We start from the raw sequence: 54,218 nt of genomic DNA on the forward strand, positions 1-54,218 counted from the left end.
AAAAGAAAAAAGAAGCAAAAAAGAAAAAAACTGTGGAAATATGGAAAACTCTATCGAGTTTACCACATTCCCACAGTTACAACAATAATAATAACAGGTTTGTATACCTTTAAAAAGTCAACCTTATTCAGGCACGGACATTGAGCTAACCGGTAACTGACAACCGGCAACTGACAACAGATTACTCTAATTCCACTGCGGGTTTTCGGGGAAATTAGCAATGTGCGCATATTTCGGTCCAAGGCCAATAACCACTTCTCTCCATAAGTTTTCTTCATCTTCAACAAAAATCACCTCAGGACTGTATTTATCGGTTACCAGCCAAGAATTCTGATCGATTTCTTCATTCAACTGACCAGCACCCCATCCTGAATAACCAACGAAAAATTTGATCTCTTCATAATTAAGCTGATTATTGTTAAAAAGGATCTTAATTGTTTCGAAATTACCTCCCCAAAAGACTCCTTTTCTGATCATAACTCCGCTATTCAGTTTATCATAACAAGAATGAACAAAATGAAGAGTATCTGGTGCTACCGGGCCTCCGAAGTAAACCGGAAAATCAGCTCCCTTTAAATCGGGGATCAAATCATTCAGAAGCAGATCACTTCGTTGATTTAAGATAAAGCCAACTGACCCTGCTTCTTCAGATTCGGTAAGTAAAACAACTGACCTCTTAAAATTAGGATCAGACATAAATGGTTCTGAAACGATCAGGCTTCCACTTTTGGGTTTAAGGGGACTAAGCATAAAGAAAATGATAAAGCATAATTTAACCTGAACTCGACATAATATTTAAAACCGCATAGAAACATAGCATTTTATAGCTGCCAACCTTCATTTTAGACACAGATAGCCTCGAAGCTTCGCTTCAATCTATGTGTCCTTTTAAGCATAGTATAAGTCAATCTATGTGGTTAAATCTTAATCTTTAGATATTTATACATTCAACTCACGTTAATTTATTATACTTAAAATTACAATATATATCTAATAATCATTGAAATGATAGAATGCAATCTGCAATTGTTAAGTTTGTAATATAAGACAACAAACCTTGTACCAAGCAGGTGAAAAACAATTAAAATGGCAGTAAAAAAAGAAACACTTGAAAACCTCCGTCAGGAATATATTTCTGAAAAACTATCCAAAAGAGACGTAGATAAAGATCCAATCAAACAATTTGGCAAATGGTTTAAAGAAGCAATGGATGCAGGCATTCATGAGCCGAATGCAATGACTCTAGCTACAACCAGCATTGACCGTAAACCCAGTGCAAGAATTGTATTGTTAAAAGGATATGAGGAAAGGGGCTTTATGTTCTATACCAATTATCTGAGCGCTAAGGGAAAGGAAATGTCGAAAAATCCTGTTGTAGCCATAGTTTTCCACTGGGCTGAGCTTGCAAGACAGGTAAGAATCGAGGGAACAGTAGAAAAACTTAGTAAAGAAGAGTCTGATCGTTATTTTCAAAGCCGTCCCAAACAAAGCCAGATTGGCGCCCTGATTTCTCCGCAAAGTCAGGTAATTGAAGACCGGGAAGACCTAGAAAAGGATTGGAAAGAGGCTGAAATAAGATATGAGAATAAAACGATACCCAAACCTGCATTTTGGGGTGGTTATCTGATAAAACCGCAGGTGATTGAATTCTGGCAGGGCCGTCCAAGCCGCTTGCACGACAGAATAGTTTATAAAAAAGCTGATAAAACCAGTTGGAAAATTGTAAGGCTTGCACCCTGATCTTTACCTATGAATTTTGATGAAATAACAGATCTCTTAAGGGATAAATTCGGGGATGGTGTGATCTCAGCTATTGAAAAAACTGGCTTACAAGCGGCTTTACAAATAGATCCAGAACTTATTGTGCAGGTTTGTGAAGAGCTCAGAGACAATAATAACACCTGGTTTGATTTTCTCTCCTGTCTTAGTGGTGTTGATCATGGGCTAGAAAAGAACAAATTTGAAATAGTCTACCATCTCGCCTCAATACCGCACAAACAACAACTTGTTCTCAAAACAATAAAGGATCACGACAGCAATAGCGGCACCTTGCCATCCTTCCACAGCGTTTCAGATGTCTGGCGCACAGCCGAATGGCATGAGCGCGAAGCATTTGATCTGTTTGGAATTTATTTCGAAGGCCATCCTGATCTGAGAAGAATACTGCTTCCTGATGACTGGGAGGGTTATCCCCTGCGTAAGGACTACCAGGCGGCAGAAGAATATAAAGGAATCAAAATTAACTGAGCTATTACCTTATGCAGCTTAATAAAACCAGATATGCTCAATTAACTGAAGGCCTCAAGCCTGAAGAGATGCTACTCAATATGGGTCCGCAGCACCCTTCCACACATGGCGTTTTAAGACTTGAGCTGATTACCGATGGAGAGATCGTGAAAGAAGTGATCCCTCATATGGGCTATTTGCATCGGTGCTTTGAAAAGCATTGCGAAAGCCTTACTTATCAGCAGATTATCCCATTTGTAGATCGTATGGACTATCTGGCTTCCATGAATAACGATCATGCATTTGTGATGGGTGTTGAACGTATGATGGGTATTGACAAGGATATTCCAAAAAGAGTTGAATACATCCGGGTGCTGGTTTGTGAGTTGAACCGTATTAGTTCGCATCTCATTGCCATTGGAACCTATGGTATTGATATTGGTGCCTTCACCCCTTTTCTATGGTGTTTTCGGGATCGTGAGCACATCATGAATATGCTGGAATGGGCATCAGGTTCAAGAATGCTATATAATTATATCTGGGTTGGCGGTCTTTTCTATGATTTGCCGGTAGGTTTCGAAGAACGATGCGCTGAATTCATCTCTTATTTTAAGCCAAAGCTCACTGAGTTAAATCAGTTACTTACGGATAATCAGATCTTCATTGGAAGAACAGCTGGCATTGGGGTTCTTCCTCTTGATGTGGCAATTAATTATGGCTGCTCCGGACCCATGCTCAGAGGATCCGGATTAAAATGGGATCTGAGGCGTGTCGATGAGTATTCTGTTTATCCTGAACTGGAGTTTGATATTCCTGTTGGAAGTGGTGAAATGGGAAAGACCGGTGATTGCTGGGACCGGTATAAAATACGTACAGATGAGATAGCAGAGTCAATTCGTATCATTGAACAATGTCTTAACAGATTGCAAAAAGAATTAAAACGAAGTCCTGAATTCGACCCAAGAGCTAAACTTCCAAAAAAGATCATACCCAAAGAGCAGGATTTTTATATCAGGGCTGAAAATCCAAAAGGGGAACTTGGCTATTATTTTATTTGCGATGGAAAGACTGAAATTCCCAAACGCGTAAAAGCCAGAGCCCCGAGTTTCAATAATTTATCTGTACTCCCCGAAATATCCAGGGGCGTTTTAATTGCAGATCTGGTAGCTATACTAGGATCAATTGATATTGTACTTGGCGAGGTAGACCGTTAAATTAAAAAAGGCTGAAAGAATTTTTAATTCCATCAGCCTTTATACACACAAAACAAAATATTTAATAAACCTTAACCATATAAATATATGGTTCCAGTTTCTTGAACTGATCTTTACGGCTTAAACCTGCCAATGTATTTCTTTTATTCACCACCAGTTTTTCATCCAAAGAATCCTGAGGGATTGCTTCTATTGATTTAAGGATAAAGGATGATTTTATCGCGAATGCTGCACCATCAATTAATGCCTGCTTCCTATTTATTATCCCAATGACATTTCCACGATTATCAAGTAATGGTCCACCGCTATTTCCAGGATTAACAGGTATTGAAACCTGATAAGCAACCGTATCTCCTGCATATCCATTTCTTGCACTGACATATCCATTTCCTAAAACCTGCTCATCTCTTGGAAAGCCAATGGTAAATACATCCTCACCCACATCTGAAGTAGCCTTTTTAAATGTATAAGGCAAACTTGCCAACTTCTCAAAATCAGGATCAGTAATTTGAAGTACTGCCAAATCATAAGCAGGATCCTGATAGATCAATTTTACTTTAAATGCTTCACCTTCAGAGTTTTGTACATACACGGAGTCAGCTCCATCTACTACATGAAAGTTTGTAACTAAGTACCCATTTGAGGATAGCGCAAAACCTGTACCTCCGAATTCTCCAGGATCTGCAGGACCTTTCGCAGGCTTATCATTAATGTTCTTGATCAAAGCATTCTGGGAACGTTTAATACTGTTGATCTCCCGACGCAGCAGGTTAACATTAGTTGAAATTGACTTAGAAAAATAACCGGTTGAAAGTAAGGTTGCAGAGATTGCTACAAAGGCAACAGAGGCCGCAATAGCAGTGTTAATACGATATTTCTTCCATAATCGTATATGCCTGGGCACTTCGGGTGCAACTTCATCCTTAATAGCTTGAATATCCAATGATTCATGAATCATATTCATATCAGATGAAAGCTTAACCCTGCTTCCATAATCAGACAAATTTGAAATAAAGTTGCGATGCTCAACAACCTTCATATCAAAGGAAGGATCACTTTTTCTCAATTGCTCAAAATCAGCCAGGACAGATCCCGACAATTCCTCCTTAAGATAAGCATCTATTAAATTCGTTAATTCCAAATCACTTTTCATCTTCTTCTAATTAAGTTTGAAAAAATAGTTTTTTCAAACGCTGCAGGCATTTATATTTCTGAGTTTTGGCATTATCCGCATTGGTATAACCAAATTTCTCGCAGATCTCCTGCATCGATCTGTTGTGTATATAATAATCTTCAATAATAGTTTTACAAGGTTCTCCCAATTGCATGAGAGCTGATTCCATTATTGCAAACTGTCTATCCTTTTCTTCATGCTTTTCAAGGTCGTCTTCAACAGCAATAATCTCAGAAAAATCCTGTATGTTCCTGATCGTCTTGCTTTGCTCGTTTAAACGCTTAAGCCATAACCTTCGGCATACAGAATATAGAAACGTTTTAAGCTTACTGTTTAGCTCAAAGTTTCCAGCTTTAACCTTATTATAAAGAACGATAACCGACTCCTGAAATACATCTTTAGCGTCATCCTCATTTCCATTGTTTTTTAGTACTAATTGAAGTACCATCGGAAAATAGGAAATATATAAACGGCTAAGTATTTCCTTTGAATCATTCAGTATCCCTAATACAATCTCACTATCTGCTGGAACTGAACTTTTTACCTCTTTTTTCACTATTAATACTTTTTATCAGGAATTGTAACCCAATGATAGGAAAATAATTTTTTATTTTTTTTTTGAATAGCTAGGGTTACCTTTTTTGTAATTGAGTATTAAGAGTAATTATTTATAAATAAATTAAAACAAAAACAATGAAAAATTCTTTCAAATTCGGTTTTTTAGCTCTAGCTATCTCTTTATCAGTTGCTGCTTGTAACTCAACCAAAACTGAAGAAGCTGCTGTAGATTCAACTGCGGTTATGGACACAACTGTTGTTGTTGATTCTGTTGCTACATTAGATACAACTGTTGTTGTTGATTCAGTTGCTACTAAGTAATTAAACCCAAATTACAATTGACCCTCCAGGATATAATCCTGGAGGGTTTTTTATTTCTATAGTCTCGGGTAAGCTTTATAAGTAAGCTGATTTATAGCTGTTCGCCAAGTCCCTGGATATGAAGAAAACAATCAGTTTTCATCCAGGTCAGTATGATCATCACCCCCAGACTATAATAATTGTTTTCCACATCCTCCTCTCCTATCAGTTCATTGGCATCATCGAGTTCGGCTCCGGGTACATCAAGACCTTCATCAAGTCCGGAATCTGATTTAATTTTCTTTTCACCGGTTAATTCAGACTCATCAAAAGCCACCTTCTGATCATTCTGAAAAATATCTTCATCAGAAGGATAAACCGGATAGGCCGGAAGCTTGAATATATATAATCAATTTTAATACCAGAAAAGAAGATCCTAAAAATAATTCCAAATAAAAAAGCGGGTCATGCTGATATGACCCGCTTCAGAATATTTCAATTATAATTTCTAAACAGCTTCAGGCTTTTTCTTAAACCATCCTTTTATTCGTTTAGAGTTTGAATCACCTATCAATAGCATACATGGAACCAGAATCAAGGTCAGGAAGGTTGCAAAACCAAGGCCGAATATCATGGTCCATGATAGTGGTCCCCAGAAAGCAACGTTATCTCCACCAAAATAAAGGTTTGCATCAAATTCTGTAAACAGGGTAACAAAATCCATATTCAAACCTACTGCCAGCGGAATTAAACCTAACATGGTTGCCGTAGCAGTAAGTAATACCGGAGTCATCCTGGTTCTGCCGGCTTCAATGATGGCATCCTTGATATCCATCCCCTGTTCGATCATTAATTCAGTAAATTCTACTAACAGAATACCATTTCGCACTACAATACCTGCAAGAGCAATAATACCCACTCCAGACATTACAATAGACATCTCCATTCTGAATATGGTAACACCAAGCAATACCCCAATTATACTTAATAAGATCTCACTCAGGATGATCAATGGCTTTGTAATTGAGTTAAACTGAGTTACCAGAATGATAAGAATAAGTCCTAAGGAGATCATCAATGCAGTACCCAGGAATAGCATTGTTTCCTGCTGTTCTTCCTGTTCCCCCGCCATATTAACCTCAACCCCAGCAGGAGCTTTAAACTGATCAATTTCACGTTGTATATTAGCAACAACCTCATTCGGATTGTATTCACCCAACACATTGGATGAAAGAATAATGATCCTCTTCTCCTGTTTGCGCTTGATTCCTCCATATGTATTTACATAATCTATAGTCGCAAAAGAAGAAAGTGGTACCTGGCGGATAATTCCACCCATACCCATATCGCGGTAAGTGACTTTCATATTTCTTAATGCGTCCAGATTATTTTTCTGACTTTCATTTGCCCTCAGGTTGATCTCATAATCTTCATTTGCATCACGGAACTTCGAAACTTCCTTTCCAAAAATAGCCGTACGCAGATCCATTCCAATTTGTCCGCTGGAAATACCCTCCCGATTAGCACGCTCGCGATCAATATCGAAAATAATCTCGGGCTTATTACTCTGAAAATCTGACTTCAACTCTTCAACACCGGCAATCTGACGACTATCGAGGTATTGTTTCAAGCTTTCTGAAACTTTAACAAGAGAATCAAGGTTATCTCCTGTTATTTCAATACTAATCGGTTTGGCTGTTGGCGGACCTGATTGCTCCTGCGCCACAGTGATTTCAGCACCCGGAATTCCTTTTACAGCCCCCCTTATCCTATCGAGGTAAACCGAAGTACTTTCCCCGGTACGCTTTCCAAAACTCACAAATGCTACAGTGACCTTTCCCATATTAGAATACTGTCCCTGATCTTCACTCTGTGGGTCTGTAACTCCGATTGTAACATTAGATAGAATAGAGGATACATCTTTATTATCCCTTCCTACAACTTTGGTCACATTTTCTTCAACCCTTTTAACTACTTCATTGGTATATGCCTGATCCGTACCTACCGGTAACTGGATATAGACATAAACGAAATTCGGATCTGCCTTTGGAAAGAACACGATTTTGGGAGGTACAACAGTAATCAGGAGAAGAGTTAGAAAAAACAATCCAACGGTTCCCCAAAGTATAGTTCTTGGTCTTAATATAGCCCATTTAAGGAGGGATACATATTTATCCTGTGCACGAGGCCAAATCTTTGTTTGGAAATTCCGTATCGCATTGCTCAGATAAAAATGATTAAGCAGATAAAGCAATCCGACGAAAACCACCAGATTTCCGATTCCAAAATTGATTAGATACCCAAGTATTGCAGCACCTAAAAATATCAGTAGATTCTTTCTGACACTTTTATCAAAGGATGGTTTTACTATAGAATGATCCTCAGGCACCATGAAATCAACTGCAAACACAGGATTGATTATATAGGCTACCACTAGAGAGGCAAGAAGGGTAATGATCAGAGTCATCGGCAGGAAGAACATAAATTCTCCTATCACACCCGGCCAGAATAATAAAGGCACGAACGGAGCCAATGTAGTCAGTGTACCCGAAAGTACCGGCAAGAACACCTCTGCAGCAGCAATTTTTGCTGCTTTCTTAATCGGAACCTTTCCATTGTCGAAGATTCGGTGTGTGTTTTCTATCACTACGATAGCATCATCCACAACAATTCCAAGTCCGAGAAGAAAGGAGAACAAAACCATCATATTCATCGTAAAGCTGAAGCCCATTATTCCTCCAAGGGCCGGCATAGCCATAAATGCGATAAACATGGATAAGGGAACTGACAATGCGACAAAGAGTGCATTGGTTATACCCATAAAGAACATCAGAATAACAGTTACCAGAATAAAACCTATGATAATAGTATTAATAAGGTCATGTAAGGTGATACGGGTTCTGTCTGACTGGTCGCCGGTTACAGTAATATTCAGATTTTTAGGCAATGAACTTACTTTCATTTCCTTGATCAGTGCATTGATTTTATCAGATGCGTCAATCAGATTTTCACCACTTCTCTTTTTAACATTCAGAGTGATTACATTCTTTCCGTATAAGCGGGCATAACTTTCCTGCTCCTTGAATGAATCTTTAACTTCAGCAATATCTCTCAGATAGACGGAAGAACCAGTAGGAGTTTTAATAATCAGATTGGACAATTCCTGTGCGCTGACGAATTCTTTTTTTACATTCAGCGTTCTGCGGACCCCATCCATTTTTATGGTTCCTCCAGAAATGGTAAGGTTTTCGTAACCCACGGCACGTTCTATATCTCCAAAAGAAATCTGAGCTGCTGCCATCTTATTCAGGTCAGCATTGATCTGTACCTCCTGTTCAAGAGCTCCGACAATGTCAACACCGGAAATTTCCTTAAGGCTTTCAATCTGATCCTGAACTTCTTCAGCATATTTCTTCAGGCTTTTCAGGTCATAGTCGCCGGAAATATTCAGGTACATAATCGGCAAATCCGAAAGGTTGATATCCATCACATTAGGTTCATTCGGCAGATCGGAAGGGAGATCCTGTCTCGCCTTATCAACTGCATCCTTTACCCTTTGCTTGGCATCTTTGGTTTCAACATTTGTATTAAACTCAGCTGTAATTATTGAAAAATCCTGGTAAGAATTGGAGGTGATCCTTTTTAAACCAGAAGCTGACTTCAATTGCTTTTCAATCTGTTTGGTCACCAGATTCTCCATATTGGCCGGAGAAGTACCAGGATAAACCGTCTGAATAAATATTTTAGGGATTACAACTTCAGGAAAATTTTCCTTTGGCAATCCTATGTATGAAAAATACCCAATTACTGCAATAATCACAGTCAGCACATAAATGGCTGTTCTGTTTTCAATTGCCCAACTGGATGGTTTAAATTCTTTGTTAATGTCTTCCATCTTATTTTAAATTATGATGCTGTCTTTAATTGGTAGATACAATTAATTAGCTTTAACTATATCACCCGGACTTAAACCATTAGTACCTGCAATAATAACCTTGTCTCCTACTTTGAGACCAGAAATAATTTCAGCCTGTCCTTCAGAAATTTTACCTGTCTGAACATTAACCCGCTTTGCTTTACCTCTTTCTTCTACAAATACATAATCACCATTCTCGGCCTTTTGTATTGCATTTACCGGAACTACCAATGCTTTAAGATTTTGGTAATCAACTATTTTCAGAATTGAAAGCATATTAGGGCGATACTTACTGTTTGAAGGAAGCTTTATTTCAACATTAAAGCTCCTTGATACCGGATCTATGGTTTTTGATGCGAATGAGATTTTTGTTGAAACCGTATCTGGAACATCAGGTAATATTACCTGAACATTATCTCCCTGGTTAACCCGGCTTGCATACGACTCGGCAACCAAAGCTTTAGCCTTTAATTTACTTGCGTTTACCACCCTGATGCCTGACATTCCTGGTGAAACTGCCTGTCCGACTTTGAGATCCATCGCATCGATAGTTCCGGAGATAGGAGATTTTATTTTGAACATCGAAACCTGGGTCTTTAGGGTAGCAATACGGCGCTGAGCTGCATCACGCTGGGTTTTTGCATTCAAAAACTGGACTTCCGTTCCAATCTTCTGATCCCAAAGGCTCTTTTGACGCTCATAAAGCGTTGTTGCGAGGTCGAGTTGAGTTTCTAGTTCAGAAATATTCTGGCGCAAAACCTGATCATCTATTTGTGCCAATACCTGTCCTTTACTAACATTTTGTCCGATGACAGCATAAACAGCAGTAACAATACCCTGGGCTTGAGGATTTACCTGTACATTCTCTTCTGCATCGACTTTTCCCTGTACCTCCAAATAGTTTTTGAATGAGGTCTCTTTTAATTCTAAAACAGAAATATCTTTCACATCCTCGGCAGCGGTAACACTTCCAACTTCAGCTTCAAGCTTTTCAATTTTTGAGTTTAAGGATGCACGCTCCTTCTTCAGCGCTTCCAGCTCAGATTTTTTATCCGTTGGTTTTCCTCCGCATGATGCCAGAAAGATAACAGTAGAGATTAATAGTATTCTTTTCATTTGAGTGATTTTTGAGTTTTTTTTAATAAACTATCTTACCTGATGCCTTATCCATGTTAACCTTATTGATTAAAAGATCATAAAGTGCATTAATGTAGTTGTTCTGAGCCTCCTTAAGAGAGGTTTCGGCTGTTGTAACTTCTATACTTGAACCAACACCCTGCTCGTACTTAATTTTTGTTACCCTTAATACTTCCTGAGCAAGCTCCATATTACGGTTTTGATTTTCGAGGGATTTCAAACCATTCCGATAAGTTGTCTGAGCCTGTTCAACCTCAAGACTGATTCCATTTTTTAAATTGATCAGATTGTTCTGAGTTTTAAGAATTTCAAGCTTTGCATTACGAACCTGATAGAGTTTAATACCACCTGAAATAAGAGGAACGGCCAGGCGGAAACCTATAATGGATGTTGGAAAACTTCTGTCAAACAAACTTCCAAAACTATTAGCCAACAAATTTTGCGAGGTACTACCAAATGCAGAAAGCGATGGCAAAAACTGGCTCTTATATCTCTTCAAATCAAGTTCGTTCAACTTTTTCTGAGTTTCAAGTAATGAATATTCAATCCTGTTTTTGTAAGCACTGGTATCCGAAACAGCGAAAGTTTGAACCACCTGAAGCCCGGCTATGGAATCTTTTAATGTAAGCTTACTTTGGATACTCATTCCCATCTGAAACTTCAACAGATTCACATTCAGATCTAAAAGCCTGATTACATTTTCACGTTCAGTTTCAAGATTATTATTGAGCACTGTGAGCCTATCAACATCAATTTTTTCTACAAAACCATTCTTATAAAGGACTTTTGTATCATCCAGCGACTTTTTTAAGCGAAGCATGTTTGCATCCAGAAGGTTCAACTGTTCATTACTTACGAGCACTGAGTAATAGGCTTTAGTGACAGCAACTGCAGTTTCAATACGGCTACGTTTCAAACTCTTGCTCGACAATTCTTTATAGGTTTTTGATGCCTGTAAACCAACGAGATAAGTACCATCAAATAATAATTGATTGAGTTCCAATCCTAGGGAAGATTGGTATTTAACACCAAATTGCACCGGCAATAATTTACCCGGTTGTCCGAAGATTTCACCCGGCACTAAATTAGTTGGAACCTTCAGAAAATCCTGAAAGTTTACACTTCCATTCACCTGAGGTAAACCAATTCCGATAGTCTGCTTAACCGTATTTGCTGCAATTTCTTCATCAATTTTAGCGTTCTGTATCGAACTCTGATTTCTCTGTGCGTAATCAATAGCCTCCTGCAGACTAAAATTGGCAACAGTATCAACCAATTGTGCCCTGGCATCAATTATGCTAAAAAGACAGAGCATTAGTGTAAGGTATTTGTATTTCATAGTATTATTCTTCTTCAGTTATTTCCTTGTATTTATTAATCAATTTATGTCCTTTAAGAGTACATATCCCATATAAAAAATGTTCTGTCAATTCAGACATTACCTGAACAAGTCCATATTTACCACTTGTATACGTCGAATTTCCATTAAAGATCAGATCAATTTGTTCCAATCTCATTTGAGTTAGAATATCCGGTTTAATATCATCCCGGTAATAACCCTCTCTGATTCCACGTAATAAATTGTCATGAATAGTCGAATAAAGATGCTTTTCCCTGAACTCCTTAAAATAAATCCATGCCTGGGGATGGTACTTTTGAAGATCATAAAAAAGTGTCGGGTTCATGTTAGATAAAAGCTCCTTCATATTTGTTACAGCAAAAAACATTTCATGAACTGCATTTTCAGCTGTCTCAATATTTTCTTTGATCACACATTTCTGACAATTTAACTTCATGTCAATTACGATATTCACAATCTCATTCTTATCAGAAAAATGAGTGTAAATAGTCTTTTTAGACATCCCCAGATGTCTGGCAATATCATCCATCGTTACACTTTTAAAACCATACTGGCAGAAAAGCTTATCAGATTCAGAAATTATGTACTCTTTTACTTCCACTTCACACCTCTTTTTTAATTCGGCTGTAAAACTATGGAAACTTTTAATAATTCCAAAGTTTCCATAAAAAAATATTTAATTTAATGAGATCAGAAGTAGGAAGTCGGAGGTCGGAAGTCAGACCTCAGACCTCATACTCTCACCTCAGACAATAAATAAAAATCGTAACTTCGCAAAAAATCCCGATATGAACTTTTCTCCATTATCTGCTATTTCTCCCATCGATGGACGCTATCATAATTCTACCCAGGAACTATCCTCTTACTTCTCTGAAGCCGCTTTAATAAAGTTCAGGGTATATGTTGAAGTAGAATATTTTATTTCGTTATGCGAAATTCCCTTACCCCAATTAAAAAATTTCGATAAAAGTAAATTTGAAGCCTTGAGAAAGGTGTATTTAAATTTTTCTGAATCTGATGCTGAGGCAGTTAAATTGATCGAAAAGACAACCAATCATGATGTAAAAGCTGTTGAGTACTTTATTAAGGATAAGTTTAACGAATTGGGATTAAATGAATTCAAAGAGTTTATCCATTTTGGACTGACTTCACAGGATATAAATAATACAGCTATTCCTTACTCTTTTAAACTTTCTGTCCATTCATCCTATCTCCCGGCATTAAAAGAACTGCTAGATCATATCAAAGGAAGGGTATCTGAATGGTCGGCCATACCAATGCTGGCACATACCCATGGACAGCCGGCTTCACCCACTTTACTGGGGAAGGAATTGCAGGTATTTGTAGAGCGGATTGAAACCCAGCTTGAACAATTGAAATCCATTCCGTTTTCAGCTAAATTCGGTGGTGCAACAGGGAACTTTAATGCCCACCATGTAGCCTACCCTGAAATTAACTGGACAGAATTTGCGAATAAGTTCGTGAATGAGCGTCTGGAATTAAACCGCTCTCAGTATACTACACAGATTGAGCATTACGATAATTTTGCGGCACATTGCGATGCTATGAAACGGATCAACAGCATCCTGATAGATCTGAACAGAGACATCTGGTCGTATATTTCAATGAATTACTTCAAGCAGCAAATCAAAGCTGGAGAAGTAGGTTCATCTGCAATGCCGCATAAGGTCAACCCAATCGACTTCGAAAATTCTGAGGGTAACCTGGGTCTGGCAAATGCTATTTTTGAACATCTGGCAGCGAAGCTTCCTATCTCCAGGCTTCAACGCGACCTTACAGACTCAACAGTGCTTAGAAACATCGGAGTTCCGGTCGCACATACTTTGATTGCAATAAAATCGACCCTAAGAGGTTTCAAAAAGCTATTGCTGAATGAAGAAAGCATCCAGGCGGATCTTGAATCAAACTGGGCAGTGGTTGCCGAAGCAATACAAACCATTCTGAGACGTGAAGCCTATCCGAATCCTTATGAAGCACTGAAAGACCTTACCCGGACTAATCAGCAAATAAATAGAAGTACCATTGCTGAATTTGTTGACAAACTTGATATATCTGAGGAAGTGAAACAGGAGTTGAAGGCAATTTCTCCTTCCAATTACACTGGAATTCAGGCAGTCATTCATGTGTCATAACTTTAATTCGGCTATTCATGAGTTTAAAAATTAGTAAATTTGTATATAAATTCATGAATATGAGCACTGCAACTTCAACAACAAACGTATATACCGAAATTACTCCAAATCCTGCTACCCGTAAGTTTTTGGTTAATAAGTTACTTACTAATAATAGTATTGACTTCCCAAATAAGGAAAGTGCAGAGAAGTCGCATTTTGCACGTGAACTTTTTAAGTTCAACTTTGTTACCGGTGTATTTTTTGCAAGCAATTTCGTTACAATCACCAAATCTGAAACTGCAGACTGGCAGGATATTGAACCCATTCTGAAAGAATTTGTAAAAGGAGCTGTCGAATCTGAGCTTAATATTGTTGAGAAAGAAGTAGCCCTTGCAAATTTTGAAGGCTCTGAAACTGAAATAAAAATACAGCAGATATTGCATGATTATGTTCGCCCGGCAGTTGAGCAGGATGGTGGTGCAATCAGCTACAGATCATTTAAAGAGGGTATAGTTACCGTTGAATTACGCGGATCATGCAGCGGATGCCCTTCTTCAACAATTACCCTTAAGTCAGGAATTGAGAATCTCTTAAAGCGAATGGTTCCTGAAGTAACCGAGGTGGTTTCTGAAGCTTTATAGATAATATTATCTCCTAGTTGAAAAGCCCCTCTTCAGAAATGTTCTGAAGAGGGGCTTTCTGTTGTCAGTTATCTGATGTCTGAAGTCTGATGTCTGATACTTACATCACTTTATTGTGGTCGACATAATAATTTGTATTTAGAATTAGTTGAATTTTTCCTCCAATATAAGAAGTAATTCTGCTGAAATAAATCCATTTGTTGCCACCATTTCCTTCCGTTCAATGCTATTATTTCCGCCAGTAAAATCAAATACATGACCACCTGCCTCCCGAACCAAAACGATTCCGGCAGCTACATCGTATGAATTGAGATTAAACTCGAAATAGCCATCAAATCTCCCACAGGCTACATAGGCAAGATCAATTGCAGCCGAACCAATTCTTCTGACGCCATGGCACCGCTGCATCAATTCTTTCAAAACAGCCAGATAAGCATCAAGTTTTCCGAATTCGTAATAGGGAAATCCAGTTGCAAGCAGTGTATTTTCAATCCTGGATGCCTTTGATACTGAGATCCGCTTACTATTTAAGTATGCACCTCCATTTTTCCAGGCTGAAAAACATTCATCCCTGTTTATCTCATAAACCACTCCAAGAATGGGTTCATCATCACATTGCAGGGCTATACTAATGGAATATGTAGGAAGTCCGTGTATAAAGTTTGTTGTTCCGTCGAGCGGGTCAATGATCCAATCATATTTCTCACCGGTGATGGTGGTGGTTTTTTCTTCAGTAACAAATCCAGCTTCAGGAAGCAACAATCTAAGGCCTTTAACCAGAGCTATTTCTGCTGTTTTGTCAACATACGAAACCATATCATGAAGTCCCTTATACTCAACCTGTTCGCGCTCGAAGACCAGAGCCTCTTTTCGAATAAATTCACCAACTTCTTTGGATAAGGATATTACACCGGTTGTGAGTTTTGAAAGATCCATGTATCAGGATTTTATTGGCATTGAATATTTGTCAGCATTGTTCCTGGACCAGAATATCCCTGCAATGCCCAATAAAATAAGAATAGTAGATATCATCTCGGCCTGAGTAAAAGCAAGACCAAAAGCATGGTATTGAGAATTTACACGGATACTTTCAATCAGAAAACGCTCCAAACCGTTAAATATCAAGTATAAAGACCACATAATACCCGGTGTTTTAATTTTGTGCCTGAATCCCCATAAAAGTGCAAATATGAACAGACCCATAACTACCTCGTAAAAAGGTGTAGGGAAGACCGGTAAAGGTAGTTCATTACAAAAGGGGCCGGTACAGCCGGGTATCGGTACACCGCTGTTCACCACATTGTGCGGATATTTAAAAGCCCAGACCCAATCAGGTGCCCAGCTTAACCATGATGGCTTTGGAGCAATATTTTCTATCCCCCAGTCGCCGTCTCCCGACAATTGACAACCTATCCTGCCAACAGCATAAGCTAACATCATTCCCGGGCCGGCAATGTCAAGCATGTGAATCCATTTGATACCATATTTATTGGCATGATAAATCACCGCAGCCCCGCCCATAATCAAACCACCATAAAAGGTTAAACCACTGAAGGATAATAGCCCTCCAATCGGATCCTGAACAAAATCATCCCAATACTCCAGGTTATGAAATATTTTGGCTCCCAGAAAACCCCAAATAGCAGCCCACATTAATAGTGTGCCCATGATCTGGTAAGGGTGAACCAGTTCCTTTACAATTTTTGGCTGACTTAGCTGCTCTTTCTTCTTTTCAGAATAAGCCCAATAAATAAATAGTGCTCCTAACAATAAACCTCCAAGAAAGCTTCCCTTTGCAGATAAAATGAAACTCTGAGGGTTGGCCACAAAGGCAGAATAATTTAATAATCCATCCAGTAGTTTATAGCCCACTAAAAATCCAAATATTCCATTAAATACCAGTTCCTGAGTACTTGCAGGCTCTCCTACCTTTACCTCACGAGTAAAAGGCAGTACAAGTCCCAGTTTTTCCTTTCTTTTAAACTCCTGAGAAAGCGCCCAGTAACCAGCTGCAAAAGCTATAGCAACGAAAAATCCGAAAGTTTGAATTGGTAGCGGTATGTTAATACCTGTTAAATATTCAATGAGGTGGGTTATGGTAGGAAACATAGGCTAAATATACAATCTTGTTATAATTTACAATGTTAATAAAAAGCAAATGAATTAAATCAGAAATAAGAATCTCGTTGAGTAAGGTTGAGTGCTCAATGAACAAAGGTTTCTGCCAATTCTGTAATTTCCATATCACCATCGGAGGCAATACTCTCTAATCTTACCTGTCGCATCTCATTGATCATCAAAGGATCATACGGAGCTTTAACCTTAACGTAATTTCGACTAAATCCATGCATGAAACCATTTTTATGATCAGCCTCAAAAAGCACCTCTGCCATTTTTCCTAACTGGCTTTCATAGAATGCCCGGCGTTTTTTCTCAGAAAGAATATGCAGCATTTTACTCCTGTCGGCCCTTTGTGATCCGGGAACAGAACCTTTCATCTCAGCTGCATCCGTATTTTCACGTTCTGAATATGTAAATACGTGCAAATAGGAAACATCCAGTTCATTCAGAAAATTATAGGTTTCCAGAAAGTCTTCGCGGCTTTCGCCCGGGAATCCAACAATGAGATCAACCCCGATACAGCAATCGGGCATTAGCCTTTTTATTTCCTTAATCCGGTCGGCATACAATTCGCGTTTATATCTCCGACGCATTAAACCCAAAATTTTATTGCTGCCTGATTGAAGAGGAATATGAAAGTGGGGGACAAATTTACTTGATGAGGAAACAAATTCGATGATATCATTACTCAGCAGATTGGGTTCAATCGAAGATATCCGTATTCTATCAATTCCCTCAACCTGATCAAGCGCTTTGACCAGATCAAAAAACTTATCCTCTCTTTGACCGTTTCGGATCCCAAAATCACCAAGATTTACACCGGTGAGTACAATTTCCTTCACACCTGAACGAGCGATTTCATTTGCCTGCTCAATAACATTTTCAATTGTTTCACTTCTACTCGATCCACGGGCAAGAGGAATGGTACAGAATGAACAGGTATAATCGCAGCCATCCTGAACCTTTAAAAAGGTGCGGGTTCTGTCTCCAATTGAATAAGAAGGAATAAAATCCCTGGTTTCGCTAATATCCTGATTGTAAACCTGCGTTTTCTCCAGCTTGGTTAAATCGCTGATATATTCTATAATTCTGAATTTCTCTGCAGCACCCAGCACAATATCAACACCCTGGATTTCTGAAATTTCCTGAGGTTTTAGCTGAGCATAGCAACCAACAATAGCGATATAAGCATTTGGCGAATGTTTTAAAGCCTCTTTAACAACTTTGCGGCATTTTTTATCAGCATGGTCTGTCACAGAACAGGTATTGATCAGGTATACATCTGCTTTGTCTGTAAAGGATACCGTATCAAAACCGGCATCATTAAACTGACGTCCGATTGCCGAGCTTTCTGAAAAATTCAGCTTACAGCCTAATGTATAAAATGCAACCTTTTTATTCATATTGAGGTGCAAAGATAAGGAATGTGGCCGAAACAGACAATTGTAAGCGGTCTATCATCAATTTTCAGTTTGGTTTTGACCCCACTGATAAGATTCATGATCAAAACCCACTAAATCTATAACCCTGTTTATAACAGTCCCGGCTACCTCTTCAATAGTTTTGGGAAGACTGTAAAAGGATGGAGTTGCCGGACAAATTATCCCCCCGGCTTCAGTGACAGTTTTCATATTATTGATATGAATCAGACTATATGGGGTTTCCCTTACCAGCAGGATCAATTTGCGTCTTTCTTTAAGAATAACATCCGCAGAACGTGTAATCAGATCATCAGATACACCGCTCGCCACACGACCCAATGTCCCCATAGAGCATGGACAGACAATCATCGTATCAAATCCGGCTGATCCTGAAGCAAATGGAGCCATAAAATCACGTTTGTCATAAAACCTGAAATTATAGGATGAATAGTCCTTATTACCGAGTTCATGTAACCAGACATCTTTGGCATTATCAGACATGATGATACCAATTTCGGAAATCTGATCCTGCAGATTTTTTAATTTATCAAATAGAACTTTTGCATAAATTGAACCACTCGCTCCTGTTACTGCAACGACAATCTTCTTCTTACTCATTGGAATTTTTATGATAAATCGCACCAATACAGGTGTATGATTAATTTGTACTTATCCTGAGAAAATATCTCTTTTCTCAAAGTATCAAATTTCAGGACAAATATCAATCAATTTAGCCGTAAAATACTATTGGACACAAGATTCCATGCCCTAATTCTGCCATAAGGAGGTAAAAAACAATCGATTTTCAATTGTCTCTTCTAAGCTGCCTTATAGATGTCGTTAGACTATCTCGTTCCAGCATTTTCTCATTTACCAGTGCATAATTGAGAGCTTTGTCCAGAGAACGTCTTACCCTCTCCTTCTCAATCTGGATTCTTTTATTTTTAACCTCTTCCTGATAAATCAATTCCTGCCTGGAATTAAAGAATTTAATCATTTGATCCTTCGGGCTCATCATATTGCTTTCAACCACCCAGGTTCCTTTTGATTTGTCGTTTTTGATTTCCTGTGCAAAACCAATCTGAATTGAACAAAATAGAAATGCAGTTGTGAATAAATTTTTCGTTTTCATAATTTTAAATTTTATCCAAAATTGTATTCTGAGTGATCTCAAAAAAAAAATACAGATACAGACATCATGAGTCCTCTTAAACAGCCAGATATCATGGTTAAAGGACGTTTATCATCAAAAAAGATTCAAATAGCGCTGTCATAGGTCGTTTATCGACAGAATTGAGCTTTACATCGATAATCATCAGATCAGATTCAGTAAAATTTTATAAAAAAGTATTTTTGGGTATGAATTTTTACCATAGACTTATGCTGAGGCCAAAACTCAAACGGCTCGTTGAGCATGTAATATTCTGGATCATTGCACTGGTCTTGCTTACCTTCTATTTTGGTGCAGATAAACCCAATTATCTGATTCCTTTAAGAAATAACCTCTTTTACCTGCCTGTACATATTGGCTATTTCTATTTTCTTGCCTATTATTTAATTCCTAAATATTTATTCACCCGTGAATATCTCCGGTTTTTCGTATCACTCATCGGTCTTATTCTGGTCACCGGATTTTTTACGCGTCTGATTGATATTTTCTTTGTGGATCCATACCTGTTTGAAATCCAAAAAGAAATAGGAATAAAATTCACCTGGGATAAAATGGAGGGCAATTTTTTTGATAAGCTTCAAAAACCCTATTACTATGTCAATGCAATCAAGGGCTCAAACCTGATTGTTTGGATTGCATTAAGTATCAAGTTTTTCAAGATGTGGTATGAACGCCGGCAAGCTGCAATGGAAGCCGAGCTAAACTTCCTTAAAGGACAGATTCATCCGCATTTCCTGTTCAACACGCTCAATAACCTGTATTCGCTAACGATACAGATGTCTCCAAAATCTCCATTTATTGTAATGGGATTATCTGATATTTTAAGGTACATGCTTTATGAATGTAATACAGATTCAATTGCTTTAAAACGCGAAATAGAACTAATTGAAAGTTATATCGCGCTGGAAAAGATCAGGTATGATAACCGGCTGGAATTAAACTTAAGCATAAGCGGCAATGTTGAAAATATCGAAATAGCCCCACTAATGATGCTTCCGCTAGTAGAAAATGCTTTTAAACACGGTGTCGGTGAAAAGGTAGGTGATGCCTGGATTAATATTGATCTGACTGTAAAAAGTAACATTTTGAAACTTAAAATATCCAATAGTAAACCGGAAACTTTTTCTGAAAACAGTGAAAAGAATAAAGGTAATATCGGTCTTGCCAATCTAAAGAAGAGACTTGAGATTTTATACCCCAAAGCGTATGATCTAAAGCTATTTGACGAACAGGATATGTTTCTTGCAGTTTTAGAGATCCAGATGGATAAGCATGTTGTTTTGTTACCATGAAAATAAGAACAGTGATCGTTGATGATGAACCTCTTGCAATAGAGGTCATTGAAACCTATCTTAAGAATTTCAGTGATATAGAGATCATTGCGAAATGTGGGGATGGCATACAGGCATTTAATATTCTGCAGCAAAAAAAAGCCGATCTCATGTTTCTAGATGTTAAAATGCCCGGACTTAATGGGACAGAACTTTTAAAGAGTCTAAAAAACCCTCCAAAAGTAATTTTTACAACCGCTTACCATGATTATGCTGTTGAAGGGTTCGAACTGAATGCCCTGGATTATTTGCTTAAACCTGTATCCTTTGACCGTTTCCTGAAAGCTATGGAGAAAGTTTATGAGCATTTCGGATTTACTGCCAGGCAGAATATTCAAACCGGGATCATACCTGCAAGAAACCAGGATATCTTTCTGTATCTCAAGGTGGATAGAAGAATGGTCAAAGTAGATGTGAAGGATATTTTATGGATCGAGAGCCAGAAAGATTACATCAAAGTAGTGCTCAGCGACAAGGAATTGATCTCCAAACAAAAGATCAGCATATTAGAAGAATTACTGCCTGAGGAGGAGTTTCTGAGAATACACCGGTCTTTTATTATTGCAGTGAATAAGATTGAAAGTTTTAACTCCAGTAAAATCGAGATTGGTGCTAAGGAGCTGCCAATTGGAAGGAATTATAAAAACGATTGCCAAAGACGTTTGAATCAGTATGGATAAAATTCTGCTTTCAGCTTCATGCTTTAAGCTTCCTTATCTCTTTCCTCCCATAGCATACCGAATCCCTTCCAATATATGCTTCAGAAACAAAGGGTCTGTATATTTTTCATCTGCATGACCAAGCGCTGTATAAAACGACCTTCCCCCTTCAAATTCGCGGTACCATGCCATGGGATGAAAAGAACCGTTGGTTCCTCCTTTATAGGTACTCTCATCAACAGTAATCAATACTTTAATATCATTGCTGATATTCTTAAAATTATAAAGTTCCTCCTTGATATGCCAGCTTTCGGGAAGGTGCCTGGTGGCTCTATTTTTTCTGTCAATTACATTAAAAGTGGCAAACTGCTGCACAGGATGACCATTAAATATTGCTCCAACCAGTTTACCGTACCAGGACCAGTTATATCCCCCGGCCGAAGCACCATGAATACCCATATAGCCTCCGCCTTTACGGATATAATTTTCAAATGATCTTTGCTGCAAACTATCCAGCATATCCCCGGAAGTGCTTAAAAACACTACAGCATCATAGTTTTTAAGATTCTCTAATGTGAATAAGCTTGAATCAGAGCTGGTATCGGTCTGAAATTTGAACTCCCTTCCGAGTTTGGTGATAGCAGCAATCCCTGCCGGAATGGAAGCATGTTTGTAAGCTGCTGTCTTGTAAAATAACAGAATCTTTTTGGGATGTTTCTGTGCTTTGAGGTCAGAAGCAAATATCCATGAGAATGCCAGTAAAAACGTCAATAGAATTTTATTCATAAAATTGATTTTAGAATCGCAGATTAGAGGTGACTATCTGTTCTTAAATTTCATTTTTGCCTTTTCCCTTGAACTGTAATTATAATCTTTAGCATTACTTTCCTTTTTGGGATGAAAAGCTGCTCCGCTCAGTGTTTCAGTTTCCCGACTAAGTTTGGTGGTTTTGATAGCCTTTTTGGGTTTATCCTTCTCAATAACAAGATCTTCGGGCAGCTCTGTTATTGGAAAGATCTTACCGATAGCCAGCTCAATTTTCTTAATCAAAGCAAGCTCAATATCCGTTGAAAAGCTGATTGCCATTTGTTCGTTTGCAGCATTTGACTTACTCTTCACTATCCTGCCGACAAAAGTCTCGACATCAGCAGGAATTTCAAGATGAAAAATAAAAGGAATTCCATCGAGCTGAATTGATTCTTTCAAATCATCTGCGATAAGCAATATTCTGGCATCATCAGTTTGCTTAAAATCGTCGATCAGATCAAAGCCGGGATGATCGAAGAATAAAGGTTTATAGATCACAATATCTTTGTCGAGGTATTTAAAAAGGCTTTTGAATACCTTTTCTGCCGTGAGCCTTGTATTTACGAAAACAACAGCTTTACTAAATACATCCTTATCGCGTAGGAGAAGATTAAGCAAATTTACTTTTGTTTTAAAATCAGGAACTTTATAAAGCAACTGATCAATAGTTTCCAATTTGGGTTCACCCAGATCATTCACTTCAATCAAAGCCGGCTGATTCATAAACTGATCGATCAAAAGATGCAGTTTATCATGCAGAACCTCGGTAAATACCAGATGCTGGCATTTAACAATACTTCTGGCTAGTTCTGCTACTGGCAATTGCATCCCACGTTTAACGATCTCTGCGGCATCATCCACAATGAACATAATAATCTTATTCAGATTCAACCCGAGCTTGAGATAGATCGCTCTTGCCCTGTCGGGAGTGGCAACCACAATATCAGCACCATCGGCAAGTGCATCCATCTGAGACTCCATCCCTCCTTCGGAATATAATCCCACGATCCGTATGGTCTGATTCCTATTCAATAATTCAAATCGCTCAATGACTGCTAATACATGATCCTTATCCGGAACCAGAACCAAAGCCCTTGGAGCTTCTTCAAGTCCGTATTTTAAACGCATCAACGAACCCAGAACATAGGTTGTTGTCTTCCCCGAACCTTCAGGTGCTACTGAAATCACATCCTGACCACCCAGAATACGGGACATCGTTTTAAGCTGAATTTCTTTGGGACCTAAATAACCCGCATCAGTCATCGCTCTGACTAAGGGCTTACTCAGCTTTAATTTCTCTAACAACACCATTTAACCAGATTTTTATTTTTGAAACGCAAAGGTAGCAGATAGTATTGAGTAATGAGTATTGAGTATTGAGATATCAACTTTCAAAAAATTCCTATTCAAGCAACAAAGGATCATCATCCTCACCCGTTAAACTAAGCGAAATCGTGTCCGCACCGGCAATGCCTTCAATAGAACCCTTAATACTTGAGGCATTCAACAAGACCTTATCCAATTGCTTTTCGCGCATTTTCCACATTTTCTCCATCGCATCCCGCTCTCTGTGAATGGATAAACGCATACTCATATAACCTTCACGAATGGCTTTCCATTGTTCTGAAAACTCAGTCCCTGTCAGATAATCATAGAGCATATGCATTTTATCACCCCTGTTCTCCTGGGATTTGGAAGAATTATAAAGTCTCAGAATACCATCCCGTAAAACATAGGCCACAGCCTTTACTTCCTCAAAAGAGCAGATCCATACACCATCCCGCTCTCCAAAACAGTTCATCCCTTTAGGGTAAGTTTGGGTTACGATTACTGCTATATCCACCCCCTCCTTACGCATGTCTTTTTTAAGTTTATCTATCCAGTCGTTGGCAAAATCCTTGGTGCGTTTACTTTCATAAATAATCTTACCACAATCCTGGCCAAATTTATTCCTGACCACCTGAATACAATCTGCTCCACGAACTCCCTTACCTACTTCACCTATCTGGTCGAATGGGAATGTAACCCTCAACACTTCCTCCAGAATCAATTCCTGAACCTCTCCCTGCAGCTGCATAGAGCCCTGTTCGGCCTTACGGCGCATTTCATCTACCAGCTTCTTCTGATCTTCCAATTGCTTCTCAAATTCCTTTATCCGCAATTGATGTTCGGTTTCCTTCAACTGGTTTTTTTCAAGCTCCTGCTTCTTGATCTGTTCAACGATTTGATTCCGCTCTGTCTGCATCTTCCGCTGAATCTCGATCTCCATTTCTTCAGCCCTCGTCTTAAGTTCCTGTTCCTTCTTTAAAAACTCCAGCTCCTTCTGCCCTGCCAGCTTTAATTTTTCCTGGTTCTCTTTATTGGCATTCTCTAAAAAGTTCAGTTTATTCTCAAAATCTACAGCAATACTTTTACGAACCACTTCCTCAAGATTGATCTTTTCCTGTGCCAGTTGTTGTTCATATTTAAGCGAAAGCGCTTTTTGCTGAACCTTAAAATCCTCTTCCTTTTTTTGAAATTCCTCATCCTTCTTCTTCTGCCAGGCAATCATCTTATCCCGCAATTCCTGCTCGTATTCCTTACCAATGGCTTCCTCAAGTGGAAACGAGTGACCGCAGGATGGGCATTTTACTTCTGTTGACATATATTTAGATTAAATATTCAATTTATGATTTTTATCCTCTGGAAATTTATTAAGCAATTTACTAATTATATTAGTATTTCAAATGGATTGATGAGCTAAACAATTAACAGAAACATAATCTTATGAAAATTCAATAAAATTTAATTTAGAACAATTCATAAGGAGTATTTTTATCCAATATTAGAAAAAATTGACGAGGTCAGGATTAAGAATCAATTTTATAGGTTTGATTCTGTGACAAAATGCAAATGGATATCTACGGACAGGCATTATTGGATCAATATCGGGGTAAACTAAAAAGTAAACTCCGGCTGTACAACAGCTACGGACACCCGGAAGATATGCCTGTTGATATTTTCTTCAGACCCGAAGCAGATATGCCCGAAATGGAGATCATCGCAATGGATCTATGTAGGGGAAAAACCCTTGATATTGGTGCAGGTGTTGGTAGTCATGCCCTGATTCTTCAGTCTAAGGGAATTGACGTGACTGCCCTTGAGGTCTCTGCAAAAGCCTGTGAAATAATGAAACACAGGGGTGTTAAAAAGGTTATTAATACAGATATACTGCAATACGATTCTGAAAAATATGATACCATAGTATTGCTTATGAATGGTATCGGACTCTGCGAAGATATCCCTGGTCTGCGCCATTTTCTGGATTATATAAAAGATTTATTAATGCCCGCAGGACAGCTTATTTTCGATTCATCTGATATTGCATACCTCTATAAACCTGATGAATTTATATCCAGTAATTATTATGGTGAGATATCTTATCAATATGAATATCAGAAGATTAAAGGAAATTGGTTTAAGTGGTTATATGTAGATTTCGACACCTTAAAAGTTATAGCAGAAAAAGGCGGATGGGAGTGTGAAATGATCTATGAAGATGATATGGATCAGTATCTTGTCCGTTTGGTTCTGCTTAACCATATCAATAAAATATAGTCCGGGATTTTTGTACTAAAACTTAAGATTATCTTCATACTGCTTTAATCTCAAACTGGATTAAATGGCTTAGTTTTATATTTTAAAGCCCAAACTAAATTTTATGATTTTAAAATCTCTAACAAACTGTTTTAAGATAAATTTGAAAGCATATTTTACGTTGATAGTTCTGGTACTATTATCAGCAACACTTTTCGCCCAGCTCCCCAATTACGTAATCTCTGCCCCTGCCGGGGAAGAATATGTGACTATCAAAAGAGATGGCAAGACTGTTATTCCTAATGGTCGGTATATAAGTCCGCTGGGAAAAACCCATATGGTTGCTCCTCACCCCTACGGACTTGCGATAAGCAGTGATGGAAACATTGCAATAACAGCAAATTCAGGAACCAGCCCCATCTCTATTAATATTCTTAAAAATATTCTTTCAGAGAACCCGCAAATCACCCAGGTACCAGAAAATCCAAAGGGCGATACCGGAATTCTTGAATCTGCATTTATGGGTCTTGTAATCTCGCCGGATAATAAAACAGTCTATGTAGCCGGCGGACAAAGCAATAAAGTTTACAAGTTTGATATTGCAAGCGGAAAACCTCTGGGTGCAATCAATTGTAGTTTTAAAAACAGCCAATTTGATTATTCCCATGGATATATCGGTGATATGGTCAGTTCCAGGGATGGGCGATATCTTTATGCAGTAGATCAGATTGGTTTCAGAATGATTACGATCGACCTGCTGCAGGAAAAATTGATTTCTTCAACCCCTGTCGGACGTTATCCATTTGGAATAAGCCTTTCAAAAGATGAAAAAGCGGTCTATGTGGCGAATGTAGGCATGTTTGAATACAGTTATATCAAGAAGAAAGTAAATGGTACCTGGAAAAGGGGTTCAATAGACGCTCCCGGTTTTGCCTATGATACTCCGGAAGCTGAAAAAGGAATTGAGACTGATTCTGTTCAAATACCAGGGCTTGGTCCTGTGCAGTCGGAAAAAGCATTTTCAGTATGGGCTTTGCAGGTCAAAGATCCGCTTAAACCTGTTGTAATTGCGAAGATCAAGACGGGGAACATGGTAGGACAAAAGGTTGACGGAATTCCTGCAGTTGGCGGTTCAAGTCCTAACTCGATAGTTGCTGCCGGAAATTATGTATTCATCAGCAACGGAAACAATGATAATATTACGGTACTCGACAGCCGTAAACAAAGGATTGTATCCCATATAAAACTTGCCCCTGAAGAACGTTTAAGCAAATTGAGAGGGATTATTCCTTTCGGACTCGCAGTTTCACCGGATGAAAAACGGGTTTATGTTGCTGAATCCGGCATTAATGCAGTAGCTGTTATTGATGTCCAAACATTAAAAGTGATCGGACACATTCCAACTGGATGGTTCCCTGCAAAATTAAAAGTATCACCTGACAATAAAAAACTAATCATTTCTAATGCTAAAGGATTCGGAAGTGGTCCAAATGGAGGAGAATCTTTTAAAAGTGGTCCCGCAGGTTCATATATCGGGAGTCTGATGTTTGGTTCAGTACAGGTTTGCGACATTCCCGATGATAAGGATTTGGGAGATTTAACCAGGAGAGTCATTGAAAATAATTTCATGTTCAGAAAGGCATCCGATTCATCCTTTTACTGGAGAAGTAATAATCCTGTTCCTCTTTTCCCCGGACAAAAAGAATCACCCATTAAACATATTGTGTTCATTTCTAAGGAGAACCGAACTTATGATGAAGTTTTTGGTCAACTAAAAAATGGAAATGGCGATCCTTCTATTGCAAGATATGGAGAGGGCGTATCGTTCAGTAACAGTAAAAAAACCACTACTATTGAATCAGCATCAGTAATGCCAAATCATCTGCAACTCGCCAGAACCTTTTCGTTCAGTGATAACTTCTATGTAGATGCTGATGTATCTGCAGACGGACATCGCTGGCTAGTGAACACCTATCCCAATCAGTGGGTTGAAGCAACAACTGCTGCAGGATATGGCTCAAACCGAACTTACCGCGCTGAGTCGAATGCTCCCGGAAATCTTGGAATTAATGGTTCCGCGGGTGCAATTTATCCGGAAGATTATAACGAGGCAGGTTCAATGTGGGAGCATATGGCCAGAAATAAGATTAGCTATTTCAATTTCGGGTTTGGGGTGATGTTTGAACCCGGCGATTATAAGGATCATTATAAATACGGAGGACTAAAACACCTTGCCAATTATCCGATGCCCAAACCTTTATACTCCCGTACATCATATACCTACCCAACCTATAACATGGCCATTCCTGATCAATTCAGGGTAAGTGTTTTTGAAAAAGAATTTAATGAAAAATGGGGAATTGGTAAGGAAATAATGCCCTCGGTTTTGACTGTTATACTTCCTAATGACCATGGTGCTGACGAACGTCCGGAAGCCGGTTATCCTTTCAGGGAGAGTTATATGGCCGATAATGATCTTGCTGTAGGCCGGATTGTTGAGTTTTTATCCAATACCCCTTATTGGAAAAACATGCTGATCATCATTACAGAAGATGATGCACAAAATGGTGTTGATCATATTGATGCGCACAGGAGTATTCTGATGGCTATCTCGCCATATACCAGAAAAAATTACTCAAGTCATACCCATACCAGTTTTGGAAGCATATTTAAAACCTTCTGGAATATTCTAGGCATTCCATACCTCAACCAATATGATGCCGGGGCCAGCGACCTTGCAGATATGTTTACTGAGGTTCCTGATTTTACACCATACAAGGCTATACCTGCCGATAGCCGATTTTTTGACCCTCAGAAAGCCCTGGATCCCTTTGATGAGAAATTTGACTGGAAAGCCCTTAAAGAGGGCCCGGAGATGGATGATATGAAGGATATGATCCGTGAAAGCAGAAAGCAAGACAGGCAAAGGTTATCGAAAAAGGAATAGGGTTATCTGATTAGAAATAGATTAATTTGAAAATTAGTGGAAAGCCTTCATGTGATTTAGGCATTAGGGATCCATAAATAGGATTAGATAAATTAAATGACTTCTAAATATGGAAGTTAAAATTTTAGGGTAATAATTATTTAGATAATACAATAACCACAATTCGTTGATTTTGAAAAGCAATAGCTGTGTTTTATAGGTTAGTACAGCCCTTTCCTCCGGGGTAGTTCCGGCAAGAAATCGCGTTGTATTTAAAAATTATGAAATGCCGGAAGCTACCTCCTTCGGCAAGGTTTAATTTACCCGGTGCTGTTTTTCATTGGGACGGGCAGCCCGGTGTTGCTGGTGTGAGCGTGCCGCACGTTCCAGCAATAAAATATAGAAGCACACGCGACACGCGTTCGCTAGTAATGGAAGCCAATCTACTGACCCTAAAGGGGTCATATGTTTATAGAATTGCATTATTAAGGAAATCCCGACCCTGAAAGGGTCGAATGTATTGGAAGTTCTCACATACGACCCCTTCAGGGTCGAAAACAATGTTTTATAACGTTTCTATAAACATACGACCACCTTCGGGGTCGAAGCACAAAAACTTTTAACCAGTCTTTAGTGATTGTACAATCAGACGATATACATAGCCAATAATGAAATGATCTTTAATTTATCCCAATTGTAAAACTGCATTCGAAAACTTTTGAAATTTCCAGTTTTTGAATCCCGTCCTTTTCTGAGAACTCTTTCAGTTCACCTGTATTATCGGCATAACCCAGCCAGGGTTCGATACAAACAAATGGTGCGTCAGGAGCTGCCCATATCCCCAGTGAGTTAAAATCTTCATAGGAAACCGATACAAAATTGGGTGATTGATGATTTCTGATCAATACTTCTTTAGAAAGGAGCTCTTTAAAGACGAGCGCACCATCCCTGAATAAGTCTTTGCTAAGATTCAGTCTCCCGCTCCCGCTATCCAAATACACTTGTTCTGTCTCACCTGTAAAAAAACCTGCATCATTAAACAAGTGTTTGATTAACACTTCTTCCTGATCAAATTCAATATAATAATCATCATATGCTCCATCCTTAGAAAATGGAATATTGAAAGCGGGATGTGCACCAATGGAAAAGAAGATAGGTTTATCATCCTTATTAATCACCTTGTAAACAATAGTAATCTCGGTATCCTCTAAATGATAAGATACCTGGAATGAGAATTTATAGGGATAAACAGCTAAAGTGTCGCCGGAATAATCCAGAGTAAAAACTGCATGATTGGCAGAATTCTCAGTTAAAACAAATTGGGAATGCCGTGCAAAGCCATGTCTTTGCATTGGATATTTTATTCCTTCAATCTGAATCTGATTATGCAAACAGTTTCCGACTACCGGAAACAGATTAGGTGCATGGAATGCCCAAACTGATGGTTCAGCCTGCCATAAGTATTCCAGACCATTAATTTTATTGGAAATAGAACATAACTCAGCTCCTTTATTAAGGATACCTACAGACAGGAATTCGTTTTCCAGAACATGCATGACAGGTACTATTTATTATAAAATTAAGCAGAATCATTTTGAAAATTGCAAATTCAGAAAAAATCTGAACTATGCCTGTTTTCTGTTAACCCATACTTTTTTCTTATTCCTGCCATTCCGGTGATTTCCACCGCTTGATGGTCTCTTCATTCCCGGACTGTAAACAGGTTCTTCCCCTAATTCTTCAGGTAAGGTCATTCTTGGTATCTCTTTGCCAATCAGGTTTTCAATGAAAGAAAATTTGCGTTGGTCTTTTTCGTTCACAAATGTTATGGCAGTCCCCGTAGTTTCTGCTCTGGCCGTTCTGCCAATCCGGTGAATATAATCTTCAGGATCCGGTGGTACGTCAAAATTAATAACCAGACTAATCCCTTCCACATCTATTCCGCGGCTCAATACATCTGTCCCAATAATCACGGGCAATGTTCTGCTTTTAAAGGCTCTTAAGACTGTTTCACGTTGTTCCTGCTCCAGATCAGAGTGGAAAGCTTCTGATTTGATTCCCTCTTTCCTGAGGGTTCTGTTCAGGTCTTTTACAGTTTCCTTCCTGGAACAAAAAATAAGGACACTTTTGTATTCACCTCCTTTCAGCAGGGTGCTGATTAGTTTTATCTTTTGATTATCATAAACCATGTAAACCTGTTGGGAAATACCAGCAGCAGGTTGTGATAATGCAATATTGATCTGCTCAGGATTCTTTAATATTGTATTTGCGAGCGTTCTGATCTTCGGAGGCATCGTAGCCGAGAAAAGCAGGGTCTGTCTTTCTTTTGGCAGATTACTGATGATCCTTAAAATATCTTCATAGAATCCCATATCAAGCATGCGATCAGCTTCATCCAAAACAAGATACTGAAGATGATCCAGCTTAATTACACCCGATGCCAGGTGGGCAATTAATCGTCCCGGGGTAGCGATCACAATATCCACACCATCCATCATTGCCCTACGTTGTTGTTCGTAGATCATACCATCTCCCCCGCCATATACGGCTATGGAACTGATACCTGCAAAATAGGCCAAGCCTTCAACCTGCTGATCAATTTGCTGTGCCAGTTCCCTTGTAGGAGCCAGGATCAGTGCTTTGGTATATTTCTTTTCAGAAATGCTGATATGCTGCAGAACTGGTAAGAGATAGGATGCAGTCTTACCGGTACCTGTTTGGGCACAAGCGATAAGATCTTTATGATTGAGAATAAGGGGAATTGCCTGGGATTGAATTGGGGTGGGTTTAACATAACCCATACTTTGAAGTCCTTCAAGTAACTGAGGATCAAAATTGAAATCGCTGAATGTCAAGATGAAATATTAATATTTAAATAAATGCAAAAATAGGGAAAAGAATTGAGAGTGGAGAATTGAGAGTTGAGAGTTAAAAAAAACAATATCACAATTAAAAGAAATTTTGTTCATTCTCCACTCTCCACTCTCAATTATCAATTAAAGGCATTTATTAACACCACTCAATTTCTCAACAAATAACATAATTATCAAAAAATATCCTACTTTTGAATCCCGTACAAAACGATGTTTTTTATTAGCTGAGACAAGGTTAAAACCAATCAAATAATAAAGCATTCTTAGCAAATCCTTCAGATATCATGACCAAATACATTTTTGTTACGGGCGGCGTTACTTCGTCGTTAGGAAAAGGTATTATTTCCGCTTCTCTGGCTAAACTTCTTCAATCTAGAGGTTACCGGGTAACTATCCAAAAGTTCGATCCTTATATCAATATCGATCCGGGAACTTTAAACCCCTATGAACATGGCGAATGTTATGTAACTGAAGATGGAGCTGAAACAGATCTTGATTTGGGTCATTATGAGCGCTTTCTGAATGTTCCAACTTCAAAAGCCAACAACATTACTACCGGAAGAATTTACCAGAATGTAATTAATAAGGAACGTGAAGGAGCTTATCTGGGCAAAACAGTACAAGTAGTACCACACATCACCGATGAGATTAAGCGCAATATGAAAATATTGGGTGAAACAGGTGATTATGATATCGTAATTACGGAATTGGGTGGAACTGTTGGGGATATTGAATCGCTTCCATTCATTGAGGCTGTGCGCCAATTACGCTGGGAACTTGGTTCTGGCAATTCGCTGGTTATCCATCTTACTCTAATTCCATATCTGGCCGCTGCAGGCGAGCTAAAAACAAAACCCACCCAGCACTCTGTTAAGATGTTACTTGAATATGGTATTCAGCCGGACATTTTAGTTTGCCGTACCGAACATCATATTCCTCAGGAACTACGCAAAAAAATAGCACTTTTCTGCAATGTGAATATCAATGCGGTGATTGAGTCGATCGATGCATCTACCATTTATGATGTACCCTTGTTAATGCTGAAAGAGCAGCTTGACAAAACTGTTCTGAGCAAATTAAAACTTCCGAATAAAAACGAACCCGATCTGGAAAACTGGAAGGATTTCCTTGGCCGGCTTAAAAATCCTACTGCTGAAATCAATATCGGCTTGGTAGGAAAATATGTTGAACTTCCTGATGCCTATAAATCGATAACAGAGGCATTTATTCATGCTGGTGCAAAAAATGAATGCAAAGTAAGAGTGAAGTCAATACACTCTGAAAATATCAGTGCCGAAAATGTTGCTGAAAAACTAAAGGGGCTTGACGGGGTTCTGGTTGCTCCAGGATTTGGAAGCCGTGGGATTGAGGGTAAAATTGAGGCCATTAAATATGTCAGAGAACATCAAATTCCTTTCTTTGGAATTTGTCTGGGTATGCAATGTGCAGTGATTGAATTTGCCCGCAATGTTCTGGGACTTAAAGAAGCGCATAGTATTGAGATGAATGAGAATACCAACGATCCGGTAATCTCGATGATGGAAGAACAAAAAAAGATTAAAAATAAAGGTGGGACAATGCGCCTTGGTTCCTATACATGCGATCTTAAAAAGGGAAGCAAATCAGCTGCAATTTACGGAAAGAGCCGTATTACTGAACGTCATCGCCATCGCTATGAGTTCAATAATTTCTATTTACCACAATTTGAAAAAGCAGGAATGATCGCGTCAGGCATTAATCCTGAGAATAATCTCGTTGAAATAGTAGAATTAAAGGACCATCCATTTTTTATTGGCGGGCAATTTCACCCTGAATTAAAATCAACAGTTGATAATCCTCATCCACTTTTTGTTAACTTTGTCGCCGCCGCTTTAAGCTACTCGAAAAAGAAGTAAAGCATTTTAGCAATAAAGCCTAAAAAATAATGGATAGAAATACTTTCACAGGACTCTTTTTGATATTAATCATATTAGTTGGGTCAACTTATCTGATGCAACCCTCTGATGAAGATATCAAAAGAGAAAAAGCTAAACAAACTCAGGATTCAATAGCAAGGGTAACAAAAAATGAAGCGACGCCATCAGTCGCTTTACCCGATACGGCCAAAGCTGTTGTACCACCTGCTATTGATTCAGCCCTAATAAAATCCGGTCCATTCGGAGCGGCACAGTCAGGAAGTAATGAACCTGTTATCCTTGAAAATGAATTCCTTAAGGTTAGAATCAGTCCGAGGGGTGGAAGAATTGCCTCCGTTCAGCTAAAGAACTTTAAAACCTATACTCAGGAGCCTTTGATTATGTTCGAAGGTGAAGGAAATAAATTCGGTTTGATCTTTGGCTCTGCTGGGCAGAATATCAACACAAATGAGCTTTATTTCGTACCATCCGGCAAATCATTAAGCGTTACAAAATCTGATTCCTCTTCATTGACGATGAGGTTAACTCATTCTGAAGGAAAATACATCGACTATATCTATAGCCTGAAAGGCGAGAGTTACAACGTAGGACTGACGATTGCAACAACAGGTATGCAGGATGTGGTAGCACCTGCTCAGCAGCATATTACCCTGAACTGGGAATCCGTCCTCAAACAGAAGGAAAAGGATCTGCCTGGCGAACAAAAATATTCGAGTGCCTATTATAAACAAGGCGATGAAAGCATTGACCATTTAAGTCTTTCAGAATCAGAGACCAAGGAAATAAAAGAAGGTAAAATCAAATGGTTCTCCTTCAAGCAACATTTCTTCTCCAACGTACTGATCGCAAAAAACAGCTTTGATAGTGGCGAATTAACCGTTAATACAAGTCCGGATACAGGAACTGTAAAAAGCTTTGCAGCTAAAATGCAAATACCTTTCCAGAGACAGGCAATCAACTCCTTTCCAATGGAATTCTATTTTGGCCCAAATCAGTTAAATATTCTTGAAAAACAGGGCTTTGAAATCGAAAAACAAATAGATCTTGGTTACTGGCCATTAAAGTATATTAACAGATGGGTAGTATTACCTGTGTTTAATTTCCTTGAGGGGTTTGGATGGGGCTACGGACTTATTATTCTTGTTCTGACCATTCTTCTTAAAATGGTTTTGTTGCCGCTTACCTACAAGTCTTACCTGTCAATGGCGAAGATGCGTATTCTTAAGCCAGAGATGGACGAGATCAAAGGCAAAGTTGGCGAGGATAACCCTACACTTTTACAACAGGAATATTTGAAGCTATACAAAAAAGCGGGTGTAAACCCACTGGGTGGTTGTCTGCCGATGCTATTGCAGCTTCCAATCATCATGGCATTCTTCTTCTTCTTCCCGAACTTATTTGAATTGCGTCAGCAAAGCTTCCTATGGATGGAAGATCTTTCAACTTATGATGCCTTCTTTAAATTGGGATTTGAAGTGCCGTTTCTTGGAGACCATATCAGTTTGATGTGTATTTTGATGACTATTTCTACATTGATCTATACCTATTTCAATAACCAGGTTTCGGGCGCTACGGGTCAAATGAAATACATTGGCTATATCACACCGATCATTTTCTTTGGGGTACTTAACAGCTTCCCTTCCGGTTTGAACTATTACTATTTCCTTGCCAACCTGATGACGTTTGCTCAACAATACATTATCAGAATGTTTGTTGATGATAATAAGATACATGCCCAGATCCAGGAAAATAAAAAGAAACCTGCTTCAGAAAAGAAAACCTCAGGATTCCAGAAAAGAATGGAAGATTATATGAGGCAACAGCAAACTGCTAAAACTAAGGGTGCTATTGAGGATAAAGGATCTAAAAAGAAATCAAAATAATAAGTAGGTTAACGCTGACAGGGTTTTGAACCCTGTCAGCGTTTCCTTATTGCTGTAACCAAAGTATAATTCTTTTCCATAGTCTGAAACACCAGTTCATTATCACTTAGTTTACGGATCAAAAATGGAAATTCTCTCGTTCTACCTCCTTCTAAAGATTCAGTATACCTGATCATTTTGCTATCCAGTTTGTATTTACCTTTTGACAGTTGTTTGCCACCCCATTCAATGATAAGATCATTGATTTCGGTAAAAATTATTGCCGGCGAAGCCTGTTTAAGCTCCTCATCGCTCGTAATATCCTCCGGATCCGCATTCACTACCTTTACATAGTTCCATTTTCCATAAAGATCCTTTTGCTCAATTGAGTTGTTGCAGGAAGAGAAAAAGAGCAATAAAAAGGCAATAATAACATAGTATTTCATAAATGGGAATTTGAAAACATTATCCAATACTTTAAAGCTCAAATTAAATTAGAATCTAAATCGAATACTATTCCGGTAAATTCTTCAAAAAGAAATCCCTGATATTCCCACCCATTATTTTTTCAACATCATCCCTCGAAAAACCAAGTTTAAGAAGCTCTGTAACAATCAATGGGGTACCTGTAACGTCAAAATGCATCTCATAAGCTCCATCCCAATCTGAACCTAATGCCACCTTCTCAACACCGATCTTATCAGCGACATATTTGATCGTTTTTGCAGTTGAAGCAGCATCAGTACCACAAACGGCTGTTTCCCAGAGACCAACACCAACCAGACCATTTCGCTCTCCTATTTTTATCAATTGTTCATCCGATAAATTGCGCTGATTATCACAAACCCCTTTGACACCTGTATGTGAGACTAATATCGCTCCCCTAAAATATTTAAATACATCTTCAATTGTATTTTGTGAGGAATGGGCAAGATCAACGGCAATACCCAACTCTTCCATTCTCCTGAGCAAAGAATGTCCTTTCGGAGTCAATCCGCCTTTCTTCATCCCATGGGCTGAACCTGCCCATTCATTGTCAAAAAAATGCGTGAGTCCGATATAACGGATTCCGGCTTTATAAAATTCATCCAGATTAGAAAGATCATTTTCAAGGCAATGTGCTCCTTCAAGACCAAGCATTCCTGAACTTAGAGTCCGGTCAACTGCTCTGTCAAAAAGAAATAATTTCAGATCTGCTTTGCTCTTTATCACTCTGAACTTTCCTCCAGACCTTTCAGCAAAATCATGTAATGCATTTGCCTGATAAAGTGCCCTTTTCTTAACACTAAACCAGTTGGCTGGAGGCTGCAATTGGGCAAAACTAAGCAAGCCGATCTGATCTGAACGATCATCATTTTGTTCAATATTTATACCAGAGGGAACCTTACTCACAATTGTAAAGACCTGGAAAGCCATATTGCCCTTTTGCATACGCGGAAGATCAACATGTCCATAAGTATGCTCCTTGACTAAGTCGCGATCCCACAACAATGCGTCGCAATGCAAATCAGGTATAAATGGAATGGAATCATACCAGGAAACCTTTTCAAATGGCCCTTTTAAAGTGGATTTATTTTTTGAACGGTCAATATATTGAGGAACAAACAGAAAAAACACAAGGGCAAGCAAAACAAGTACTAACAAAATGATTTTGAATGTCTTTTTCATAGCTTTTGGATTTTTATACTACTGTTTAAACTAGATTTCGACTAAAAAAATGATCATTTCAGAAAGGTAAAAATTAAAATACTGCTTTTCAATCTTCCAAATTCATGAAATAGTCTGTAAATGCGATAAAATCATCAAATTTAAGGTCAAAATCCTCAGTAGTGCCAAAACCATAAGTGAGTAACACAAATGGAAGTCCGGCCTTTCTTGTTTCTAATTCATCACCCAGTGTATCCCCGATATAAACCGGTTTTTTTAAGTAATGCTTATCAACAAGGAGTTTTATATTGTAATGTTTGGGCATAGAATTTACACCATGGGCCATTTCATCTGTTACGTATTCTTCCAGATCAGCCCACTTCAAAAATTCAACAATCAGGTTTTCAGGGCAATTGCTCACAATGAATAATTTATACTTTTCGCTGAGCTTAATGAGTCCTTCCCGTACCCCATCATACATCACACCTCCCCGTTCAGGCATCAGTCTTAGTCTGCATTCATTTATTGTCTTATACACCCGTTCCCGGCCTTCCTCATCCATCTCAGGGAAAAAATGGCTCAACACTTTAGATCGTTCCCAACCCATTACATAATGTAGGTCACCCCGTGTAAACACACGGTTCAGGTTCTCAATTTTGGCGCCCTCATTCCATGATTCAAGGTAAGTATCAAGGGCATCCCACAAGGTGCCGTCCAAATCAAAGATTAAGCTATCAGGTTTTAACATTTTGATAATTAGTATGTTTATATTTTAATACTAAATAACTTGAGAATATATAAATATCTAACCACATAGATTGACTTATATTATGCTTTAAAGGAAACATAGATTGTAAATCACATAGATTGAAGCGAAACTTCAGGCTATCTGTGTCTAAAATAAAGGCTGGCAGCTACAAAATGCTATGTTTCTATGCGGTTTTTAAATATTATGTCGAGTTCATGTTAAATAAAAAAGTGCGCTATGGTATGAAGCGCACTTTATAGAATTATGGGATAATGATCCCGGTATGATTATAATCTGAATGCCTGTCTTGCCAGCAATCTCCAGCTTCCGCCTTCTTTTCTCCACACCATGAGATTACCAATTCTGATATCAGTTGGAACACCGGCATTAGTAGCTTTGGCTATAAAAACATGACGTACAATTGCATTTTTTCCGGAAACAGTGATTATCTGATCCGCTGGAGTAATAGAAGAGAAATTAAATGCGCCGTTAAACTGGTCATCGATAAATTCAGCCTTATTCTGTACTTTACCCCCCGAATGTCCATAGGATAATCCTTCAGAAACAATACCATCCAGGAGACTCTTCTCAGGATCTACAATACCTTTATGTAAAGTTTCTACAGCTGCAGCTACAGCCTTTTCATCCTTCGATTGGGCATTAGCCACAAAGGCTGTTAACATAAAAAGCACAAACAGGTATTTCATATTTTTCATAATTGAATTCATTTTACTACCAGCTAATTAAGAACCTTTGCAGATTTTCTGTTTATTATTAAAAATCAAAAGGGCAATTATAGTTTGAAATCAAACCCTCGTATTATTTACTTTTTATCAACAATTTCTTCACCATCCTCTGCAGGAGGTCTGCTTCTCCACCAGCTGGCAAGAGCCGAACCAGTGACATTCATCAGTGGTCCAAAAATCGCAGGAGCTAAGCCTACTGTTGCAATTTTACCCATTTGAAGGGCAAGGCCTGATGCCAAACCACCATTTTGCATACCAACCTCAAAAGCAACCGTACGACGATCCTTTTCAGGCATTCCTGCAGCCCATGAAACCCCGTAACCAAGAGAGTATCCGGCTAAATTATGCAGAAGACTTGTTATGATCAGTAAAAGACCAACCTGTAGTAAACTATCACGACCTGCTGCGGTGATAATAGCAATGATTATAGCAATCCCAACCATTGAGACCATAGAAAGTGCGCTACCCATCCACTTATCGTCTCCTTTTCTTGTTTTACGAAGAACAATAGCAACTACCATTGGTAAGATATAGAACCAGAATAAAGATTTACCCATTGCAGTAAGGAATCCTTCAAAACCAGAGCCACTTGACTTCATGTAAACAAGGTTTGTTAATACAACAACTACAAAGTATCCGATCAACTGATAAATTTTTGATTTCTGACTTGCTTCGTTCTTTGAGAACAGGTTAAACATAAATCCGGCAACAATTGGCATAATGATCATATTCAAAATATCCAGCATCATGTGCCAGAAATCAACCTGAATATACTGACCTCCCAACCACTGCATCAGCAATGGTGTTACAAATGGAGAGATAATTGTTGAAATCGCTCCGATTGTTACTGCTAGCGGAAGATTTGCATGCGCAAGATATGACATTACATTAGAAGCCAGACCACTTGGAACTGTACCAATCAAAATGATACCTGCAGCAATTTCAGGTGGAAAATCAAAAATATGAGCAATTCCAAAAGCAACTAATGGCATAATGATATAATGTGCTCCAACCCCAATAACTACACCTTTTGGCATCTTAATAACGCCTGTAAAATCTTCAAAACTCATTTGAGATCCCATACCAAACATGATTACCTGCAATAGAGGAACAATCATCAACTTAAGCTGAAAATCACCGATTGAAGTAAAATACTGTGGATAGAACATAGAAGCAGTTACAGCTGCAAAAATCCAGATCGTGTATGAAAATGCTTTAAAGGTTTTAGTACCTCTGACACCAATGGCCAAAGCGATAAAAAAGAGCATAAGTGCAGGACCGGTAGAAGCTAAATTGCCCTGGAAATACATAACCAATGCAGCGATCAGGCTTAAACCAGCTATGCCCATTGCCAAAGAATAAATGTTAGACTGTTTCAAAGTTTTCAAAATTAAGTTAAATAATAGGGATCAGTGTAATTTATTTTAATTACCAGGTTCTCTTGCTCATGATTACATCAAGCTCTGCTTTAGTCATTTTTCCTTCTTCCGGATGTCTTTCCATCCATTTCAGGAAATCCAGTTTCATTTCTTCAGTCCAGGCATTATCCAACTGACCACCTGTATACTTTCCCGATTTTATAACTTCAAAAGCATATTTATCTCTTCTAACTACAAATTCAGCAGTCGATACCACTTGCTCCGCTAAATGTGCCGGAACAAACAAAACTCCAATTTTAGCAGCAATTACTAAATCACCAGGCATTACAATTGCTCCACCAATACGAATAGGTGTATTTAAGCCCATTAACAGCATCTCCTCCATAAAACTAGGATGAAAGTCCCTCACAAAGGCATTGAATCCCTTGATCTCTTCCAATCCTGGCACATCTCTGGCTGCACCGTTGAGTATTACTCCATTACCTGAATTTGCAAAAATTGATGTTCCAAGAGTACTTCCAATAAGTGTACCTCCATTGATTTTTCCAAAAGCATCAGCAACATAAATATCTCCCTTTTTTAATACTGCAATCGGCCAGGTATTTGTATTACCAACACGCCCCTGTTTTACACCTCTTTCTTTAATGTTTTTTTCCAGGTCGGGGCGATTTGGCATATACATAGCAGTTACTGCCCTTCCGGTCATAATTTCATCGTTCAGGGTTTTCCATCCATGTTCAAACTGATTGAGATAACCAGATACTTTTAATACCTGCCAGGCATCGTCAAGACCAATTTTCTTTGCTCTTTCCAAAAGATTATCTGCAATTTTTGGACGGCCGTCAGGAAAACGTTCGCCTTTCCATTCGGAAGTTAAAAATGTAAGTTCCTCTTTTGGAATTGTTTGTGCAGATAACCAGGCTTGAGAAGAAACACAAGCAAATAGAAATGATAACAATAATTTAACTCTCATGATTTTAATTTGATATAAATAAACAAAAATTATTTAAATAATAATCAGATCAGCACTTTTCTTTGATTTGGAAAGAAATTAGCTCCAATCATCTTTTCTTTCTTACACTTTTGGCTTTTTTTGATGCAGGTATGGTGACCTTCCAGATACTTCCTACTTTGGCATCATATTCAATGATATATAATGAATTGCCAAGCAAAACAGCATCTGTTGGATTATTGAATGAATCGACAATCCGGGTTGTTTTTACAAAATAATTATCACTTCCCTTATCATAAGACATGTCAAGATGAAGCAAATCTCTGCCCTGATCTGTGAATGGTTTCATCAGACTCGATTTTGCTCCAAGCGTGTTTCTGAGCACGAAGCCATCACCCCTAAATTCATTAGAAAGTACTCCTTTGGTGTCAAAAACAAGACCTAATGGAGAACTGTGAGCAGTAAACGTACTGATACTTACTCCGGTATTATCCCCGTCGAGTATTTTACCTGAATGCCCCCTGTATTCATTGGCATCCGGCCCCATGTTTTGAACTCCCGGACTAAATTTTACTCCTTCCGGGATTTTTGGAAAATCCGGATCATTTCGAAAATACTTCATCAGCATACCATGTGATGTAGCCGGCAGAAACGGGTCTTTTTTCGGATCAGGCATAAAATCAGCATATTGTTGCGGATTTTCAATACCTCCCATAATCCATGGAAATCCATAATGCCGCCCTTGTCTTACCCAAAACATATCTTCCGCATGATCATAGTCTGAAGAGTTAACAACCGCAAATAAATTGCCATCAGGATCAAAAGCCATATCATAGGCATTACGAATTCCTTCAGCATACAAATAAGCCTCTGCTTTTAATTTATTTATGTCATTTGGTAAGAGTAGATTCTCTGCTTTGACAGGGATTCGAAAAATTTTGGTGGTTAGAGCATTGTCACGTGCATTGGGATAAACACCTTTGTCATCCTGAATTTCACCATGTCCGGTTCTGGAACCCGAAGTAATAAAAATAAATTGTTCATCAGGGCTTAGAACTAGTGCGTTCCAACCATGATCCCATGTTGTTGCATTCAATCCATATACTTCAGTATTGAAAACTACAGTCATTTTTGGAATACTGTTGGGTACAACTGAAAGGCGTACCAGTCTTCCTCTTGTGCCTCTATTACTATTTTCGGTAGTATTACCGCATAAGAATAGTTCAGAACCTGCAAAAACAGCCCCCTGCAATTTGTTTATTCCGTGATCCTTTACTGTAAGAATTTGTTCTGAAATGACAGAACCATTCTTATTGCTGATATGAAAAACACCACCTTCAAAAGTCGTATAGTAAAAATCACCTGAAACAGGATGAAGCAATAAACGTACGGCATTGGGCTGTATATCGGCAAACTTCTCGATTATAATATCCGATCTTAAAGGGACAGGAGTTGACTGGAGTATCGGACTTAATCTTGAGGCAGAAGTCTTTTTCTCGTTTGCTTTAGAATCATTCTGAGCATTGGAAACAAGAGGAGCTATCAAAAAACTAAGAAGCCCAATTACATATATGCCTTGCTTGATTTGCATTTTTATTATTCTGTTTTGCCTAATTCCCTGAGAAAGACAATTAATTGCCAGCGCTGCTCTTCAGTTAAAGCTTCTTTAAAAGGAGGCATATTACCTTTTCCGTTGGTTAATTTCCAGAATAATGTCCCATCCTTTTGCTTAATCACTTTCTGATCATGAAAGTTTGCAGGTCTGATGCCCATTGATCCACCCGCCGGGCCATCTCCATAACCTGTATCTCCATGACATGAAAAACAGTACATATTGTATAGCTCTTCTCCCTTTGAAATGGATTCCTGGGATATTGTTAATGGATTTTTAAGAGAATCGGCTGATGCCGGGGCTAACCATGCTACCTGCTTTATTGTATCCTGCAAAAACTTTGAATCAGCTTTTTTATATGTTAAAGACTGATAATTAATTGAAGAAGATAGTATTATAACACCAACAGCACAGAATAATAAAAGAGTATAAAAATTATATTTTTTCATAGAGTTAAAATTTATTATCCAACAAGCATTTAGCAACAATATTACAGCCAATACAAATTCCTAAAAATTGAAATTGGCTGTAATAATTTTGAAACAAATAATTGCAGGATTGCTCCTACTAATTACCTTGAATGATTAAAGATAAGCGATTGCATCCATTTCCACCAATGAGTCGCCAGGTACACCGCCTTTAGCGACTGCAAGAGTTGAACGTACCGGAGGCTTACTTCCAAAACGGCCCTTGTAAACTTCATTCATACCTTTGTAATCAGCAATATCATTCAGATATACCGTTACTTTCAATACCTTTTCCATTGAAGAACCAGCTTTGATTAACTCCTTTTCAAGTTCTTTAAGAACAATCTCGGTATGTGCCTTGATTTCGAAAGGCGCAGTATGGGCACCTTTTCCTGCGATATAAACTAAACCATTATGAATAACATGTCCGGAAAACATAGGAATATTTTGGACGGATGTTACATTGCCAACTACTTTTTCAGGTGATGATTCAATTCCTTTAGCATTAGCCACTACACCTAATCCGGTTACTCCTACTACTGAAGCAAATAATTTCTTTAATACTGATCTTCTTTCTGTTTTCATCTTTATTTATTTGAATTGATAATTATTTCTTTTTTGACATTAGCCATTCGCGACCCGGTTTATCAACCCTGAAGCTTTCAACATTGCCCTTATCCTGCAAAGTAACATACGCAGTACGTCCGTCTTTACCACCAAATGCTATATTACTAGGTAGTTTTCCCAGCAGAGTAATTTCGGTCAATAACTTTCCGGAAGGCGATAATTTTGCAATAGTGCCCTTTCCATGCCGGGTTACGTATAAATTCCCATCGATATCGCAGCGCATCCCATCCATACCGAAATCAGGAAATTCGTGAAATAGTCGCTTATTGCTTACTTCACCCTTTGCGGAAAGATCATAGACCCATACTTTGCGCTGTACTGATTCATTGACATATAATAACTTATTATCTGGGCTCACTTCAATACCATTTGCAGTTCCCATGCTATCCAGTTTTGTAGTTTTTCCATTGGTATCAATCCGCCAGATTCGGCCTGTACTGGCTCCCCAGTTCGGATCACTTGCATAAAGTCTGTCTTTATTGTCAATGGCAATATCGTTCGGCTGACTCATAGTAGCATTATGTGCAAACACTGTAATATCCTTAGTTAACATATTAACTTTCAGTATATTGTGTTTTGTATAATCTGCAATAAGCATATTACCTTTACTGTCAAAGCGAATTCCGTTACCTATACTACCCTCAGGCAAGTCAACAAAGAGGCTGGCAGATCCATCAGGATTAACTTGTCCGATAGTGCCTTGCTTAGCGAAATTCACCACATATAAAATACCTGCTTTATCCACAGCAGGACCTTCAATCCCTCTGGTAAAACCATTTAAAGCTGTTAAAGCTGAAGATTTAAACAAAGGGGTTTTAGCATCCTGTGCATTAGTAAACAACACAGCACCGACTAACAGAAAAGTAAGGCTCAATGGTTTCATTGCTGAAGTATTTTCAATCTTATTCATAAATTTAAATTAACATTGGATTAATAATATGAGTAAAATTCATAGGCTTTCCCCTATGAAACGATTAAATTAATAATGCAATTTAAACTTATCTTAACAGGAGTACAATAACACAGGAAAATGTTACAGTGTGCAATAGTTCTTTTGGCTTACAGGAATAGGTTCTGAGAAAGTAGAAATTCCCAGAACCTTTATAAATTTACTATTTTACGCTCAGAATATAGTGAACCATTGCTTCAGCATCTTCATCAGATAATGCTGGGTGCGGTGACATAGGAATGGCTCCCCAAACGCCACTTCCTCCAGCTTTAATCTTTTTAACAAGGTAATCTATGTTAGTCTTAGTATCTGAATACTTATTGGCGACATCTTTATAGCTTGGTCCCAATAGCTTTTCATTAACCTTGTGGCAGGCAAAACAATCTGATTTTGAAATCAGAGTCTCTCCTTTTTTAGTATCCACAGCTTGAGCAACCACAACTGGTTTAACAGGTTCTGCAGACTTAACTTCTTTTACAGCAGGTGTTTCCTTTGCTTTTACCTCAGTAACTTTACTTTCAGCAGTTTGAACAGCAGTTACGGGAACTGCAGGAGCCACATTCGTAGTATCAATCGATGGGGAAGCCACAGTGGCTGTATCCATTTCTACTGAGGCACTTGTATCGGCATCACTTGATTTTTCAGAAGAACTACTGCAGGCAATAAAAAGGGCACAAACACCCAAAACTAAAATTCTTTTCATTTCTTTGGTACTCTTAATTCTTTAGTATACGACATTGTATGACACAATTCTATTTAAAAAATCCCGGATTTAAAATAAAAACTCAAAATCGTGACACAGGCACTGAATATGGGTATTAAAAGCATTATCTGTTATTTAAAATAACGTGAGTTCGATATGTTATTATATATAATATTAAAGTTTAAGATGCTTTTCTTCAGTGCTATTAGGGTTTTAATTCTTTGGAAACCTACTGTTGTGCATTTTTTTTCAGAAGTCCCGCTTTCCGCTCATACTTCACAGGCCTTAATCACAGGCCGGTATACGCTACAATTGGGTTTAAACACATCAGACAGTGAATTTAAACCTGATTTACCCTTCAATTGTATCGAGCTCACGTTAAGATAAGAATAGGCCTGCTAAATTTAGAGATTTATAGTCAGATCAATTAAGTTTACTAAAAACAAGCTCCCCTATTTTCTCCCCTTCAACCATTCCTGCCTCCATTCCTTCACGGTAATGAATTCCACCATAAAGACGGCTTAAAGCTGCTTCATTTGCTGCTTCTTTAACATTTTCATATTTTCTGTCAGGCCAACCCCATGCTCTTTCTGTGTTATCAACAAATGGGGTATTATCACCAAATATTCTGGTTAAAACCATAGCTGATGCACTAGAAATGATTGAGTGTCCACTGGTATATTCCGGGAATGGTGGAGTTTGAAGATAAGGCTTCCAGGCATTATCCATATAATTGTTAATATAAGTTTCAGGTCTCAATAAATCGTAGGTAAATTTTGTATTCCAGCAGGCGATAAAAGCATCCATTACGGCAATAGATACTCCTGCATAAGCAAACACAGTTTTATCAAAGTCGGCTTTCTGAGTACTGCAAACAATTCCGGTAATACCCATCCAATGCCCGCCTGGTGTCATGGCCTTAGTTGCAAACATAACGTGTCCTGAAACATTTACCTTGAAGCCGTTGCAATCCCAAAAATCAGCGATTGCTTTTTGCTCATCACTTAAATTCTTACCAGTTTCATACACTTCATTTGCCAGTTTATAAAAATCACTATTCTTATCTTTATTAAATTTAGAATGTGGCTTAGGCAAAAACTGACTTGCTGAATCAATTAGAACAGGCCGGATTTTCATCCAACTAGGCTCAATAGCGGGCATATATGCCGGCGGGGTTGGGACCCATCTGCCTTCTTCATTTGTAACCGTGTATTTAACTGCTGAACGTGTCTGCTTATAATTATCTTTCTTCGCCCAATCCGAAACTGCCTTACTTACCGAAAGAGCATATTCCTGAGAATTCAGTATCATTTCTTCAGGCATTCCGCTATCCTTTGCAAGCTGAATATGATTGTCTATTATTTTTTGAGTGGAGTCTTTCGAAAATGTCATCTCCTTTCCAACATACATATAAGCTAATATTGCTGAAAACTCCTTATTCACAGATTTATTTGCTGCCGAAACTTTGAGTCCTTCGAGTTTGCCACTAAGTGGCTTATAGTCCTTTGACTGGCTTGCAATAACCTCATATCCTGCAATACTACTGTAAGCATATATTCTGCTTGCAACCGGAGGAGAAAAGATATCGTGGGTAATAACCTGGGTTAATAATCCTACTGTTTTGGAGTATTGCTCGGGGTTTGAAAAAACGGTTTCATAATCACCTTTCTTAGCGCAACTACTAAACAAAAAGCCAATAATGACAGCAAATAATATTTTTTTCATATCTAATTGAATTTTAATTATTTAAGCTCTTAGAATTCTGATTTATTATTAGAAAATTTATCTGTGAGCTTATTTTACTTATAATTTTTAGTAAAATTATAAAATCTAACTACATTAAACAATATAATATCAGGTTGCCAAAGGAGGACCCTTTGGAACCAGCACTTTCTTACGAACCGGCTTTTCTAATGATTTGCTCGCGGTGAATTTTGCTGTTCGGTATTCGCCCATATGTATGTCTCCTGTAAGCGAGTCTCCAATAAGTGTACCTGAGAAGTAAAAAGTGATCTGATCTCCGGGTAGTCTTAGCACACTGCTCAATTTGATCTGATTACCCTCAATTGTTCCACTTATATCCCGAATATCAAAGTCACCTTTATGAGTGCCATTAATCCAGTTTCCATGCTGCTGAATCGTAAAGTTATGCTTAACTATACTATTAAAATATCTTACATTAACATTCCATTTACCACTTAGATTTGCTGTGGGAGCAGTCATTGCCTCTGATTTAGGGCTGCGTTTTCTGGAAAGTATCTCAAATATTCTGTTTGCGACGATTTGGTCCTCTCCTTCCTTCATATGACTTGAAACAATATCAATGGTAGTACTTCCATCACTTTCTTCACGAGAACCGATAGCAACTCTTGGTTTGGTACTACTGATTTCTTCTGCAACTTCATATCCGGTTATATTGAGTTTAGCGGGATCCCAGCTAATCCATAAAGTCGGGTGCTTATTAGAAAGTTCAGTTGGTTCAGTAACATTTGTTTTTACTCCCTGTATAGTCAGTGCCTTTTTGGCGATAAGATCAAGCCTGCTAAGCCAACTCTTGTATTCAGCATCATGATCGCGTTTTATCCAGGTTTCAACTGCAGCCATCATTCCAATCATCTCTTCTCGCCCAACTTTATTATCCCGACCAGGACCATGATGAGGAGAACTTGCCTGCCATGCCGACATTAATATCTCTTTGTTTCCGAGCAGTAAACCAGCACATTGAGGGCCCCGCATAGCTTTTCCACCACTATAGGCAACTACATCAGCACCACGTTTAAGATGTACGGAGGGAATTGTCAGATTTTCGGCTGCTGCGTCAATTAAAACCGGCACATTCTTAGGTTTTGCAATGCCTGCAATCACTTCAAGAGAAAAAGGTTGTCCTGTAAAAGAACCATTAACCGCATTCACATAGATCATCGCTGTTCTTGGATTAATTGCCCTTTCGAGTTCTTCTGGTGTTGCTACGTGAATTATGGTTACTCCGATATTACGAACGGCATGATCATAGGTATTACGTGAATACAAGGGGATAATTACTTCGTTCTTCTCAAATCCAGTCAGATTTGGGATTCTGATAAGCTTTTCAGGGCTACCACCAGTAACACAAGCAGCAGTTACATGCTTCATACCTGCGGCACATCCGGCCGAAACCATACCCCATTCAGACTTAGTAAGATCTGCAAGCCTTTGGCCTATTCCTTCTGCCAATTCATCGTATTGAACAAAATTTTGAGAAGCAGCTTCCATTGCTTCCCTAACGGGAGGAAGTTCCAGCGATCCACCAATAATTGTATATGCACCACGGCAGTTAATAATGGGTTCAACACCGATAGAGCGAAAAATATTCGTTTCAGCCATAAATGAAGATTCCGTAGTAATACTTCCTGTTTCAGTTAGTGTAGCAGAGCTGAATCCTGAACCCGGACTTGCTGCTAAAACTGATTCCCTGGTAATTGCTCCTGCAGCAAGTGGAAGTAAAGCTAATCCCTTGATTAAATTTCTACGTTTCATATCATTATTTTGAATTGTTAAGGTAAATAAGATTCCGGCTATTTTCTTTAAAAAAAAATAAACTCAGATCTTGCTCAGTGGCACTAATCTGACTAAAATACCGGTATCTTCAGTAAGGACATACAGGAATTGATCAGGGCCATATTTTACATCTCTGATCCTTCCAAGATTATGCAGCATGGCCTCATCATGCACAGATTTGTCATCTTTCATCACAAGCCGATAAAGCTTCTTAGTGGCTAGTCCGCCTATAAAAATATTGCCATCCCATTTTGGGTAATGAGTTCCATAAACGAAATCAAGATCTGATGGTGCAATAGCATAATGATGAATCGGTGATTCCGTTCCTTCACGATACGGACTTTCAGAAATTATTGAACCATTATATTCAAGACTGAATGTTGCTAAAGGCCATCCGTAATTTGCTCCCCGTTTTAAAATATTCAATTCGTCCCCTGCTAGTTCGCCAAATTCCACAAAAAATATTCTGCCTGTTTTAGGATCAAGGCGAAAGCCCTGATGCATGCGATGACCGTAAGAATAGATTTCAGGCAAAGCTCCCGGAGTATTTACAAATGGATTATCTTTTGGAATACTGCCATCATCATGTAGCCTCATGGTCTTTCCATCAGGAGCAGAAAGGCTTTGAGAGTTCATCCTATCTGCAGTATGTATTCCTACAGTAAAATACAGAAATCCTTTATCGTCAAATCCGATCTTACTACCAAACCAGTCACCATTACGTTTAAATGGTCCTGCTTTGTAAATCATCTTTTCCTCCACAAGCTTATCACCAATCAATTTGCCTCTCATCAATGCAGTATAACCTGTACCGGGTGTTGTGGGCTCTATAAAATATGAAAAGTAAATTACCCTGTTCTTTTCGAAGTTGGGATGCAACTTAACGTCGCGCAAACTTGTTGGAACATTTCCTCCTATCGGATTTTCCTGAACTTTCCCGCCTTTTACTTTCAATAATTTACCACTACGCTCTGCTATCAGAACTGAATTATCTGGCAGAAAAACAATGCTCCAAGGTCTTACAAGGTCTTTAACTACCGTATCAACCATAAATAGCTGTTCCTCTGAACTGTAAACATTGCTTACTTTAAGGGGTAATGGAAAATAGCGGGTTGACAAATTCTTATCAAACCGATAGTTTTTAAGTGGCAAAACCGGCTTTGAAACAGTAGCATTCAAATCCTGTTTAGCGAATTGGCGTATGTATGCAATAAGTTGCCACCTCTTTTCTTCATTAAAAGCAACACCATAGGCCGGCATATTCCCCTTACCATGAGTTAGCTTCCAAAACAGGGCACCATCCTTTTGATCAGTTACCTGTTTACTATGGAAATTTGCAGGCGGTATTTTATACCTACCCGGTTGTCCATCGCCAAGTCCGGTAGTCCCGTGACAGGAAACACATAGCATAGTATACAATTTTTCACCCTCTCTTATCACCTGAGGAGTAAATGGGAATGGGCTTTTAATCGTATCTGCTGAATCCGGGGCTTTCCAGGGTTCCTGAACAGGAAAATTGGACTTGAAAGAAATAAAAAATAAAGTGCCTATTCCTCCTAATAAAATAATAAGCGCCTTTTTGTTCATTGTTAAAATATTCATTTCAGTTTAAAGATTTTGATTCCGGAAGAAAAAGAGACAGAATATAAATAATATCTGAAATCGAAAATTCACACGGCTTTATAATTAAATTAATTTTTCACTGTTTTAACAGGGGAATTATTTATCCCAAAAATGAATTGATTTCCAGAATTTTTTCCAGTAGAGAACATTTTCAGGCTTCTCACATTACCCCTGATATTAAGACCACTTTTCCATTGCGGAATATAATTAAATTCACCCTTACCATTCCCTGAAAGCAGCGTACCGTTACTGGAAGTGAAATGTCCGAATTTTATTCTGGTCCATGAATTATTTCCGGCTAATATCAAATCCTTCTTACCATCCTTATCAACATCAGAAGATGCAATGGCATAAACCGGTGCATACTGCGCTTCAACAGGAAGTGGCTTTAAATTAAAGCCCTTACCGGTATTTTCTAAATAAACAGTTTCAAGAAGCTCTGCTTTCAGCATTTTGGCATCCTTTAACTGATCAGCAGTAAACAGATCATTTATCGTTGCATTGGCATATTTATGATATTCCAGAAATTTATTTTTAAGACTTGGAAGCTGATCCATCAGATCATCCCTTGAAGCTGCTGGATAAGAAACACCACCTATATAATAGCAGAAAATAGGGTCTACAGAACCGTTCTCGTCGAAATCTTTATAATAAATGCTCATTGGTTCCTTCTCACTAGCCTTAAACTGTGCATTCAGTCCCAAATTTCCAATGATAAGGTCTTTGTCACCGTCAGCATCCATGTCATCTGCATAAATTGTATTCCACCAGCCTGATGAACCAAACTTGATAAATTCGGCAGATTTGTCTTTCAATTTACCTTTCTGATTCAGGAATATGCGGATAGGCATCCATTCACCAACTATGATCAGATCATTTACCTTATCCTGATTTACGTCGATCCAAACGGCATCACTAACCATGCCTGCATATTTTATTTCAGGAGCAATGGCGGCAGTGCCATCCGTAAAATTCCCCTTGCCATCATTGATCAGAATTTTACTTTCAGGGGTACTTGGATACATCCCTGGAGAAACACGGCTACCAACAAATAGATCCAAATCACCATCTCCATCTATATCTGAGGATCTTATTGTGCCTGTACTGCTTAGCATTTTTGGAAGACCGGAAGTCTTCTTTGTGAAATTCCCCTTGCCATCATTTATATAAATCCGATCCTGAAGCCAGGGACTATCAGGCCCGAATTCATAGCCACCACTTCCAACATACAGATCAAGATCACCGTCACTATCTATATCGAAAAATTCAGAAGCTGTATCTTCATACTGAGCATCTGCATCCAGTGAACTACTGTTCTTTTTAATAAAATTACCTGCGCTGCTTTGTGTAAATAAAGCTCCTGCCTGGCCTGAAGCACCTCCTATAAACAGATCCTCTATCCCATCACCGTTAAAATCAGCTTTAGCCATAGTTGGGCCTGGTCTTGAAAGATAATTCGGGAGTAAGGTCTGAACAGTAAAATCATTAAACTGATTTTCTGTATGTGTAAAATTAACTGAAGATGAATTCACTAAATATTTATCACCTGCTGGAATGGGATTAAACTTCAAATCCAGATTAGCATTTTTAACATCTAATGTAAGGGTCTGATTTACTTTTACATTGTTAATCTTCTGACTCTTGTCATTCGGCCAAACAATAAACAGCGAATCAACGACCTGATTTTCACCGAGTCCAAAATTTAATACCGGATCCACTGAAGACTGAAACCCTCTGACAGGAATTTGTTCCTGAAAGTACTTTACACCCTTAGCATATAGAATTACCTTAGCACCAAAGCCCAATGAATTTTGTTTGTCACCCTTTAACTGGACTCTGAGAAAAGAATACTTATTCAGCAATTCCGAATTGTTTTTATAAACACTTGCCACTTCATTTGTATTACTTACAACAAGGTCCATATCCCCATCATTATCCAAATCTGCATAGACCGCACCTGCCGAAATGCCCTTTTGATCAAGGCCCCACTCTGTACTTTTCTTCTCAAAACGGTCATTACCAACATTTTGAAAAACATAATTAGATTGGACTATTGTCGGCATTTTCTCTATAAAATCCTTCGCAACAACAGTATTTCCCTGTTGCCTTGAACGAATAGTTTCGTCCATTGTGAACTTAAGAAAGTCCATATCAGTATAATCCTTAACATATCCGTTGGTCACAAATAGATCCTTCTTCCCGTCCTTGTCCAGATCAGAAAATAAAGCGGCCCAACTCCAGTCTGTATTGGATATTCCTGCAACCTGTCCGACCTCAGAAAATGTTCCATCTCCATTATTCTTCTGAAGCATGTTCCGGCTAAACTGGAAATAAAAGCCTCTGTCGAACAAAAATTGCATTTTATCGAAATTTTCAGCTCCTGAATGCATTTTTTGAGTCTCATTACTTTCAGGAAGCATGTCGAGGGTTACCAAATCAGGTAAGCCATCATTGTTATAATCGGCGACATCCGATCCCATAGAGTACATCGAAATCTGCGACATACTTTCTGTTAGTTTATCTGTAAAAGTTCCATTCCCATTATTAATAAACAAATAATCAGGTTCATTAAAATCGTTGGAAACATAAATGTCCAGCCAGCTATCATTGTTAATATCAGAAACAGCAAGGCCTAAACCAAAAGTCAAAACATTGGATGTAATTCCGGCTTCAGCACTAATATCCTTGAATTTACCATTATCATTTCTATATAATTTATTCGCAAAATCTGGATTTTGTTCTTTTCTCAACTGCACATTTTCCTGAACACCGGTTGTATATTGTTGCAGAGAGTGATTAATCAGGAACATATCCAAATCACCATCCTTATCATAATCAAAAAATGAAGCCTGGGTTGAATAACCATGGTCTGCAAGACCATACTCTTCGGCTTTCTCTGTAAATGTCAGATCACCATTATTAATAAATAATAAGTTCTTCCTTCGTTCAGGATCAATATCTGCCGAACGGCTAATATAAATATCCAAAAGTCCATCAGCATTGATATCTACCATAGTGGCACCTGTACACCAACCCTGCTTACTGGCAATACCGCTTTTGTCGGTTATATTTTCAAATTCAAAATTTCCCTTATTGATATAAAGTCGGTTTTTTACCATGTTACCTGTAAAAAGCAAGTCCTGAAGGCCATCGTTATTAATATCACCAACAGAGACCCCAGCGCCGTTGTAGAAGTACGAGTAGTTCATCACATTCATATCATCACTCTCACGAAGCATATTACGATAATCTATTCCGGTATCATCTTCATCCAGTAAGGTGAAAAGTTTATCGTTGTTTTTGGTACATGCGCTTAATAAGAGACTTAAAAAAGCAGCAGCGAAAATTTGTTTTAGCATGTTAATGTGTTTTGTCAATCACAGATTTTTGAAATTGTTTCTGTTAACCAGTTCAGCTTTATTCTTTAAAATTAAAAGATTCTGGAATAAGGAAATAAGCTATTTTAAGAATGAATAAATGTAATATTCAAAATTACTATGATTAACAGTGAAGCATTAAATATAAAAAATAAATTTAGCTCTGTAAAGAATATCTACAGCCAATCTATATTATTCAAAAAAATATTTGATTAAGGAAACTTTATAAAATCTTGGATAGAATCGTGATATAAAAACAAAAATAAAATCTTGGATATACTAACAACAAAAAAGGTCTTCCCGCAAACAGGAAGACCTAATCATACTGAATCAAATCTGATTATTTATTCCACCACAAACGGGTAGCTTCATTATCAGCACCACCCAGTTTTGCAACTCCGGTTGCAAGACCCGGTGCGTTTGTTTGGGTCTCACCAATCACAAATGGTGTACGACGAATAACCTGATCCTTAGACACGAATAAACTCTCTGAATTCATTCTTGGATATAGTTTAGGGAAACCGGTA

46 protein-coding genes are annotated in these 54,218 nt (G+C 38.3%); 12 read left to right on the top strand and 34 right to left on the bottom strand.

Annotated features, from left to right (window positions below):
* Positions 1-186: 186 nt before the first annotated feature.
* The gene (locus Q8M41_RS15100) at positions 187-750 is read right to left on the bottom strand and encodes a YqgE/AlgH family protein (RefSeq protein ID WP_305366121.1); all 564 of its coding nucleotides are present in this window, start codon (positions 748-750) and stop codon (positions 187-189) included.
* A gap of 336 nt (positions 751-1,086) precedes the next feature.
* On the opposite strand from Q8M41_RS15100, the gene pdxH reads away from it, so the two are divergent.
* The 3 genes from pdxH to Q8M41_RS15115 are packed head-to-tail and all read left to right on the top strand — an operon-like array spanning position 1,087 to position 3,440.
* A complete protein-coding gene (pdxH, locus tag Q8M41_RS15105) occupies positions 1,087-1,740 on the top strand; it encodes a pyridoxamine 5'-phosphate oxidase (protein ID WP_305366122.1) in 654 nt (217 codons plus the stop codon).
* Positions 1,741-1,749: 9 nt separating this feature from the next.
* Complete coding sequence (locus Q8M41_RS15110; RefSeq protein WP_305366123.1) at positions 1,750-2,247, top strand: NADH-quinone oxidoreductase subunit C; 498 nt, start codon at positions 1,750-1,752, stop codon at positions 2,245-2,247.
* Between the two features lie 11 nt (positions 2,248-2,258).
* Complete coding sequence (locus Q8M41_RS15115; RefSeq protein WP_305366124.1) at positions 2,259-3,440, top strand: NADH-quinone oxidoreductase subunit D; 1,182 nt, start codon at positions 2,259-2,261, stop codon at positions 3,438-3,440.
* A gap of 61 nt (positions 3,441-3,501) precedes the next feature.
* Here the strand turns inward: Q8M41_RS15115 and Q8M41_RS15120 are convergent, their stop codons facing one another.
* On the bottom strand, positions 3,502-4,593 hold the full coding sequence (locus tag Q8M41_RS15120) for a serine protease (RefSeq protein WP_305366125.1): 1,092 nt from the start codon (positions 4,591-4,593) through the stop codon (positions 3,502-3,504).
* A 10-nt stretch (positions 4,594-4,603) separates the two neighbouring features.
* Positions 4,604-5,170: an RNA polymerase sigma factor gene (locus Q8M41_RS15125; protein ID WP_305366126.1), complete on the bottom strand. Its 567-nt coding sequence runs from the start codon at positions 5,168-5,170 to the stop codon at positions 4,604-4,606.
* 137 nt (positions 5,171-5,307) lie between these two features.
* Here Q8M41_RS15125 and Q8M41_RS15130 point away from each other — a divergent pair, with 137 nt between their 5' ends.
* The gene (locus Q8M41_RS15130; protein ID WP_305366127.1) at positions 5,308-5,493 is read left to right on the top strand and encodes a hypothetical protein; all 186 of its coding nucleotides are present in this window, start codon (positions 5,308-5,310) and stop codon (positions 5,491-5,493) included.
* Positions 5,494-5,584: 91 nt separating this feature from the next.
* Here Q8M41_RS15130 and Q8M41_RS15135 read toward each other — a convergent pair whose 3' ends face one another.
* The 5 genes from Q8M41_RS15135 to Q8M41_RS15155 all read right to left on the bottom strand — a co-directional run bounded on the left by Q8M41_RS15135 (position 5,585) and on the right by Q8M41_RS15155 (position 12,486).
* Positions 5,585-5,809, bottom strand: coding sequence for a hypothetical protein (locus tag Q8M41_RS15135; RefSeq protein ID WP_305366128.1), 225 nt, complete (start codon positions 5,807-5,809; stop codon positions 5,585-5,587).
* Between the two features lie 171 nt (positions 5,810-5,980).
* Positions 5,981-9,367, bottom strand: a complete 3,387-nt coding sequence (locus Q8M41_RS15140; RefSeq protein WP_305366129.1) for an efflux RND transporter permease subunit — start codon at positions 9,365-9,367, stop codon at positions 5,981-5,983.
* A 42-nt stretch (positions 9,368-9,409) separates the two neighbouring features.
* Positions 9,410-10,504 (bottom strand): efflux RND transporter periplasmic adaptor subunit, encoded by a 1,095-nt coding sequence (locus Q8M41_RS15145; protein WP_305366130.1) that lies wholly within the window; start codon positions 10,502-10,504, stop codon positions 9,410-9,412.
* 22 nt (positions 10,505-10,526) lie between these two features.
* Positions 10,527-11,864 (bottom strand): TolC family protein, encoded by a 1,338-nt coding sequence (locus Q8M41_RS15150; protein ID WP_305366131.1) that lies wholly within the window; start codon positions 11,862-11,864, stop codon positions 10,527-10,529.
* A gap of 4 nt (positions 11,865-11,868) precedes the next feature.
* On the bottom strand, positions 11,869-12,486 hold the full coding sequence (locus Q8M41_RS15155) for a TetR/AcrR family transcriptional regulator (RefSeq protein ID WP_305366132.1): 618 nt from the start codon (positions 12,484-12,486) through the stop codon (positions 11,869-11,871).
* Positions 12,487-12,673: 187 nt separating this feature from the next.
* On the opposite strand from Q8M41_RS15155, the gene purB reads away from it, so the two are divergent.
* Together purB and Q8M41_RS15165 are read left to right on the top strand one after the other, a co-directional pair.
* On the top strand, positions 12,674-14,038 hold the full coding sequence (purB, locus tag Q8M41_RS15160) for an adenylosuccinate lyase (protein WP_305366133.1): 1,365 nt from the start codon (positions 12,674-12,676) through the stop codon (positions 14,036-14,038).
* 59 nt (positions 14,039-14,097) lie between these two features.
* Positions 14,098-14,661: a NifU family protein gene (locus Q8M41_RS15165; protein ID WP_305366165.1), complete on the top strand. Its 564-nt coding sequence runs from the start codon at positions 14,098-14,100 to the stop codon at positions 14,659-14,661.
* A 144-nt stretch (positions 14,662-14,805) separates the two neighbouring features.
* Here the strand turns inward: Q8M41_RS15165 and Q8M41_RS15170 are convergent, their stop codons facing one another.
* The 5 genes from Q8M41_RS15170 to Q8M41_RS15190 all read right to left on the bottom strand — a co-directional run bounded on the left by Q8M41_RS15170 (position 14,806) and on the right by Q8M41_RS15190 (position 19,335).
* Entirely contained in the window at positions 14,806-15,597 is a 792-nt protein-coding gene (locus tag Q8M41_RS15170) for an inositol monophosphatase family protein (protein ID WP_305366134.1), read from the bottom strand.
* Between the two features lie 3 nt (positions 15,598-15,600).
* A complete protein-coding gene (locus tag Q8M41_RS15175) occupies positions 15,601-16,770 on the bottom strand; it encodes a prolipoprotein diacylglyceryl transferase (protein ID WP_305366135.1) in 1,170 nt (389 codons plus the stop codon).
* 95 nt (positions 16,771-16,865) lie between these two features.
* Positions 16,866-18,185 (bottom strand): tRNA (N(6)-L-threonylcarbamoyladenosine(37)-C(2))-methylthiotransferase MtaB, encoded by a 1,320-nt coding sequence (gene mtaB, locus Q8M41_RS15180; protein ID WP_305366136.1) that lies wholly within the window; start codon positions 18,183-18,185, stop codon positions 16,866-16,868.
* 57 nt (positions 18,186-18,242) lie between these two features.
* Complete coding sequence (locus Q8M41_RS15185) at positions 18,243-18,821, bottom strand: UbiX family flavin prenyltransferase (protein WP_305366137.1); 579 nt, start codon at positions 18,819-18,821, stop codon at positions 18,243-18,245.
* 187 nt (positions 18,822-19,008) lie between these two features.
* On the bottom strand, positions 19,009-19,335 hold the full coding sequence (locus Q8M41_RS15190; protein WP_305366138.1) for a hypothetical protein: 327 nt from the start codon (positions 19,333-19,335) through the stop codon (positions 19,009-19,011).
* A gap of 227 nt (positions 19,336-19,562) precedes the next feature.
* Here Q8M41_RS15190 and Q8M41_RS15195 point away from each other — a divergent pair, with 227 nt between their 5' ends.
* On the top strand, positions 19,563-20,666 hold the full coding sequence (locus Q8M41_RS15195; RefSeq protein WP_305366139.1) for a sensor histidine kinase: 1,104 nt from the start codon (positions 19,563-19,565) through the stop codon (positions 20,664-20,666).
* Positions 20,663-21,385 (top strand): LytTR family DNA-binding domain-containing protein, encoded by a 723-nt coding sequence (locus Q8M41_RS15200; protein ID WP_305366140.1) that lies wholly within the window; start codon positions 20,663-20,665, stop codon positions 21,383-21,385. The genes Q8M41_RS15195 and Q8M41_RS15200 overlap by 4 nt, the downstream gene beginning before the upstream one ends.
* 33 nt (positions 21,386-21,418) lie before the next feature.
* Here the strand turns inward: Q8M41_RS15200 and Q8M41_RS15205 are convergent, their stop codons facing one another.
* The 3 genes from Q8M41_RS15205 to Q8M41_RS15215 all read right to left on the bottom strand — a co-directional run bounded on the left by Q8M41_RS15205 (position 21,419) and on the right by Q8M41_RS15215 (position 24,815).
* Entirely contained in the window at positions 21,419-22,150 is a 732-nt protein-coding gene (locus Q8M41_RS15205; RefSeq protein ID WP_305366141.1) for a ThuA domain-containing protein, read from the bottom strand.
* Positions 22,151-22,183: 33 nt separating this feature from the next.
* Entirely contained in the window at positions 22,184-23,482 is a 1,299-nt protein-coding gene (locus Q8M41_RS15210; RefSeq protein ID WP_370870521.1) for a DEAD/DEAH box helicase, read from the bottom strand.
* 91 nt (positions 23,483-23,573) lie between these two features.
* The gene (locus Q8M41_RS15215; RefSeq protein WP_305366142.1) at positions 23,574-24,815 is read right to left on the bottom strand and encodes a DUF2130 domain-containing protein; all 1,242 of its coding nucleotides are present in this window, start codon (positions 24,813-24,815) and stop codon (positions 23,574-23,576) included.
* Positions 24,816-25,063: 248 nt separating this feature from the next.
* Here Q8M41_RS15215 and Q8M41_RS15220 point away from each other — a divergent pair, with 248 nt between their 5' ends.
* Together Q8M41_RS15220 and Q8M41_RS15225 are read left to right on the top strand one after the other, a co-directional pair.
* Entirely contained in the window at positions 25,064-25,768 is a 705-nt protein-coding gene (locus Q8M41_RS15220) for a bifunctional 2-polyprenyl-6-hydroxyphenol methylase/3-demethylubiquinol 3-O-methyltransferase UbiG (protein WP_305366143.1), read from the top strand.
* A gap of 142 nt (positions 25,769-25,910) precedes the next feature.
* Complete coding sequence (locus Q8M41_RS15225) at positions 25,911-28,694, top strand: alkaline phosphatase family protein (protein ID WP_305366144.1); 2,784 nt, start codon at positions 25,911-25,913, stop codon at positions 28,692-28,694.
* Between the two features lie 659 nt (positions 28,695-29,353).
* On the opposite strand, the gene Q8M41_RS15230 is transcribed toward Q8M41_RS15225, so the two are convergent.
* Both Q8M41_RS15230 and Q8M41_RS15235 read right to left on the bottom strand, forming a co-directional pair.
* Positions 29,354-30,229: an aldose 1-epimerase family protein gene (locus tag Q8M41_RS15230; protein WP_305366145.1), complete on the bottom strand. Its 876-nt coding sequence runs from the start codon at positions 30,227-30,229 to the stop codon at positions 29,354-29,356.
* A 69-nt stretch (positions 30,230-30,298) separates the two neighbouring features.
* On the bottom strand, positions 30,299-31,528 hold the full coding sequence (locus tag Q8M41_RS15235; RefSeq protein WP_305366146.1) for a DEAD/DEAH box helicase: 1,230 nt from the start codon (positions 31,526-31,528) through the stop codon (positions 30,299-30,301).
* Positions 31,529-31,830: 302 nt separating this feature from the next.
* On the opposite strand from Q8M41_RS15235, the gene Q8M41_RS15240 reads away from it, so the two are divergent.
* Complete coding sequence (locus Q8M41_RS15240) at positions 31,831-33,441, top strand: CTP synthase (RefSeq protein WP_305366147.1); 1,611 nt, start codon at positions 31,831-31,833, stop codon at positions 33,439-33,441.
* Between the two features lie 29 nt (positions 33,442-33,470).
* Positions 33,471-35,345, top strand: a complete 1,875-nt coding sequence (yidC, locus tag Q8M41_RS15245; protein ID WP_305366148.1) for a membrane protein insertase YidC — start codon at positions 33,471-33,473, stop codon at positions 35,343-35,345.
* 35 nt (positions 35,346-35,380) lie between these two features.
* On the opposite strand, the gene Q8M41_RS15250 is transcribed toward yidC, so the two are convergent.
* From Q8M41_RS15250 to Q8M41_RS15325, 16 genes are all read right to left on the bottom strand, one after another.
* Entirely contained in the window at positions 35,381-35,770 is a 390-nt protein-coding gene (locus tag Q8M41_RS15250) for a hypothetical protein (protein WP_305366149.1), read from the bottom strand.
* A gap of 67 nt (positions 35,771-35,837) precedes the next feature.
* Positions 35,838-36,992, bottom strand: a complete 1,155-nt coding sequence (locus Q8M41_RS15255) for a dipeptidase (protein WP_305366150.1) — start codon at positions 36,990-36,992, stop codon at positions 35,838-35,840.
* A gap of 88 nt (positions 36,993-37,080) precedes the next feature.
* Entirely contained in the window at positions 37,081-37,719 is a 639-nt protein-coding gene (locus Q8M41_RS15260) for an HAD family hydrolase (protein WP_305366151.1), read from the bottom strand.
* Positions 37,720-38,006: 287 nt separating this feature from the next.
* Positions 38,007-38,435 carry a nuclear transport factor 2 family protein gene (locus tag Q8M41_RS15265; protein ID WP_305366152.1) on the bottom strand — a complete coding sequence of 143 codons (429 nt, stop codon included), beginning with the start codon at positions 38,433-38,435 and terminating at the stop codon, positions 38,007-38,009.
* Positions 38,436-38,542: 107 nt separating this feature from the next.
* Positions 38,543-39,844 carry a bile acid:sodium symporter family protein gene (locus Q8M41_RS15270; protein ID WP_305366153.1) on the bottom strand — a complete coding sequence of 434 codons (1,302 nt, stop codon included), beginning with the start codon at positions 39,842-39,844 and terminating at the stop codon, positions 38,543-38,545.
* A gap of 49 nt (positions 39,845-39,893) precedes the next feature.
* Positions 39,894-40,817: an RraA family protein gene (locus tag Q8M41_RS15275; protein ID WP_305366154.1), complete on the bottom strand. Its 924-nt coding sequence runs from the start codon at positions 40,815-40,817 to the stop codon at positions 39,894-39,896.
* An 88-nt stretch (positions 40,818-40,905) separates the two neighbouring features.
* Entirely contained in the window at positions 40,906-42,387 is a 1,482-nt protein-coding gene (locus Q8M41_RS15280) for a sorbosone dehydrogenase family protein (RefSeq protein WP_305366155.1), read from the bottom strand.
* A 5-nt stretch (positions 42,388-42,392) separates the two neighbouring features.
* Positions 42,393-42,857, bottom strand: a complete 465-nt coding sequence (locus Q8M41_RS15285; RefSeq protein WP_305366156.1) for a cytochrome c — start codon at positions 42,855-42,857, stop codon at positions 42,393-42,395.
* A 135-nt stretch (positions 42,858-42,992) separates the two neighbouring features.
* Positions 42,993-43,460 (bottom strand): RidA family protein, encoded by a 468-nt coding sequence (locus Q8M41_RS15290; protein ID WP_305366157.1) that lies wholly within the window; start codon positions 43,458-43,460, stop codon positions 42,993-42,995.
* Between the two features lie 22 nt (positions 43,461-43,482).
* Positions 43,483-44,412, bottom strand: coding sequence for an SMP-30/gluconolactonase/LRE family protein (locus Q8M41_RS15295; protein ID WP_305366158.1), 930 nt, complete (start codon positions 44,410-44,412; stop codon positions 43,483-43,485).
* 202 nt (positions 44,413-44,614) lie between these two features.
* Positions 44,615-45,154 (bottom strand): c-type cytochrome, encoded by a 540-nt coding sequence (locus Q8M41_RS15300; protein ID WP_305366159.1) that lies wholly within the window; start codon positions 45,152-45,154, stop codon positions 44,615-44,617.
* Between the two features lie 423 nt (positions 45,155-45,577).
* Positions 45,578-46,879, bottom strand: a complete 1,302-nt coding sequence (locus tag Q8M41_RS15305) for a vanadium-dependent haloperoxidase (protein ID WP_305366160.1) — start codon at positions 46,877-46,879, stop codon at positions 45,578-45,580.
* A gap of 129 nt (positions 46,880-47,008) precedes the next feature.
* A complete protein-coding gene (locus tag Q8M41_RS15310; protein WP_305366161.1) occupies positions 47,009-48,670 on the bottom strand; it encodes an aminotransferase class V-fold PLP-dependent enzyme in 1,662 nt (553 codons plus the stop codon).
* Positions 48,671-48,733: 63 nt separating this feature from the next.
* A complete protein-coding gene (locus Q8M41_RS15315) occupies positions 48,734-50,293 on the bottom strand; it encodes a PQQ-dependent sugar dehydrogenase (protein ID WP_305366162.1) in 1,560 nt (519 codons plus the stop codon).
* 89 nt (positions 50,294-50,382) lie between these two features.
* Positions 50,383-53,673, bottom strand: coding sequence for a VCBS repeat-containing protein (locus tag Q8M41_RS15320; protein ID WP_305366163.1), 3,291 nt, complete (start codon positions 53,671-53,673; stop codon positions 50,383-50,385).
* Between the two features lie 358 nt (positions 53,674-54,031).
* On the bottom strand, positions 54,032-54,218 hold a 187-nt coding region (locus Q8M41_RS15325; protein WP_305366164.1), incomplete at its 5' end, for a SusD/RagB family nutrient-binding outer membrane lipoprotein.

Origin of the sequence: Daejeonella sp. (assembly GCF_030684675.1) — a bacterium.
GTDB lineage: Bacteria > Bacteroidota > Bacteroidia > Sphingobacteriales > Sphingobacteriaceae > Daejeonella.

Bases quoted from the DNA above. Each gene is read 5' to 3' on its own strand.
- Q8M41_RS15100 (WP_305366121.1), bottom strand. From the start codon at position 750: ATGCTTAGTCCCCTTAAACCCAAAAGTGGAAGCCTGATCGTTTCAGAA.
- pdxH (WP_305366122.1), top strand. From the start codon at position 1,087: ATGGCAGTAAAAAAAGAAACACTTGAAAACCTCCGTCAGGAATATATT.
- Q8M41_RS15110 (WP_305366123.1), top strand. From the start codon at position 1,750: ATGAATTTTGATGAAATAACAGATCTCTTAAGGGATAAATTCGGGGAT.
- Q8M41_RS15115 (WP_305366124.1), top strand. From the start codon at position 2,259: ATGCAGCTTAATAAAACCAGATATGCTCAATTAACTGAAGGCCTCAAG.
- Q8M41_RS15120 (WP_305366125.1), bottom strand. From the start codon at position 4,593: ATGAAAAGTGATTTGGAATTAACGAATTTAATAGATGCTTATCTTAAG.
- Q8M41_RS15130 (WP_305366127.1), top strand. From the start codon at position 5,308: ATGAAAAATTCTTTCAAATTCGGTTTTTTAGCTCTAGCTATCTCTTTA.
- Q8M41_RS15140 (WP_305366129.1), bottom strand. From the start codon at position 9,367: ATGGAAGACATTAACAAAGAATTTAAACCATCCAGTTGGGCAATTGAA.
- Q8M41_RS15145 (WP_305366130.1), bottom strand. From the start codon at position 10,504: ATGAAAAGAATACTATTAATCTCTACTGTTATCTTTCTGGCATCATGC.
- Q8M41_RS15150 (WP_305366131.1), bottom strand. From the start codon at position 11,864: ATGAAATACAAATACCTTACACTAATGCTCTGTCTTTTTAGCATAATT.
- purB (WP_305366133.1), top strand. From the start codon at position 12,674: ATGAACTTTTCTCCATTATCTGCTATTTCTCCCATCGATGGACGCTAT.
- Q8M41_RS15165 (WP_305366165.1), top strand. From the start codon at position 14,098: ATGAGCACTGCAACTTCAACAACAAACGTATATACCGAAATTACTCCA.
- Q8M41_RS15170 (WP_305366134.1), bottom strand. From the start codon at position 15,597: ATGGATCTTTCAAAACTCACAACCGGTGTAATATCCTTATCCAAAGAA.
- Q8M41_RS15175 (WP_305366135.1), bottom strand. From the start codon at position 16,770: ATGTTTCCTACCATAACCCACCTCATTGAATATTTAACAGGTATTAAC.
- mtaB (WP_305366136.1), bottom strand. From the start codon at position 18,185: ATGAATAAAAAGGTTGCATTTTATACATTAGGCTGTAAGCTGAATTTT.
- Q8M41_RS15185 (WP_305366137.1), bottom strand. From the start codon at position 18,821: ATGAGTAAGAAGAAGATTGTCGTTGCAGTAACAGGAGCGAGTGGTTCA.
- Q8M41_RS15190 (WP_305366138.1), bottom strand. From the start codon at position 19,335: ATGAAAACGAAAAATTTATTCACAACTGCATTTCTATTTTGTTCAATT.
- Q8M41_RS15195 (WP_305366139.1), top strand. From the start codon at position 19,563: ATGAATTTTTACCATAGACTTATGCTGAGGCCAAAACTCAAACGGCTC.
- Q8M41_RS15200 (WP_305366140.1), top strand. From the start codon at position 20,663: ATGAAAATAAGAACAGTGATCGTTGATGATGAACCTCTTGCAATAGAG.
- Q8M41_RS15205 (WP_305366141.1), bottom strand. From the start codon at position 22,150: ATGAATAAAATTCTATTGACGTTTTTACTGGCATTCTCATGGATATTT.
- Q8M41_RS15210 (WP_370870521.1), bottom strand. From the start codon at position 23,482: ATGGTGTTGTTAGAGAAATTAAAGCTGAGTAAGCCCTTAGTCAGAGCG.
- Q8M41_RS15215 (WP_305366142.1), bottom strand. From the start codon at position 24,815: ATGTCAACAGAAGTAAAATGCCCATCCTGCGGTCACTCGTTTCCACTT.
- Q8M41_RS15220 (WP_305366143.1), top strand. From the start codon at position 25,064: ATGGATATCTACGGACAGGCATTATTGGATCAATATCGGGGTAAACTA.
- Q8M41_RS15230 (WP_305366145.1), bottom strand. From the start codon at position 30,229: ATGCATGTTCTGGAAAACGAATTCCTGTCTGTAGGTATCCTTAATAAA.
- Q8M41_RS15240 (WP_305366147.1), top strand. From the start codon at position 31,831: ATGACCAAATACATTTTTGTTACGGGCGGCGTTACTTCGTCGTTAGGA.
- yidC (WP_305366148.1), top strand. From the start codon at position 33,471: ATGGATAGAAATACTTTCACAGGACTCTTTTTGATATTAATCATATTA.
- Q8M41_RS15250 (WP_305366149.1), bottom strand. From the start codon at position 35,770: ATGAAATACTATGTTATTATTGCCTTTTTATTGCTCTTTTTCTCTTCC.
- Q8M41_RS15255 (WP_305366150.1), bottom strand. From the start codon at position 36,992: ATGAAAAAGACATTCAAAATCATTTTGTTAGTACTTGTTTTGCTTGCC.
- Q8M41_RS15260 (WP_305366151.1), bottom strand. From the start codon at position 37,719: ATGTTAAAACCTGATAGCTTAATCTTTGATTTGGACGGCACCTTGTGG.
- Q8M41_RS15265 (WP_305366152.1), bottom strand. From the start codon at position 38,435: ATGAAAAATATGAAATACCTGTTTGTGCTTTTTATGTTAACAGCCTTT.
- Q8M41_RS15275 (WP_305366154.1), bottom strand. From the start codon at position 40,817: ATGAGAGTTAAATTATTGTTATCATTTCTATTTGCTTGTGTTTCTTCT.
- Q8M41_RS15280 (WP_305366155.1), bottom strand. From the start codon at position 42,387: ATGCAAATCAAGCAAGGCATATATGTAATTGGGCTTCTTAGTTTTTTG.
- Q8M41_RS15285 (WP_305366156.1), bottom strand. From the start codon at position 42,857: ATGAAAAAATATAATTTTTATACTCTTTTATTATTCTGTGCTGTTGGT.
- Q8M41_RS15290 (WP_305366157.1), bottom strand. From the start codon at position 43,460: ATGAAAACAGAAAGAAGATCAGTATTAAAGAAATTATTTGCTTCAGTA.
- Q8M41_RS15295 (WP_305366158.1), bottom strand. From the start codon at position 44,412: ATGAATAAGATTGAAAATACTTCAGCAATGAAACCATTGAGCCTTACT.
- Q8M41_RS15300 (WP_305366159.1), bottom strand. From the start codon at position 45,154: ATGAAAAGAATTTTAGTTTTGGGTGTTTGTGCCCTTTTTATTGCCTGC.
- Q8M41_RS15305 (WP_305366160.1), bottom strand. From the start codon at position 46,879: ATGAAAAAAATATTATTTGCTGTCATTATTGGCTTTTTGTTTAGTAGT.
- Q8M41_RS15310 (WP_305366161.1), bottom strand. From the start codon at position 48,670: ATGAAACGTAGAAATTTAATCAAGGGATTAGCTTTACTTCCACTTGCT.
- Q8M41_RS15315 (WP_305366162.1), bottom strand. From the start codon at position 50,293: ATGAATATTTTAACAATGAACAAAAAGGCGCTTATTATTTTATTAGGA.
- Q8M41_RS15320 (WP_305366163.1), bottom strand. From the start codon at position 53,673: ATGCTAAAACAAATTTTCGCTGCTGCTTTTTTAAGTCTCTTATTAAGC.